The organism is Rhizobium sp. SVR5-9E, assembly GCF_056755095.1.
On sequence record NZ_JBNDHS010000012.1, the window covers coordinates 1 to 55,638 of the forward strand.

The window sequence follows — 55,638 nt, forward strand, 5'->3', positions numbered from 1 at the left end:
CGACCTTGTCGACCGCGCCCATGCGTGGCGGAACGATGAGGCCGAGTTTCTTGGCCACCGGCTTGATGGTCCATCCCTGCACCAATAGCGAGACGAGCACGATGATGAAGGCGGTGTTGAAGTAGATTTGCCCGTTCGGAAGCCCGCCAAGGATCGGCATGATGGCGAGCAGGATCGAGACCGCACCGCGGAGGCCGACCCAAGCCACGAAGCCGATCTCCTGCTGCGTATAATCAAAGGGCAGCAGCGAAAGCCAGACCGCGAGCGGGCGGGCGACGAAAATCAGGAAGAGCGCAAGCGCAACCGCAGGCAGGACGATCGCCGGAAACTGCGATGGCGTGGCGAGCAGGCCAAGCACGAGGAACATGATGATCTGCGCCAGCCAGGTCAGGCCGTCCTGGAAGCGCTTGACGGAGCCGAGCGCCGGCAGCTTGCGGTTTCCGGCATAGATGCCCGCGACATAGACAGCCAGGAAGCCACTGCCGCCGACGGCGCCGGTGAAGGAAAAGACCAGCATGGCGAGACCGAGCACGAAGATCGGCGTGAGGCCGCGGTCGGTGTCCAGACGGCCGACCACCTGTGTGATCATCATGCCGCCGAGCAGCCCGAGAATGACGCCAAGGCCCATTTGCTCGACGAACATTGCGAGCATGCCGATATCCATGCCGGCATAGCCTTCGCCGCTGGCGAGCAGTTCAACCAGCGCAATGGTAAGGAAGATTGCCATCGGATCGTTGGTGCCGGATTCGACTTCCAGTGTCGAGCGCACCTTGTCACGGATGTTGATGCCGCCGATGCGCAGCAGGAAGAATACGGCCGCCGCATCCGTCGAGGCGACGATCGAGCCGAGCAGCAAGCCTTCGAGCCAGCTGAAACCAAGAAGCCACACTGCCGCCACGGCAAAGAGGCTGGCGGTTAGCAGCACGCCGACGGAGGCAAGCGCCAGCGACGGGACGGCAGAAAGTTTGAAGGCCTGGATCGACGTGCCGCAACCGGAATCGAAAAGAATGACGGCAAGCGCAATCGAGCCGAGGGTGTAGGCGAGATAGTTGTTGTTGAATTCGATGCCGAGCCCGTCGACGCCCGCGGCAAGGCCAATCGCCAGGAACAGCAGAAGGAGCGGAGCACCGAAGCGAAAGGCGAGCAAGCTCGAAAAGGCGGCAAGAAGCACGAGCGCCGTTGATACCAGCACGACGATATAGAATGCTTCCACGTCAATCCCCTTTCAACGCCCGCACCGCCAGCGCGCCCCGCCTTGCAGCGATTCCATCCCTCCACGCTTGTTCCGCTGCATCAGTAAACGGCAAAACAGGGCGGAAGGGTAGGCCTAACGGCTTAACCTCGGTCACCTGCGGTACCATGCGGCTGAACGGCTTGCCGGATGGCTGGCCGATGCGGATGCTACGGGAAAGAATCTATATAAAGAATTTATAGGAAAATCAGGCGAGAGGAGGGCAGGGAACCCAGCGAGGCAGTTTTTGTTTGAGGCTCTTAGAGGCGGCTTAAATTTTCTTCACCGCATATCGCTTCTGGATTCTATCCACGAGCGTACCATCTCGGAGCGGTATGCTTTCGAGGGTTCGATAGGTACGGAATCCCATCTTTTCATAGTATGCCAGCCCGCCGGTATTGTCGGCACGGATGGTTGCGTTGATGAACTCGATATTGAGCTCCTCGGCGGCGGAAAGGGTTGCGGCGAAGAGCGCAGTGCCGACGCCGCGTATCTTCGGGCTCCTGCGGGAAAAGGTTCCGATGTCGGCCCATCCCTCAGGCAGATTTTCGTAAAGGCTCAAGAACTGAAAGCCGGCGATGCTCGCCCCCGCCTGTGCGACATGGCAGGTCAAGGCGGACTCGCCGGCAATGAACCAGTCGGTCAGCTCCTCAATCGAAAGAGGGGTTTCCAGGGCGGTCGTGCCGCCAGCTTCAATGATCTCATTGAGAAGCTCGCAGAGTTCCTCTGCATCGTCCGGGCTCGCACGTCGAATATCAAGATGCACCATAGTCTTCTATCCACCTATTACCGAGTAAGCTGGGGGCAGTTCGTGTTATTCGAAACGGAACGCGTGGCGCAGTCAATCGCTCAAAATAAAAGCGGCCCGGTTGCCCGAGCCGCTTTCGACGATCTGTATCGCGACGCTCTTAGATGAGCTTTGCGAAAGCAACGGCCGTGTCGGACATGCGGCTGGAGAAGCCCCACTCGTTGTCGTACCAGGACAGAACGCGCACGAAGTTGCCTTCCATGACCTTCGTCTGATCGGTTGCGAAGATCGAGGAGTGGCTGTCATGGTTGAAGTCGCGGGAAACGAGCGGCTCGTCGGTGTAGCCGAGGATACCCTTGAGCTTGCCGTTTGCGGCAGCCTTGATCGCTTCGTTGATTTCGCCGACGGTCGTCGCCCTCTTGGCAACGAACTTGAAGTCGACGACCGAGACGTTCGGGGTCGGAACGCGGATCGACGTGCCGTCGAGCTTGCCCTTCAGATGCGGCAGAACGAGGCCAACGGCCTTGGCGGCGCCCGTCGAGGTTGGGATCATCGACAGAGCCGCAGCGCGGGCGCGATAGAGATCCTTGTGCATCGTGTCGAGCGTCGGCTGGTCGCCGGTGTAGGAGTGGATGGTGGTCATGAAGCCGTGGTCGATGCCGACGGCGTCGTCGAGAACCTTCACGACCGGCACGAGGCAGTTCGTCGTGCAGGAGGCGTTGGAGATGACCGTGTGCTCCTTGGTGAGCTGGTCATGGTTGACGCCAAAGACGACGGTCAGGTCGGCGCCGTCGGCAGGAGCCGAAACGATGACGCGCTTGGCGCCGGCCGTCAGGTGAGCGGCAGCCTTATCGCGTGCGGTGAAGATGCCGGTGCATTCCATCGCGATGTCGACGCCGAGTTCCCTGTGCGGAAGCGTCGCCGGATCCTTGATCGCGGTCACCTTGATCGGCTTGCCGTTGCCGACGATGATCGTGTCGCCTTCGACCTTCACCGTTGCCGGGAAACGGCCGTGGATTGAGTCGTAGCGCAGCAGATGCGCGTTGGTCTCGACAGGGCCGAGGTCGTTGATGGCGACCACTTCGATATCCGTGCGGCCGGATTCGACGATGGCGCGGAGAACGTTACGGCCGATGCGGCCGAAGCCGTTGATGGCAACCTTTACAGTCATTAGCATTTACTCCGTGAATATAAGGCTTGCGGTGGAGTGGAGAGCGCCGGAGCGCTCCCCTTAGAGCTTGGCTTCTGCTGCGGCGACGACGGCTTCCGCCGTGATGCCGAAATGCTTGTAGAGCTCCTTGTACGGGCCAGAAGCGCCGAAGCTCTTCATGCCGATAAAGGTGCCTTCAGGGCCGATGAAGGCGTCCCAGCCTTCGCGGACAGCGGCTTCGACGGCGATCTTTACCGGCGAGTTGCCGATGACCGCCTTGCGATAGGCTTCCGGCTGCTCGAAGAAGAGCTCGGTGCATGGGACCGAGACGACGCGGGTGGAAACGCCCTTGCCTTCCAGCGCTGCGCGTGCGGCTACGGCGATCTCGACTTCGGAGCCCGTAGCGAAAATCGTAACCTTGGCGTCGTCGGCTCCGGCGAGCGTGTAGGCGCCCTGTGCCGAGAGGTTCTTCTCGCTGTATTCCGTGCGGACAGCCGAGAGGTTCTGGCGGGTGAGCGCCAGGCCCGACGGACGGTTCTTCGTCTTGATGGCGATCTGCCAGCATTCGGCGGTTTCCGTCGCGTCGGCCGGACGGAAGATCATCAGGTTCGGGACAGCACGCAATGCCGCAAGCTGTTCGACCGGCTGGTGGGTCGGGCCGTCTTCGCCGAGACCGATCGAGTCATGCGTCAGCACGTGGATGACGCGGATGCCCATCAGCGCAGCCAGGCGGATCGGCGGGCGGCAATAGTCCGAGAAGATGAGGAAGCCGCCGCCGTAGGGGATCAGGCCGCCATGCAGCGAGATCCCGTTCATCGCGGCTGCCATGCCGTGTTCGCGGATGCCGTAATGCATGTAGCGGCCGGCGAAGTCCGTCGGCGTGATCGAATGCATCTGGCTGGTCTTGGTGTTGTTCGACGGCGTCAGGTCGGCCGAGCCGCCGAGCGTTTCAGGCAGGAAGCCGTTGATGACTTCGAGTGCATCTTCCGAAGCCTTGCGGGTTGCCACCGTCGGCTTCGTTTCGGCGAGCTTCTTCTTGTATTCGCTGATGGCAGCGTCGAAACCTTGCGGCAGTTCGCCGGCGAAGCGGCGGGTGAACTCGGCCTTCTTGTCGGAGGCGGCAAGACGGCCTTCCCAGGCCTTGACGGCATCAGCCGAGCGCGTGCCGGCCTTGCGCCAGGTATCCAGAATGTCCTCCGGGACGACGAAGGCTTCGGCGTGCCAGTTCAGCGCCTCGCGGGTCGCGGCGATTTCGTCGGCACCGAGCGGGTTGCCGTGCACCTTGTGGGTGCCCTGCTTGTTCGGTGCGCCGAAGCCGATGATGGTCTTGCAGGCGATCAGCGTCGGGCGATCGGACTTCTGCGCCGCTTCGATCGCCGCGCCGATGGCGGCTTGGTCGTGGCCGTCCAGTTCGATCGTGTGCCAGTGAGCCGCCTTGAAGCGGGCAACCTGGTCGGTCGAGTCAGACAGAGAGACGGCGCCGTCGATGGTGATCGAGTTGTTATCCCAGAAGACGATGAGCTTGTTGAGCTTCAGATGGCCCGCAAGCGCGATCGCTTCCTGGCTGACGCCTTCCATGAGGCAGCCGTCTCCCGAGATGACATAGGTATAATGATCGAGCAGATCGGCGCCGAATTCCTCGCGCAGCTTCCGCTCTGCAATCGCCATGCCGACAGAGTTGGCAATACCCTGGCCGAGCGGCCCGGTCGTCGTTTCGATGCCCGTGGCGTGGCCGTATTCCGGGTGGCCGGCGGTCTTGGAGCCGAGCTGGCGGAACCGCTTGATCTCCTCGATCGTCATGTCGGGGTATCCGGTGAGGTAAAGTACCGAATAGAGGAGCATCGAGCCGTGGCCGGCTGACAGCACGAAACGGTCGCGGTTCGGCCAGTGCGGCTTCTTTGGGTCGAAGCGCAGATACTTGGTGAAGAGAACGGTGGCGACATCCGCCATACCCATGGGCAGGCCCGGGTGGCCCGAATTTGCCTTTTCGACGGCGTCCATGGAGAGGAAACGGATCGCATTGGCCATGCGATCATGTTGTTCGGGAGAGGTCATGGCTTTTCCACGGGGTTCCGGTGTCAGGAGATGGCCTTGAGCCTTCTGAAGACCATCGATGAAAGCGCGGTGAGACATAGCAGTTGGAACGGCCAAGTCAATAAACGGCGGGCCATGTCGGGGTCACGTTACGGCGATTTTTGACTTTTGACCGAGTGGTTGTACAAAAGACGAGTCCTCGCCTGCGTGGTATGAACATTCCAGTCATCCACAAGATAGGGCCCATGCCGTGACACGGCTTTTATTGACGTGCCGTCAGCTAGCTGCATATCCTTTTGAAATCACTGGACCTGCATTGGATGCCGATTCGAGAGGTCTCGCGCGAAGGAACGGACAGCGACATGACTCCCACAGGTAAAACCATGGAAGCGGCGCTCAACGAGCTGAAGCAAGCTATTTCCGGGCTGGAAAACGCCGTGGACATGCGCATTGAGCGCCAGCGCGAGCAGGGCGATATCGAAAGTGAGGTTCGGCGCGTTCATGCCGACCGCTCCAAGCTCGCGCAGGAGTTGGACCAGGCCGAATTCCGTGCCAACCGGCTGGAAGAGGTCAATCGCGAAGTTTCGCGAAGGTTGGTAACGGCGATGGAAACGATCCGCGCGGTCCTGGACCGCTAATGGAAAGACACTGCTATGGCGCAGGTAACGGTAACGATTGATGGAAAAGCCTACCGAATGGCCTGTGAGGAGGGGCAGGAAGAACACCTGACCGACCTCGCCGACCGCTTCGACCGCTATGTCGGCCATCTTAAGGGGCAGTTTGGCGAAATCGGAGATTTGCGGATCACCGTCATGGCGGGGATCATGGTGATGGACGAGATCTCCGAGCTGAGCCGCCGTTTGGCCGGGCTGGAAGCCGAACTCGCAACGCTGCGCGGCCATCGCGACACGGTTCTCGCTGCCACCGCGCGGACGGAAGAAAGCCTTGCTGAAGCGATTGGCGAGGTGACGAACCGCATTCGCGGCATCACCGACAAACTCAACGGCCGCGCGCCGGCGGAGCTGAATTAAAATTGCCTGGATGGCTGCCGCACCCACTGGTGCGGACGCCCTAATACCCCTATATTCGTCTTCGCGGTCTGCGCCTCTCGACAGGAACAATGAATCCTCGGGGCCTTACCCGATCCTATGGGAGCTGTCCCTGTCCGGGCTCGTGGGTCTGGACATACGGCGCCCACCTACTTTCGTAGGCGCCCAGGATCGAACGCTTCCATCGGTTGCGTGGATCGCGCATCATTTTTCAGCGGACGATGTCCGCCCCTCGTCTATCCCGATATCTTTTTTGATATGGCTGCTCAGCGCGGCCGCAGCCTGTGGGCGTGCCGCGGGTTCACGTAACCCGGCATCGGTAAGGGCGCTCTGAAACCGCACTAATACATTCAGGATTTTCATCGTAAGCGTCATGGTCTTTCTCCATAACGCCAATTTAAGTGCGAACCGGTCTGGCGTATAATGAAACTCGCTGGCAATATTCATGAGAGATTTTCATGTCAGACCGCCCGTTGCCGCCGCTTTCGACACTGCAGGCCTTCTGCGCCATTGCCGAGACGGGCGGCTTTGGCCGCGCGGCGGAGCGGCTTGGGCTGACGCAGACCGCCATCAGCCATCAGATCGCCCAGCTGGAAGGCTGGATGGGTGGCCGACTTTTCGAGCGCGGGCGGCACGGAGCGCGGCTTTCGCCGCTTGGGCTCAAGCTTCAGCCGGAAATTTCTGCTGCGTTGACAGCGCTCGAAACGGTCCTGCATCACGGACGAGCGGCCAGCGCCAGTCCTTCGCTTGTCATCGCTACGACACCGGAGTTTTCGAGCCAATGGCTTGCGCCGCGGCTGGAAGCATTCTGCCGCCGCTATCCCAAAATCGAGGTCCGGACGGCCGTCGCTTATCAGCGACCGGATTTCGCAAGCGTCGATTTGGCAATCTGGCTTGGACGCGGCGGTCCCGACCTCGTCACCGAACCGCTGTTGCTCGACGATGAATTCGTGGTCTGCGCACCCGAGCTGTCTCGCAGGCTTCCGAGCCGAGGCGCCATTCGCGCAGCGCCGTTGCTTCTCTATCGCGGCATGCGTCACACGGTGCTCGACTGGCAGCGATGGTACGAACAGATTGGCGTCGATCCCAAAGCCGAGGAGCTTGCCGGTTTTGACATCGTGGAGGCGGTTCGCGATGCGCAGGTCTTCGATGCTTTCGAGGAGATGCTGGAAGCCTGCGGCAGGGGAGAGGGCTTTGCGCTTGTCCGCAGCTCGCTCGTGGGCGCAGACCTCGATTCAGGCAAGCTCGTACGTTGCTTTGTCGAACAGCAGCCGGCTGCACTGAATTATGCCTTGCTCTATCCGGCCGGCGCCTTGGAGAAATCTTCGGTAGCGCTTTTCAGGAAGTGGCTCGTCGGCGAGACCGGACAGGAGCAATTTCGCCGGTAGCTCGTGATGCAGCACGCCGGGAAGCGCCGATCGTCGCCGGCCTCAGTGGACGCGGTGGTCCAGCTTTAGCCTTATTCGGCTGCTGCCAGAAACAACCTGTTCTGTGAGGAAGAGGCGAGGGCCTGCACCCGGGCTTCTGCCTTGGCGATCAGCTGATAAAATTCGTCCTGCGCTTCGACATCCAGCTGGATGACCGCATTCACATCGTCCGGCGTATCGCAGACGCACGCGACCGCCGATATAGGACAGACGCCGCCAGGATAGCGCTTGCCCGTACCGCTATAGGCACGGCGGCCCCAACGTTCCGAGTAGACCGTTTCCTCGCGGTCGAGGGACAGGATTGTTCCTTTGCAGGCCGTTACAATGGCCGCCTTGCCGTAAGCGAACCAGTGATAGTTCAGCTTCCGCAGGATATATTTGCCAGTAATGTCTTCACCGGCCAGTTCAGCGGGATCTTGAATCATTCTGATCATGACGGCTTCCTCAAGGTTGGAAGCAATATCCTGCATGTCTCGGTGCGCGGCAAGTCGAAAAACATCAGCTTTTATAAAGGTTTAGTAACAAACTATTTCCGATTCTTACAAACTTCCGGCGTCGAGCTCGGCCGCTCATGACGGAATTTGATGAATTCAATTCACAAGTGTTGCGCTTTGCGAGGGATTAATTCAGGAAAGCCGCTCACCCACATTCGGACCCGAACAAGAACCAGGCGCCCAAGTCCTGGGTGCGTCATCGATCGGGTCAATTCATGCCACTTGCTCTTTTTGCTCTGACGATCGCGGCCTATGCGATCGGAACCACGGAATTCGTCATCGTCGGTCTGCTGCCGACAGTCGCCAGCGACCTCCATATCACCCTGCCGCTCGCCGGTCTCATTGTCAGCGTCTATGCGCTCGGCGTCACCTTCGGCGCGCCGATCCTGACGGCATTGACCGGACGGATCGAACGCAAGCCGCTGCTGCTCGGGCTGATGGCGCTTTTCGTTGCCGGAAATGCCATGGCGGCACTTAGCCCGGCTTATGCGCCGCTGCTCGTCGCACGCGTGCTCTCAGCCTTCGCGCATGGCGTATTCTTCTCCGTCGGCTCGACGATCGCCGCCGATCTCGTGCCGGAAAACCGCCGCGCCTCTGCGATTGCCATGATGTTCATGGGATTGACCGTCGCGATCGTCACCGGCGTTCCGCTCGGCACTTTCATCGGCCAGACCTTCGGATGGCGGTCGACGTTTGCTGCCGTGGCCGTGCTCGGCGTGATCGCCTTTGCTGCAATTGCCCTGCTGCTGCCGTCGAACCTCACCAAGGCTGAACCCGCGACACTCAAGCAGCAGGTCGGCGTTCTCGGCAGCGGTCGGCTGCTGATTGTCTTTGCAATGACCGCTTTCGGCTACGGCGGCACTTTCGTTGCCTTTACCTTTCTCGCATCGATCCTGCAGGAGGTTACCGGGTTTTCCGCCTCCGCCGTCAGCCTGATCCTTGTCCTCTATGGTCTTGCCATTGCAGCCGGCAATGTCGTTGGCGGACGTATCGCCAACCGCGATCCCGTGAAGGCGCTGACCTGGCTCTTTGTCGCGCAGACGATCGTGCTGGTGCTTTTCAGCTTCACGGCGGCTTCGCCCTGGCTGACGATCCCGACACTTGCGGCGCTCGGCTTCCTGTCTTTCGCCAACGTGCCCGGGCTGCAGCTCTATGTCGTGCAGCTGGCGCGGCAGGTCCGCCCGGCCGCCGTCGATGTCGCCTCGGCGCTCAATATCGCCGCGTTCAACCTCGGCATCGCCATAGGTGCCTGGATCGGCGGATTGGTGGTGGAATCCTCGCTTGGGCTCGCCGCCACCCCCTGGGTCGGCGCGATTCTCGTCGCGGTCGCGCTGCTTCTGACCTTGCGAAGCGCGGCACTCGACCGCCGTCCGATTTCGGGGGTCGAATCGCTGCGGAAGGCCGCGGCTTGATCTTTTCAGCATGAACGGGCGCTTCGGCGCCCGTTTCTCATTGGCCTTCGAGGTCACTCTTCAGCCGGTCAATGACGGATAGAGCATGCCCGGCATAGGCGCTGATCCAGCGGTCGTAGATGTGCTTGATCGGCAGGCTGTTGAGGTGGTTCCAGCGTTCGCGGCCTTCCTTCTTCGCCATCACGAGATCGGCTTCCTCCAATACTTTGAGATGCTGCATCACCGTGCAGCGGTCCATGTCCGCGAAGGTCTCGCAGAGCATGCCGGTCGTGCGCGGGCCTTGCTTCAACAGATCCAGAATCTCGCGGCGGCGACGGTGCGCCAGAGCCTTGAAAACGGGGTCGTCGTCTGATTCGCTTGACATGTTATGTTTTTATAACATAATGCGTGCAGGCTCAATGGAAAAGAGGAGGAAGGGCCATGTCCCTCGGTATTCGCGTCGGCGGCCGGATCGGTCGCCCGGCTGCAGAAGTCTTCGATGCGGTGGTCAATCCGAAGAAGCTTTCGAGTTATTTCACGACCGTCGGCGGAGCGAGCGCGCCGCTTGTCAAAGGCACGACGGTGACATGGTGGAAGGATGCTCCGGTTGAAGTCGTCGATCTCGTTCCGGACAAACTGATCGTCCTCCGCTGGGATGGAGGGACCGATGCGAACAACGCCCGGTACAAGACGATCGTCGAGATGAAGTTCGAAGCACTGGACGATGGTGGGACGATGGTGACGATCTCCGAGAATGGCTGGCATGAGGATGAGGACGGCCGGCGCGGCACCTATCTCAACTGCGAGGGCTGGACCAATATGCTCTGCTGCATGAAGGCCTTTGTCGAATATGGCATCAACCTGCGTGACGGCATGTTCCTGAGCGAGATGCGCGGTGAGCCGGCCGAGGCCCCGGATTACGAGGCGCTTAAATGACCGAGCGGCTCCATCTCGTCCGCGCGGCCGACCGGTGGGAGCCGCCTTCGCTTTAATGTGACAGAGACTTTGCTTGCCTGCTGGATCGCGAGTGCTAGTTTCCCCGATCATATCGATTAGGAGATTCGAGATGCAGCTTGGCATGGTGGGTTTGGGCCGTATGGGCAATTATATGGTCCAACGCTTGATGCGGGATGGCCATGAATGCGTCGTCTACGACGCGAAGCCGGAAAGTGTGGCCGATCTTGTCGAAAAAGGTGCAGTCGGCAGCGCCTCGCTGGAGGAGTTCATATCGAAGCTGTCGCGCCCCCGGGCAGTGTGGCTCATGCTGCCGGCGGCGATTACAGACAAGGTGATCGCTCAGCTCGTTCCGCTGTTGCACGATGATGACATCATCATCGACGGCGGCAATTCCTATTACCATGACGACATTCGCCGTGGCGCCGAGCTGATCACCAAGGGCATCCACTATGTCGACGTCGGCACCAGCGGCGGCGTCTTCGGTTTGGAGCGCGGCTATTGCCTGATGATCGGCGGCGAAAAGGGCATCGTGCAGAGCCTCTCGCCCATCTTCGCGTCCTTGGCGCCTGGCGCCGGCAGCATACCCCCGTCAGCAAACCGCGAGCCTCACCCGAGCAGCACGGCGGAGCAGGGATATCTGCATTGCGGCCCGCACGGAGCCGGTCACTTCGTCAAGATGGTTCACAACGGCATCGAATATGGTCTGATGGCCGCTTATGCCGAGGGGCTGAACATCCTGAAACATGCGAATATCGGCGCAGCAACCCATGAGGCGGATGCAGAAACGGCACCGCTCTCCCATCCGGAGCATTATCGTTACGACTTCAACCTCCAGGATGTTGCTGAAGTGTGGCGGCGGGGCAGTGTCATCACCTCGTGGCTGCTTGATCTGACCTCCGATGCGCTGCATGCCGATCCAGCGCTGTCGAAATATGCCGGCCGCGTTTCGGATTCCGGCGAAGGACGTTGGACGATCATGGCGGCAATCGACGAAAGCGTCCCGACGCCGGTGCTGAGTGCCGCGCTTTATGGCCGGTTCTCCTCGCGCGACAATGACGAGTTCGCCAACAAGGTGCTTTCTGCCATGCGTGCCGGTTTCGGTGGCCACGTGGAAAAGCCTAAAGGATAAGATATCCCGCAGGACCGATCTGGAGCCCGCGTAGCACCCGCTGCGCGGGTTTTTCTTTCATACGGCACGATGTATGGTCGAGGTACCAACATCGGGGGGCAAGGCGATGGGTAAGAGAATTGGTGCGTATGGGGTGCTGCGTTTTTTGATTCCACTGCTTGTCGTTATCGCTGCTGCCGGCGCCGCCAGTGCGCAGACCGCAGCCCCGACAACGCCTCAGGCACCTGCAATCCAGCCGCCGGTCGAGGTGCAGCAGCTACTCAAGCTCATGCAGACGCCGCAGGTGAAGGAATGGATGGCGAGGCAGACGACTGCCGCGCCGCCAGCCCTCTCAGCTGAAGCCGAAGAGATGTCGGTGCTCTCGGATCTTGTTAATCAGGCGCGTCGGCATGTGAACATGGTGTCCGGCGCCGCCATGGATTTGCCTGAGGAGGTGACATCCGCTTCGGCGATCGTAGAACAGGAAATTGCACCGGCTGGTTGGGCGTTGGTGACGACGGAAGTACTTGTTCTTTTGCTGGCGGGAGCGGTGGCTGAAATGCTGTTCCGTCTCATCGCGCCGCGACCGCGGATCCGCCGCGACGGCGAGGTCCCGACGGTTGTTCACCACGCCGCAGCGAACCTCCTTCATCGTATGATGCCGGCAATTGTCTTTGCCGTTGCGACGCTTGTGCCGTTACTGGCGTTCGATTGGCCGCCGGTCACCCGGTCGATGGTGATTGCCATTGCGATCGCACTCATCGTCGCGCGCTTCACCATCGCGCTTGGACATCTGCTGGTCACGCTCGTCACGCTTCCGCGCGCCGACAGCGGCAGCAACGTCTCGCGGGTGCAAGCCTCGTTCTGGTTTCGCCGCTGCGCCATCTTCGTCATCTACTTCGCTTTCGGATGGGCTGCGATCCAGCTGCTGGCTCCGCTCGGCTTTTCCACCGGAGCGCGCTATCTCGTCGGCTACGCTCTCGGCATCGGTCTGTTCCTGATTGCCGCCGAAGCGGTCTGGTCGCGTCCGTCGGAGGATCGGCCGCGTAGCGTGGCGGTTTCTTGGGGGCTGACGCTCTATTTCGCTCTGCTCTGGATTCTCTGGGTCACTGGTTTCAATCTTTTGCTCTGGATCGGCATCTATGCCGTGCTGCTGCCGCGCGTGCTGGCTGTCGCCACGCTCGCTGTCCGGTCGCTCCACCAGGCGGAAGCGGGGTTCCTGGCGCACCGCCCGTTCGCAACGGCGCTGTTGGATCGCGGCGTCCGCGCCATCATCATAGCAGCCGCGGCCCTTTGGCTCGGGCGTGCGCTCGGGCTCGCGGCCAACCGGATGGCCATGGGCGAGACGATGGCCGATCGCCTTACCCGAGGGGCACTCGGCGGTATTGTCATTCTTCTCGTTGCCGATCTGCTATGGCACCTGGCGCGAGCCTACATCAACGGCAGGCTTGAGGAAGCACGCGTCGATGAAGGCGCCACCGACGAGGAAAAGGCCAAGCGTGCGCGTCTGCGGACGCTGTTGCCGATTTTCCGCAACATCCTTGCGGTCGTGATCGCCGTCATCGCAGTTCTGATGGTGCTCTCAGGGCTGGGGGTGCAGATCGGTCCCTTGATCGCCGGCGCCGGCGTGGTCGGCGTTGCGGTTGGCTTCGGCGCGCAGACAATCGTCAAGGACGTCATCAGCGGCATGTTCTATCTGTGGGACGATGCCTTCCGGGTGGGGGAATATATCGAGAGCGGCAGCCACAAGGGGGTCGTCGAGGCTTTCAGCCTGCGCTCCGTGAAACTCCGCCATCACCGTGGCCCACTGACGACGGTGCCGTTTGGCGAACTCGGAGCAGTCAAGAACCTCAACCGCGACTGGACCATCGATAAAATCACACTGAATGTCACCTATGACACCGATCTCGTGAAGGTGAAAAAGGTGATCAAGCAGATCGGCCAGCAGCTTCTCGACAATCCAGAATTCGGGCCGCACATCATCGAAACCTTGAAGATGAAGGGCGTCGAGCAGTTTGGCGATTTCGCCATTGTCATTCGCCTGGCGATGATGACCAAGCCCGGTGAGCAATTCGTCATCCGGCGCAATGCGCTTGCCATGATCCGAACTGCCTTCAAGGAAAACGGCATCGAGTTCGCCGTGCCGACCGTGCAGGTTGCTGGCGAGGGCCGCGAAGCTGAGACGCATGCGGTAGCCGCACGGCATTTCGCACAAAAATCGGATCCGGCCAGCGAGCCGGCGGTCTGAGGCGAGCAGAAGTTCGCCGAAGCCTTGCCAAGACATTCCGCCACGCGCCTAAACGGCCGTGGGGGGCACCTATTCCGGCGACCCCATCTGCTTTTCGAAACCGGTCGCCAAGCCTTACGAAAATGCAAGATCCAGGTAAGCCTGACGGTGCTAATTTCGCCCCAATTGAAGTGGAATCAGGCGCACGGCGGTCACGGGGTTCTCAGGCATAGTTCATAGAGCTTTCAGCCGCGTGTTTTACATCTTCGGGAGCGAAACACCCGGAGGTGCGGTAGGGCAGAGATGGCGAGTCACGGCAGCTTGGAAGAGATGGAAGTCGAGGAAAGCCGGGGCGCGCGGGGGCTCTTGCGGCGTTATCGAAACCATTTGGTGGCGATCGCCACGCTGCTGGTCTTCTGCATGGTCGCATATGCGATCGTCCAGCTCACCAACGAAGTGCGCTATGACGACGTTGTGAACGCGCTTGCCAACACACCGGTCAGCGCCATCCTGCTTTCGCTTCTGTTCACCGGACTGAGCTTTCTGTCGCTCGTCTTCTACGACCTCAACGCTCTGGAGTATATCGGCAAGAGGCTGCCCTTTCCGCACGTGGCGCTGACGGCATTCAGCGCTTACGCCGTTGGCAATACGGCGGGCTTCGGAGCGCTTAGCGCTGGTGCGATCCGTTACCGTGCCTATTCGCGCCTTGGATTGACGCCTGACGATATCGGCCGCGTCATTGCCTTCGTGACGCTGTCTTTCGGGCTTGGCCTTGCCGGTGTTTCAGCGATCGCGCTGATGATCATCGCCGGCCAGATTGCTCCTCTGATCGGCACAAGTGCGCTGCTGCTGCGGTTGGTCGCGGGCGCCATCATCGCTGTTCTCGGCCTTGTCGTGTTCCTTGGACGTGGCGGGCGTGCATTCAACGTTGGTCCGTTCGCGATCCACCTGCCCGACTCGCGCACGTGGTCAAGGCAGTTCCTTGTCACGGCCTTCGATATCGGTGTTTCGGCAACGGTTCTTTACGTGCTGCTGCCGCAGACGGCGGTTAGCTGGCCGGTGTTTCTCGCGGTTTATGCAATTGCCCTCGGGCTCGGGGTGCTAAGCCATGTTCCGGGCGGTTTCGGAGTTTTCGAGACCATAATTATCGCTTCGCTCGGCCGCGCGGTGAATATCGATGCGGTGCTCGGTTCGCTGGTTCTCTACCGGCTGATCTACAATGTGCTGCCGCTTCTGATCGCAGTGCTTGCCGTCTCAATGACGGAGCTTCGCCGCGTCGTCCATCATCCGGCTGCCTCCAGCATCAGGCGCGTCGGAGGACGGCTGACGCCGCAGCTTCTCTCGGCCCTGACCCTCCTGCTCGGCATAATGCTGATCTTTTCAAGCGTCACGCCGACCCCTGACGAGAACCTGGCCTTCCTGGCCGACGTTTTGCCGCTGCCGATCGTTGAAGGCGCCCATTTTCTTTCCAGCCTTATGGGCCTGGCACTGGTCGTCGCTGCTCGTGGTCTCAGCCAGCGACTGGATGGCGCCTGGCTGGTGGCGGTGGTTTCGGCCGCCGTAGCGCTACTGCTTTCGCTGCTGAAGGCTATCGCGCTCGTCGAGGCGATGTTCCTTGCCTTTCTCGTCTTCAGCCTGTTTGTCAGCCGGCGGCTCTTTACCCGCCATGCCTCGTTGCTGAATCAGACGCTGACGGCATCCTGGCTGACGGCGATCGGCGTGATCTGCGTCGGCGCGGTCGTCATCCTGCTCTTCGTCTATCGCGATGTCGAATACAGCAACGAGCTCTGGTGGCAGTTCGAATTCGCCGACGAGGCGCCTCGCGGCCTGCGTGCGGTTCTCGGGCTGACGATCATTTCGACGGCAATAGCGATCTCCAGCCTCCTTCGCCCGGCGGCCTTCAAGCCGGAGCCGGCGACGGAAGAGGCACTGCGGCGCGCCGTTGACATCGTCCGGAGGCAAAATTCGGCCGACGCCAATCTCGTACGGATGAGCGATAAGAGCATCATGTTTTCCGAGCAAGGCGATGCCTTCATCATGTATGGCCGGCAGGGTCGCTCCTGGATCGCGCTCTTCGATCCCGTCGGCGAAAGGCAAGCGGCACCGGACCTTATCTGGCGCTTCGTCGAGGCCGCGGGCGCTGCCGGCTGCAGGGCCGTATTCTATCAGATCTCTCCGGCAATCCTGTCTCACTGCGCCGATGCGGGGCTGCGCGCGTTCAAGCTCGGCGAATTGGCAGTAGCAGATCTGACCCGTTTCGAAATGAAGGGCGGCAAATGGGCCAATCTTCGGCAGACGGCGGCGCGCGCGCAGCGCGACGGGCTGGAGTTCGATGTCATTCAGCCCGAGGCGGTGCCTGATGTCATCGATCAACTCTCGGTGGTCTCGAACGCCTGGCTCGAACATCACCACGCCAAGGAGAAAGGCTTCTCGCTCGGCGCGTTCGAGCCTGACTATGTGTGCGCCCAGCCGGTTGGTGTGTTGAAGAAGGATGGCAAAATCGTTGCCTTCGCCAATATCCTTATCACCGAGACGAAGTCGGAAGGCACGATCGACCTAATGCGTTTTTCGCCGGATGCGCCGAAGGGCTCGATGGACTTTCTCTTCGTGCAGATCATGGAATATCTGCGCGGCGAGGGCTACTCGCATTTCAATCTCGGCATGGCCCCGCTTTCCGGCATGTCCAAACGCGAGACGGCACCCGTCTGGGACCGCATCGGCAGCACCGTCTTCGAGCACGGCGAGCGATTTTACAATTTCAAAGGCCTTCGGGCGTTCAAAGCAAAATTTCATCCGCACTGGCAGCCGCGCTATCTGGCGGTATCCGGAGGGGGCAATCCGATGATCGCGTTGATGGACGCGACCTTTCTGATTGGTGGCGGATTAAAGGGAGTCGTCAGGAAATGATCAGAAAGTATCTCCTCGCAGCCGCGTGCACTTTCGCGCTGGCGGCTCCGGCCGTGGCCGCCGAGGAAACCAACCAGAGCTTCGAAACCGGGCTTATTCCTTCGCCTCATGTCTTCCTGCCGGACGGCGAGGTAAAAGGCGTCGTGATGCTGATTTCGGATGGCGCTGGCTGGGGAGACAAGGAAAAGGCCGAGGCTGCCACACTGGTGCAAGAGGGCGCTGTGGTCGTCGGCGTCGACTTTCCGTCCTACATGGAGGCGCTTCGAAACTATGATGTCAGCGAGAACGACGGATGCATCTATCTTGTTTCCGACATCGAGTCTCTAAGCCAGCAGATCCAGCGCGCAGCGGGCAACAGTGCCTATCATCTGCCGATCATCGCGGGCATCGGTGAGGGCGGCGCATTGGCGCTGGCGATTGCCGCGCAGACGCCGGATGCGACGATCGGGCAAACGCTGGCGGTTGATCCGGTCGCGGGGATTCCGCTGACTCAGCAGCTCTGCACGCCCGCCAGCAAGAAAACGGTCGGCGACCGCATGATCTATGGCCTAACCGACGGAAGTCTGCCGGACCCGATCATTGCTGCCTTCACGGCCGATGCGCCCAAGGACGGACGGGAGCATGTCGAAGAGCTCAAGAAGGCGCATCCGGCGATCGATATCCGCGATGCGGATGACGATGCACAGACGACGCTCTCCGATACGCTGGACGACCTGATCGCGGCGTCCGGAAGCGCCGGCAATCCGCTTGGTCTCCCCCTTGCCGTGCTCGATGCCAAACCTGCCATGGACACGATGGCAGTCATTTACTCCGGAGACGGAGGCTGGCGCGACATCGACAAGGAAGTCGGCGCGGCGCTACAGAAACAGGGCATTCCGGTCGTCGGCATCGACGCGCTTCACTATTTCTGGTCGGAACGCAAGCCCCAGGAGACCGCCGACGACCTGACGAGAATCATCGAATTCTACCGCAAGCAATGGAAGGTGAAGCACGTTCTCCTGATTGGCTATTCCTTTGGTGCCGATGTGGTGCCGGCGACCTACAACAGGCTGAAGGCAGCCGACAAGGCCTTGATCTCGCAGATTTCGCTACTGTCGCTGTCGCATCAGGTGGATTACGTGATTTCGGTCATGGGTTGGCTCGGCCAGCAGACCGAGGGCGCGGGTGGCGATCCGGTTAGCGATCTGAAGAGCATCGACCCCAAGCTTGTGCAGTGCATCTACGGCAAGGAAGACGAAGACGAAGTTGCCTGCCCCGCGCTAAAGGATACCGGGGCAGATGTCGTCGAGCTGCCGGGCGATCATCATTTCGATGAAGACTACGATCTGCTCACGAAGAAGATCGTCGACGCTCTGAGGACACGCCTGGCCGACTAGGCCGCGGAGATGATGTACCGCCAGAATCTCGGGTCGAAGATCTCGTCATTTTATGATTTCATGGGGGTAGACGCCCCAAATTGATGATTGGTGGAGGAAGCCGCGCGCCGCATGGCCGGTCACGGCCACTGCGCACCAATCGCCATCGCAGCTATTGATCTGCAACCGAACTCTGGCGGAAAGCCTCGCCGTGATTTGCGAGCTGTCGCCCGGCGTTGCGTGCAGGGCGACCGGAGCTTTCAGCCACGGCCCCACGACGGCCGTCCGTTGCGACGAGAGGAGCGCGCGGTGCATCCACCCCGACACGCCGTCACAGTCGCGGACCTGGCGCCAGTTGTCATATTCAGCGGTAATTTCGAGCGGGACACCTCGCTTGGTGTAGACCCATTTCGCGGCATAATCCAACGACGGGCCGATGCGCATACGACCGCCGTTCGCCTTGAGCGACACGAAACGGGGTATGGGCAACCCCGTTTCGCGTCCTTTCGCCATATCTGCAGCGGCTGCAGGCGCCTGCAAAGGGTTGGCGGTCGTTGGCCGGTGCAGGAGAGCGAGCGCCGCAAAGCACAGCAAGACGAAGCACGCCGGGCCTGCCCGCCGAAGAACAGGGCGGGGCAACTCAATTGCACCTGCTGACGCGCTTCAACGCGGCGGTAACGCCATCGAGCGAGTAGGTGTAAGTCGTTTCCGTTCCCCGGCGCGACGTCGCTTCGAGGGTCATCTCGCTGCCGTCGCGCATTGCGCTGATCATTTCCGGTTCGCGGTCTTCTTTCTGCACCCAGGCAGTTTTATCCTTGACGACCATCCAGAAAGTCTGATCGCCGATCTGCACCTTCAGCCGCGATCCCGGCTTGAGATCGTAGCCCATTCTCGCCTGCGGTTCGTATTTTATCCGGTCGTTTCCCGGCGCGACCAGAAAGAAATTGTCGCCATGGTCGACGTTGGCGGGTGCCTTCGTCTTCGGAACCGTCAGCAGATAGCAGGCCGTGCCATCGCCAGACTCATATGAATAAACGCCCCAGTCGTTGAAACGCTCGATCATTCTTGGCTCAGCCTGTGCTGACAATGCGCCGAGCAATGTGAAAGAGAGAACGAGAGCAAGTCTTTTCATGGCATTTTCCCCGCCGATGTTTGAGAGACGCTGGTCTGGAACAGACCGGCTGGAATGAGCAGGGGCATACAAGGGCGGCAAGGTTACCGACCTGTTAAAAAACGGCGCCGGTTCACCAAGCTGTGACCGGTGATGATCGGAAATGACCCAGGGAGCTATTGCTGAGACGCCTCGATAGCAGCGCCGGCTGGTGCAGATACCCGGTGCAAGGTGGAACTCGGAGAAGAGCCTGGGCCGATGAGGGCCCGAAACGCGAAAGACCCGGCGCCTTGCGGAGCCGGGTCTCTTGTTATTGTTTGTAGGCAGCGCTCAGGCTGAAAGCTTGGCGAGAACTTCCTCGGAAACCTCGAAGTTCGAATAGACGTTCTGCACGTCGTCGTCGTCTTCCAAGCTGTCGATGAGCCTCATCAGCGACTGCGCCTTTTCTTCGTCCACCGGCACGTTGTTCTGCGCGCGCCAGACGGCCTTGACGGTTTCGGCTTCGCCGAGCGCGCCTTCCAGCGCCTTGGCGACTTCGCCGAGGGCTTCGAAGGCGCAGGTGATGGTGTGGCCTTCCTCGTCGGTCTCCACGTCGTCGGCGCCAGCTTCGATCGCGGCTTCCATGACGGTGTCGGCATCGCCGGCGGACAGCTTGTATGTGATTTCGCCAACGTGATCGAAGGAGAAGGAAACCGATCCGGTTTCACCAAGCGCGCCGCCGGCCTTCGTGAAGATCGAGCGGACGTTGGACGCGGTGCGGTTGCGGTTGTCAGTCAGTGCTTCGACGATGATCGCCGTGCCGCCCGGACCATAACCTTCGTAGCGAACTTCATCATAGTTCTCGCCGTCGGCACCAGCGGCCTTCTTGATGGCGCGGTCGATATTGTCCTTCGGCATCGACTGGGCCTTGGCGTTCTGAATGGCCAGGCGCAGGCGGGCGTTCATGGTAGGGTCTGGCAGACCGGCCTTAGCCGCGACGGTGATTTCGCGCGCGAGCTTGGAGAACATTTTCGACCGCACGGCATCCTGACGGCCCTTGCGATGCATGATGTTTTTAAACTGTGAATGGCCAGCCATGGCACCCCTGTTCACGTCTCATTGTTCGGAATGGACGGCCTTATAAGAGCGAAACGGGCGGCATTCAAGGGAAAAGCAGTTTGCTCCGGCCCGCCTGGCGGGCTGAAAAGCAGCGGAACAAAGCGAAAGACCTGACGTTTTTGAAACGTTGGGATTTAGAATGGAAGGGAAGGCAATGGCAAGCTTTAGCGAAGCCCGCGAACAGCCCGCAAAGCAGCTTTGGGATCAGGTAAACAACATATCTGCGGGCATGCTAGGTATCGATGGAGCCGACATGCACATGCAGCCGATGGCCCCGTATGCCGACCCGAAGACCAACACCATCTGGTTCTACACCAAGTCGGATGCCGACATTGTCCGCGCCGTCAAACCGGGAACGCGTGCGCATTTCTGTGTCGTCGGCAAGGATCACGATTATCATGCCTGCCTCGCAGGCAAGATCGAGCTGCGTCCGGACCCCTCAAAGATCGATGAATACTGGAATTCGGTGGTTGCCGCCTGGTACGAGGATGGCAAGAAGGATCCGAAGTTGACGATGCTTGCCATGCATGTCGACGATGCCGAGATCTGGGTCTCCGCTGGAAGCAAGCTGAAATTCGGGTGGGAAATCGCCAAGGCCAATCTCGACGATGAGAAGATGCCGGAAGTGGGCATCAAACGGCATCTGCAATTTGCCTGATGCTTGGCGCTAGCAAGACGTTGTAGGTTCTGGCGCGTCGCCCCTCATCCGGCTGCCGCTGCCTTTCTCCCCCAGGGGAGAAGGGATTTTGTGGCGAGGGTTTCCTTACATAGTCCCCTCTCCCCTCTTGGGAGAGGGCTAGGGTGAGGGGGCGGCAAGCAGAAACGTGCCTATTGCACGCCTTTCATCACATAGATAAGCGGTTTCTTGGGCAACGAACGCATGGAAACGGTGAGTGCGTCATCCGTCGCTAGACTGACGTCGAAATCCTTGCCGAACATCGACAGAAAGCGCGCGACCGGTGGGCCGCGGCGGTGCATCGGCAGTATCAGTGACGACCGCAGGCGCTTGATGACCCGGCTCATGCTATCGGCACCCATGGTCAGGCCCCCATCGACCGGCACCATGACGATATCCAGGCGGCCGATCTCGGTATAGTGCGCCTCCGTCAGTTCGTAGTGCAGGTGCCCGAGATGGCCGATGCAGAGACCGGCGATTTCGAAAATGAAGATTGAATTCCCATCCTGCTGAGCTGCGCCGTAGCCGCCGCGAATATCCGTCGTGACGTTGCGGATATAAGCGTCTCCAACCATCAGGTGGATCTCGGCCTTTTCTCCAGGCACATCGCTCCAGCCGTGCAGAACGTGTTTGATCGCTGGATCGGGCGTCAATGTGTAATGCGACGAGTGCGCCCGGTTCATCGTCACCACGTCGGGCGTCACGTCCGGCCGGTACCAACCGTTGAAATCCGTTGCGATGACAATGCCGCCCGGTGTTTCGATTTCGAAGGTGGAATGCCCGAGATAGGTCAGCTGGACATCCTCGCCTTCCGAAACCGCGGGTATGATCGGCGTGTTGCCGGAAAAACTCGCATAGGTGGCCTTGGGAAGCGCCTGTGCGATCGCCTGGCACTGGCTGACGGGTTTCTGATCCTCTTGCGCGGCGGCTGCGCCGGGCAGGGCGAGCGGCACAAGGCATGCGATAGCGAGGACAAGTGATTGCGGCTTCATGCCACCCCCTCCGGCGCTTTCACGTTGCCGGGAGGATGCGACAAGCCGTCGCAACGGTCCAGCCGAAATCAGGTAGGGCCGCTCACAAATGCGTCATTGCAAACTCAACGCCTTAGCGCCAGAAGTCCGGGATGGTTTCCGCCAGCCGCGGCCCGAGGCGCAGTGGCGCGATCTTTTCTGCAAGGCCGGTGGCATCCGAAATCTCGACGCCGACGCCGCAGATGGTTGCAGGGCCGGTGGCCGCCTCCATGCGGCCCTTGGGCATCTTCGAGATGAAGCGGTTGAGCGGCTCTTCCTTGTCCATCCCGAGTGAGGAGTCGTAGTCGCCGCACATGCCCGCGTCAGACATATAGGCGGTGCCGCCGTTCAGGATCTGGTGGTCGGCGGTCGGCACGTGGGTATGCGTGCCGACGACGAAGCTGGCGCGACCATCGACGAAGTGGCCGAAGCATTGCTTTTCGCTGGTCGCTTCCGCATGGAAATCGAAGATGATTGCGTCGGCCTGCTCCTTCAGCGGGCAGGCGTCGAGGATCGTCTCGGCGGACTTGAATGGGTCATCAAGTTCCGGGTGCATGAAAACGCGGCCCATGATGTTTGCCACGAGCACGCGAGCCCCGTTTCGGGCATAAAAGAGGCCGGAACCACGGCCGGGCGTTCCCTGCGGATAGTTGGCGGGGCGCAGGAACTGGTCGTGGCGTCCCGCGAACGCGACCGCATCCTTCTGATCCCACACATGGTTGCCGGTGGTGACGACATCGGCACCGGCATTGACCGTCTCGAGGAAAATGTCTTCCGTGATGCCGAAACCGCCGGCGGCATTCTCGCCGTTGACGATCACGAAGTCGAGTTTCAGGTCGGACACGAGGCCGGGGAGGCGATCCCATACGGCCGTGCGTCCCGTCTTGCCGACCATGTCACCCAGAAAAAGCAGACGCATTCCTTATCCGATCCAAGAAGCAAAAAAGCGAAGGCCGCTTTCCGTCAGGATGGCATCCAGGCTTATGTCATGCGGCTCGTCGGGCACATGTGCCACTTCCTGGCAGTCGAATGCAATGCCGATCAGCTTCGGATGCATGCCTTTTTGCCGCAAACGGTCAATCGCGCGGTCATAATAGCCGGCACCGTAGCCGATGCGATGGCCGCGATCATCGAAGGCCGAAAGCGGCACGAGCATGATTTCAGGATCAAGGACGGCCGCATCCGCTGGTGGTCCGGAGGTACCGAAACCTGTTGCAATGAGGGGCGCGCCGCGAACGAGTTCACGGAAGACGATCGTCTGCTTGTCGAGGATGGCTGGAACGCAAAGGCGGGCGCCGCGCGCCTGGAACCGTCCCATCAGGGGCCGGATATCGGCTTCCGAGCGGATCGGCATGAAGCCGGAAACAATCGTGCCGGGGTCAAAAGCCACCGCCTCGCCCGCATGCTCGGCCATTGCGAGGCTTCTTTCGATCCGCACTTCCGGCGGGATCGCGTCGCGCAGCGCAAGCCGTTCGGCGCGCATCTGAGCTTTCAGTTCTTTTGGTATCGTCGGCTGCATAGACGGACCATAAACGGCTGGCCGGTCATTGCAATGCATGAAAGCGGCGTAAGCTTTGTTGTTACAGTGAGACCAAGGACCCTTGCGGGCGGCAAGGGATATTGCACGTCACTGGCGCTGTATTGCGCCCGCGAGCTGCCGGAGCGTCTGTTCGAACAACGCTTCGCCGCCCGGCAGCCAGCCGAGCGCTTCCAGCTTATCGGTGCTCATCCGGTTGACGGCAGCCTTGTCGGCTGCGGCGGGCAAAGGGTTGGGACAGCCCGTTTCCTGCTTTACGACCGACAGGATGTCACGCGTATCGGCGACGATATCCGAAACGTTGAACGCCTCGCCGGAGATGCGGGCGGTTTCCGTCTCCAGCACCAACCGCACGGCACGGCCGAGATCGCGGCCGTGAACTTCCGTGCCGGCTCGAACGGGTACCGGTCTGCCGCTCAGATAGTCATCGATAAGGCTGGTCCATTTGTTCGGCAGGAGATCGCCGTAAACCCCGGTTGCGCGCAGGCTGGCAGTTGGGAAGCCGGGGTCGCTCAGATGGGCCAGCGCGCGCTCGCCGTCGTGCTTTACTTCTCCGTAAAGGGTGTCCGGTTTCGGCAGCATATCTTCCTTCAGAACGGTCCCTGGCGCTGAGTCCCGATAGACGGCGCGGCTGGAGATGAAGATGCAACGGCGGGTGCCGGCGCGCTTGGCAGTGTCGAAGAGTTTCACCGTGCCATCGAGGTTCAGCCTGCGGAAACCCTCTGGATCGTCGCCTTCGCCGCCCCGGTATTTTCCGGACCGGTGACTGAAGGCGGCATGCACGAAGAAATAGACGTCGTCGAAAGCCTCGCTATGGTCCTTATCGGGATCGAGCGAAAGCGGCGCGAATTCGACCGGACGGGAAAACAGGCGGGGCAATGGAGCGTGGCGTCCGCCAACGACGACCGGATATCCGGCGGCAAGCAGCTCCTCGACGACATAGCGTCCGACCAGACCTGTTCCACCGGACACCAGTACTTTCATGCCGCCTCCGGGTTCATCATGGTCGCAAGATCCGGCAGGTCATTGCCGGCATAGACGGCGTGCCAGAGATCGATCAGCGGCTTGAGCTTGTCCGCTTTCGGATGGTTCGTCTCCCAGGGCTTCTCATATTGGTAATGCAGGACCGAAATGCTCTTCCAGTCCCAAAGCGCGGGCATGGTGAACCAGACATATTGCAGCATGTTGAAATAGACCGGCAGGCCATGCCAATCCGGAAAGAAGGCCTGGAGGAAGGTCTGATCCGTGCGCCGCCAGAATGCGTCCAGCTGGTCGAGCATGGCGAGCATCCGGCCGAAGGTCTCTTCCGAAGGCCTGGCAACGAAGACGCCGGAATTCATGCGGTGGAAGTCGGCAAGCGTTTCATAGACATTCGGCGCCGCGGAGAACTCCGGGTAGCCAAAGAGTTTGTCGATGTTCTTCAGAACGATGGCATCGGCGTCGATGAAGACGACGCGCTCGTATTCGGTGAGCTGCCATAGGCGGAGCTTGCAGAAATTGTCGAGCGGCGAATGGAAATCCGGCTTGCGGCCCTTCGTGAAGGGGGCGGCGGAATGCAGTTGGCCGCGCGCATGCCGCTCATTGAAGGCGTCGGAGAGCGGCAGGTGCTCGACTTCGATCAGACGGCAGCCGAGCTCGGCAAGCGGGGTGAGGGCTTTTTCATCCGCTCCGCCCGTGTGCAGCACGACGATGTCGGCTGCAGTTCCCGTCAGCCGCAGGGAACGCACAAGTGCCGTCGCACCCATGGCGTAGTCGGCATTCGTGACGAGGGTTATATAGGCGAAAGGCAAAGGCATGGGTCCTCAGGTGCTTCCGCGAATCCCTTCTCCCCGCCGGGGAGAAGGTGGCGGCAGCCGGATGAGGGGGGCCGCAGGTGGCACATGTTGTCGCCTGCGCTCTTCACCCCCTCATCGCCTCGCTGGCGCTCCGGCACTTCTCCCCGGCGGGGAGAAGAGGCTTGCCGCAACGGTATTACCAAAAATGCGTACTGTGTGGCGGCCATTCTCACGACACCGATTTCAGCCGCTTGCCTTCCGGATCGTGGTTGAGCGTCGCGGCGATGTCCCTCGTCCAGGCGGAAACGGCGGGAACGCGCGAGCGATCGACTCGGTAGGCGAATTTCTTGGCGACATCGACGATCTCGGCGAGCAGGCCGGACTCAAGCGTGGTCGGCTCTAGGCCCAAGTCGCGGAATTTGTCGTTCGTGACGATCAGGTCGTTTTCCGGCGCTTCCTTGCGCGGGTTCGGGAGCCAGGCGATCTTTGAGCCGGTCATCCTGGCGATCATCTCTGCAAGATCGCGCACGCGGTGCGTCTCGGTCATCTGGTTGAAGATCTCGACCCGCGAGCCTCGGGCCGGCGGGTTCTTCAGCGCAAGCTCGATGCAGCGGACCGAATCCTGGATGTGAATGAAGGCTCGCGTCTGGCCGCCCGTCCCATGCACAGTGATTGGATAGCCGATCGCCGCCTGGATGAGAAAGCGGTTGAGAACCGTGCCATAGTCCCCATCGTAGTCGAAGCGGTTGATGAGTTGCGGATGACGGCGCGTCTGCTCCGTGTGCGTGCCCCAGACGATGCCCTGGTGCAAATCGGTGATGCGCAGCGCGTCGTTCTTTGCGTAGAACTGAAAGAGCAGCTGATCTAGGCACTTAGTCATGTGGTAGATCGAGCCGGGATTGGAGGGGTAGAGAATTTCCTGGTTTACGGTATCGCCTGCCGCCGTATCGACGCCGACCGTCAGATAGCCCTCGGGGATAGCCGCGCCGACCGTCGAATAGCCATAGACCCCCATCGTGCCGAGGTGGACGAGGTGGGCGTCCAGCTGCAACTCAACGAGCGCATTCAGCAGGTTATGCGTTGCGCTGACATTGTTGTTGACGGTGTAGTTCTTGTGCCGGTCGCTTTTCATCGAATAGGGCGCGGCGCGTTGCTCGGCGAAATGGATGATCGCTTCCGGCCGGTTCTCGGCAAGCCAATTCTTAAGAAGCTCGTAGTCCTTGGCGAGGTCGATCAGATTGAAATGGATGCGCCGCCCCGTTTCGGCATGCCAGATGCGCGTGCGCTCCTGAATGGAGTCCATCGGTGTCAGCGATTGCACGCCGAGTTCGGTGTCGATCCAGCGCCTCGATAGGTTGTCGAGAATGTGGACGTCGTGTCCCGCGTCTGAGAGATGAAGCGATGTTGGCCAGCCAATGAACCCGTCTCCGCCCATCACCGCAATCTTCATCGCATTGCCTCCTGCGTCTTCATCTACTATCGGAAATATCTAAGAACTATGACGATTATTCAAAACTAGTGCGCTGCGGCCTGTCGCCAACAGGCATGCGAGTTTGGAGAAAATTATGGCGGATAACGGTTTTTCGATTTCTGGCGAGCTGACGGAAACGGGACACAGCCTGAACCAGCGCGTGTATTACGAAGACACCGATTTCTCCGGTCTCGTCTATCATGCACGATATTTGCATTTCCTGGAGCGCGGCCGTACCGATTATCTCCGCTGCCTCGGCGTCGAGCAGCGGGAGTTGATCAGCGCCGACGAGGAGGGGCTCGTCTTCGTCGTTCATCGCATGGAGATCGACTTCAGGAGCCCGGCCCGTATGGACGATATCCTGACGATCGTCACGCGGACGGAAAAGGCCGGCGGTGCGAAAATGGTGCTCCAGCAGGAGATCCGCTGCGGCGAAACGCCGCTGATAGCGGCGAAGGTGATCATTGCGGTCATCAACGCCAAGGGAAGGCCGCGGCGGCTTCCGGAGGCGCTGGCCACGAAATTCATGATCAGCGCGAACGCACTCATTCGATAGTCGACCGCTATAGTTCGACGGCGATCGAAGCATTCTCACTCTGCAGACGCTAGCTTGCGGCTTTGGAAATTCCTGAAGGAGCCGCCCATGTCTGCTTTGATTCCCTCCGTCTCAGGCGCAGATCATCTGACGATAACGCCTTCCGTCCTGTATTTCGGAACGCCGGTCGTGCTCATCAGCACGCTCAATCCCGACGGCACCGCCAATATCACGCCCATGTCCTCGGCATGGTCTCTCGGAGACCGGGTCGTCCTGGGTCTGGCCGCCTCAGGGCAAGGGGCTGAAAATCTTCGACGAGAAGGCGAATGCACACTCAATTTTCCGGCCGCGAAACACTGGCACCGGGTGGAACGGATCGCGCGGGCAACAGGCCGCAATCCCGTGCCAGACTACAAGGCACGGATGGGTTACGAATACGCCGCCGACAAGTTTGCCCTCGGTGGTTTCGGGTCGGTGGCATCGGAATTGCTGCATCCTCCCCGTATCTCAGAGTGTCCGATGCAGTGCGAGGCGAAGGTCGTGGCCTTTCACGGTGAGGGGAGTGCGGCCGATCCCGTCCACCCTGCCGGCTATCTAATCATCGAAGTGCAGGTCCTGCGCGTCCACGCCCATTCGCAAATCGTCGTGCCTGGCACCAATCACATCAATACGACCCGATGGACACCACTCTTCTATGTCTTCCGGCACTATTTCGGCCTGGGTGATGATCTGGGAAAGAACTTCAGAGCTGAAAGCATATGAAGCGGAAGACGGAGCGTTGGCTGGTCTTGGGCTCGGTCGCGAGCAATCGCAAGAGCGCAGGCTTGTAAAAACTTGAATTTCATGTGAAGGAATTACGCATCGCAAGTGGAGTTTGGCCCGCCTTTCCAAAGCTCCGATCACGTTCGTCCTGCACTAATCTTCAACGCACACATTCGCTGTCGTAGTCCGGCACTAACTATCTGTTAACCATAATGGTGTCTTACTGCAGAAGTCAGAGATTGTGCGGTGCACGCCTTCCTTTGACCAAATTTGACGGCAAGGAAGGCGGACAAGAGCTTTAAGCTTGACCAGGGCTTTGGGCGGCGGTCGCCAGACAATTCTTGCGAGATCACTTTCTGTGCCGCCCGGTCAAGCACCGGGCGTTTGGATTCGGGGATTTTGGATCTATGGAACAAGTAGGATTGGCAGCAGCAACGGCCGACGTCAGCCTCTGGTCGCTGTTCATGCAGGCTGGCATCGTCGTCAAGCTGGTCATGCTCGGGCTCATCGCAGCCTCGGTCTGGACCTGGGCGATCATCATCGACAAATATCTTGCCTACGGCCGCGCGCGGCGCCAGTTCGACAAATTCGAACAGGTCTTCTGGTCCGGTCAATCGCTCGAAGAACTCTACCGCACGCTTTCGGAACGCAACAACACCGGCCTTGCCGCGATCTTTGTTGCCGCCATGCGCGAGTGGAAGAAATCCTTTGAACGCGGCGCGCGTTCGCCGATCGGCCTGCAGATGCGAATCGACCGTGCGATGGACGTGACGCTCGCTCGTGAATCCGAATTCCTCTCGGCTCGTCTCGGATCGCTTGCGACGATCGGCTCGGCCGGTCCCTTCATCGGCCTGTTCGGTACCGTGGTCGGTATCATGACCTCGTTCCAGGCGATCGCCGGTTCGAAGTCGACGAACCTCGCGGTCGTTGCTCCCGGTATCGCGGAAGCGCTGCTTGCAACCGCAATCGGCCTTGTCGCGGCTATTCCGGCAGTTATCGCCTACAACAAGTTCTCCGCAGACGCCGGCAAGCTCTCCGGCCGCATGGAAGGCTTTGCGGATGAGTTCTCCGCCATCCTTTCGCGCCAGATCGACGAGAAGCTGCAGCCGCGTCAGGCCGCACAGTAACCACGGAGTACACGACGATGGGTATGGCTGTTGGAGGCAACAACGGAAGCGGTGGCCGCCGCCGTCGCGGTGGCCGGAGCAAAGGGGTTATTTCCGAAATCAACGTGACGCCGCTCGTCGACGTTATGCTCGTGCTGCTCATCATCTTCATGGTGGCTGCGCCGATGATGACTGTTGGCGTGCCGATCGACCTGCCGGAAACGCAGGCCAAGGCGTTGAATTCCGAAACCCAGCCCATCACCATTTCAGTCAAGAACGACGGTGCGGTATTCCTCCAGGAAACACCGATCCCGACCGACGAGATCGCCGCCAAGCTCGAGGCGATCGCGACCACCGGCTATAACGAACGCATTTTTGTGCGCGGCGATGCCACTGCTCCTTACGGCGTGATCGCCGACGTGATGGCACGCATCCAGGGTGCGGGCTTCAAGAACATCGGCCTCGTGACGCAGCAGAAGAAGGACCAGTAGCAAGCAAGATGAAGGCCAGTGTCGTCACATCTGCGGTTCTGCATGGACTCGTGCTCACCTGGGCGCTGGTGACGATTGGCACGCCGGAATCCTTCAAGGTCGACGACTTCGAAGCGATGCCGGTCGATCTCGTTCCCGTCGAATCCATTACTCAGATGCAGCAGGGCGACAAGACGGCGAAGCCCAATGACAAGCCCGCGCCGAAACCGACGTCGAGGCCCGCGGACGTTCCCGATGCCGAAAACCTCGGCGACAACAAGGTCGATCTGAAGACGCCGCCGATCCCGAACGCCAAGCCCAACAACAACGAAAGCACGGCAGCGCCGAAAGCCACCGAAAAGCCGCTCCCCCAGAATGATCCCGTCCCCAACGAGGTGAAGGAGATCATGAAGGAAGACACGGTCGTCGATCAGCCGAAGGAGGTCGCGTCGATTCCGGAGACCAAGCCGGAAGAAGTGACGCCGCCCAAGCCCGAGGAAAAGCCGCCGGAGGAGCAGGCAAAGCCCGAGCCGCCGAAGCCGGACGCCGAAGCGCTGCCGGACAATGTTCCGACGCCGGTCGCCAAGCCGCAGGTGAAGCCGCCGGAGCAGAAGCCTGCTGAAAAGCCGCCGGAAAAACCGCAGGAACAGCCGAAGACTGCCGAGAAACAGCCGGACAAGAAGAAAGCCGACAAGGCACAGGAAAAGGCCAAGGCGTCTTCCTCGAAGGAGAGCGACTTCAACGCCGACGACATAGCGGCGCTGCTGAACAAGCAGGATCCTTCGAATGGCGGCGCCAAGCGTTCGACCGAAGTGGCCTCGTTGGGTGCAAAGAAGTCCAACAACACCGGCTCCAAGCTCAGCATGAGCGAAATGGACGCCTTGCGTAATGCCATTGCTGGCAACTGGCAGATCATACCCGGCCTTGCGGACATGGACCAGGTCCGCATCACCGTCCACATGAAGCTGGACGAAAATGGCGAGATCATCGGTGACCCCGAGGTCGAAGCGACCGGCGGCAATGATGCTACGCGCCGGGCGCTTGCCGGCGGTGCCTATCGTGCCGTCAAACGGTCCGCGCCGTTCACCAACCTTCCGAAAGACAAATATGACGCGTGGAGCGAAGTCATCGTGAACTTCGACCCCAGTCAGATGGCTCTTTAAATGCTGAAAGGCTTGCCCCTCATGACCAAGTGTTCCCTCTTCCGCGCCTTCATGGTGGCGCTCGGCATGGCTGCGACGGCTGCTATTGCAACGCCGGCCCACGCGCTTGTCGAGATCAACATCAACAAGGGCAACGTTGAGCCGCTGCCGATCGCCATCACCGACTTCCTGCAAGGCGACATGGGTGCGCAGGTTTCGCAGGTGATCGCAGCCGACCTGCAGCGTTCCGGCCTGTTTGCGCCGATCAACAAGAATGCCTTCATCGAGAAGATCTCCAATCCGGACCAGGCGCCGCGCTTCGAGGACTGGAAGGTGATCAATGCCCAGGCGCTCGTCACCGGCCGTGTCACCCAGGAAGCGGACGGCCGTCTCCGTGCCGAGTTCCGCCTTTGGGATTCCTTCGCCGGCCAGCAGATGACGGGCCAGCAGTTCTATACGCAGCCGGAAAACTGGCGCCGCGTCGCCCATATCATCGCCGACGCGATCTACAAGCAGACGACCGGCGAAGAGGGTTACTTCGATACCCGCGTCGTCTTCGTTTCCGAATCCGGCCCGAAGCAGCAGCGTAAGCGTCAGCTCGCCATCATGGACCAGGACGGCTACAACGTCCGCATGCTGACGGATGGCAGCGACCTCGTACTCACGCCGCGCTTCTCGCCGAACCGGCAGGAAGTGACCTACATGTCCTTCGCTAACCAGCAGCCGCGCGTCTATCTGCTGCAGCTCGAGACCGGACAGCGCGAGGTCGTCGGCAACTTCCCGGGCATGACCTTCTCCCCGCGCTTCTCCCCGGACGGACAGAAGGTCATCATGAGCCTTCAGCAGGAGGGGAACGCCAATATCTACACGATGGACCTGCGTTCCCGCACCACCACGCGCCTGACCTCCACTGCGGCGATCGACACGTCGCCCTCCTTCTCTCCGGACGGCGGCAGGATCGCTTTCGAAAGCGACCGTGGCGGACATCCGCAGATCTACGTCATGAATGCCGACGGTTCCGGCCAGACGCGCATCTCCTTCGGCGACGGCAATTACTCGACGCCGGTCTGGTCGCCACGCGGCGACCTGATCGCCTTCACCAAGCAGTCGGGCGGCAAGTTCTCGATCGGCGTGATGAAGCCGGACGGTTCGGGCGAGCGTATTCTGACCACGGGATTCCACAACGAGGGTCCCACCTGGGCGCCGAACGGCCGTGTGCTGATGTTCTTCCGTCAGGCGGCTGGTGCGGGTGGCCCGCAACTCTATTCGATAGACCTGACGGGCTACAACGAACAGCTTATCAAGACGCCGTCGTATGCATCCGACCCCGCCTGGTCGCCGCTGCTTGAGTAGTGGATGGGCCAGATTCCGCCTTCTTGTCGCCGCAAAGTGTTGGAATCTGGCGATTACAGGGACAAATCAGTAGTTCGTTAACCATACTTTTTGAGCGCCGGTTAACCCAGAACAGTTACAGTCCGGCAACCCTAAATGAAGTCGCAAGGAGACCGGCCATGAGCCGAATTCAAACCCCGGCAATGAGCCGCATGCAGAATTTCGCCCGCAACCCAGTCATGATCGCACTCGTCGCCGGTTTGGCGCTTGCTGGCTGCGCCAACAAGAAGAACATGGCCAACAGCGCCGGCGATCTCGGCCTCGGTGCCGGTGCAGCAACGCCGGGTTCGGCTCAGGACTTCACGGTCAACGTCGGCGACCGCATCTTCTTCGACACCGACTCCACATCGATCCGCGCGGATGCTGCCCAGACGCTTGACCGTCAGGCACAGTGGCTTGCTCGCTATCCGAACTATGCGATCACGGTAGAGGGCCACGCCGACGAGCGCGGCACGCGTGAATACAACTTGGCGCTGGGTGCACGCCGCGCCGCTGCAACGAAGGACTACCTCGCTTCGCGCGGCGTTCCGGCTCAGCGCATGAAGACGATCTCCTACGGCAAGGAACGCCCGGTCGCCGTCTGCGACGATATTTCCTGCTGGTCGCAGAACCGCCGTGCAGTTACGGTTCTCGGCGGCGCCGGCATGTAATAACCGGATTTTACATTGCTTTTTGGAAAGGCGGTCCGCTTGCGGGTCGCCTTTTCTTTTTGAACACACTTTGGCCAGACTCCGTTGCTTTTTGAGAGCAATTAGCAAAATCTCCTGTTCGTGCCTTGGGGCGCGAAGAATCACTGGGACAGGACGATACCTATGAAGAAACTTGTCGTGGCAGGCTTGCTCTGCCTCGCGGCCGTAACCGGAACCGAGCGAGCGGCTTATTCCGCTTCGTTTCTAGGCTTGAACTTTGGCGGCAGGCCCGCGCAGAGCCAGGCGCAGACGCCGCCTGTCGTCGACGTGCAGAGCAGCGGCACCGAGATGCGCGTGCAACAGCTGGAAGAGCAACTGCGTCAGCTCAACGGCCGCATCGAGGAAATGAGCTACCAGATCCTGCAGATGCAGGAATCGCTGCGCAAGACGCAGGAGGATAACGAATTCCGGTTCCAGGACCTGGAAAAGGGCGGCGGCTCCGCCGGATCGAAGGGGAGCACGAAGAAGAGCGAGGCTGATATACAGGCTCCGGCTTCGGGCCAGGCCGACGCACGGCCACAGCGCCGGAGCGATGATGTCGCGACAATCATCGAGACACCGCAGGGAGCCGAAACGGCTCCCTCCAACGGCGTTCCGTCGAACGGCGATCTCGGCCGTCCGCCGCAGCAGCTGGGCTCTATCCAGTTCGATCAGAGCGGTAACCCGATCGGCGGCAGTGTGAACCAGAATGCGGAAGTCGGCTCCGCTCCGCTGCCGGATGTGAACACCCCTACCTCGCAACAACAGACCGCCTCTCTCGGCAGCGAGGCCGATCAGTACAAGGCGGCCTACGGTCATGTCCTTTCCGGCGACTATGCCGTCGCTGAACAGCAATTCACCCAGTATATCGCGCAGTATCCGGGCAGCGCCCGGGCTGCTGATGCCAATTTCTGGCTCGGTGAGGCGCTTTATTCCCAAGGCAAGTACAATGAAGCGGCGAAGACCTTTCTGAATGCTCACCAGAAATACGGTTCCTCCGAGAAGGCGCCCGAAATGTTGCTGAAGCTCGGCATGTCGCTGGCGGCTCTCGACAATGTCGATACCGCCTGCGCGACGCTTAAAGAAGTCAGCAAGCGCTATCCGAAAGCCTCGCGGGCCGTCATAAGCAAGGTCGCGAGCGAACAGAAGCGCCTCGCCTGCTAAGGGTTTCCGGTTTGTCTCCGGAAGCCGTTCTTTCACCGGAGGTAGCGGCGCGCCGCTTACTCCATTCGCTTGCCAGCCCCACGCGCATCCTCGTCGCGATCTCTGGCGGCAGCGATTCGACCGGCCTGCTTCTGGCCCTTTCCGAGGCATTGAAGGCCGAACCCGACCCGAAAATTTCCCTATGCGCCGCGACAATCGATCACGATCTGCGCGCAGGTTCTGCAGATGAGGCGCGCCAGGTCGCAGCCCTCTGCAGGTCACTCGCCATTCCGCACGCAAGCCGCGTTTGGCGCGGTGCCAAACCGAAGACCGGCATCATGGCTGCCGCACGCGAAGCGCGCTACAAGTTGCTGGCCGACGCAGCGGCGGAACTGGGGGCTGATCTGGTCGTGACCGCGCATACGCTGGACGACCAGCGCGAGACCCTGGCGATGCGCCGCACGCGCAGCGACAGCCTTTCCACGGGGATCGCCGATGCGGTTCTGTTCGATCGCCGCATCTGGATTGCCCGGCCGTTTCTATCCTGTATGCGTGCCGATATCCGGGCATATCTTACGGCGCGCGGTGCCACGTGGTTTGATGATCCGAGCAATGAAAATATGAAATACGAGCGCGTGCGGACGCGCGCGGCATTGGCGGGCGAGGGGACTGTCCAAGACGGGCCGGCGGCTGCAGATGCCCGTTTGGCACTTGCGAGCCAGGCGGTGGCCTGGGCCGGCCAGTATTTTAAACTTCCTGTCGAAGGGTTGGGGCATGTTGCCCGAGACGGTCTTTCGGCATCCGGGCCGGTAATAAGTTACGCCCTCGGCCGCCTGGTTGCAGTCTTCGGGGGGCAGCCGTTTCCTCCCGGACGCGCGCAGATGGAGCGCATCGTCGACTTCGTGACTGCCGGCATTCCTGGCCGGATGACAGTCGGCCGGGTGGTATTCGATCTCCGGCGCGATGGCCTTTACTTGACCCGCGAGGGCCGCGGCATGTTGCCACTGGTGCTTGCGCAGGGAGCGTGTGGGATATGGGACGGGCGGTTCGTCATCAAGAATAACTCGCCGTTCAGCCTGGAGATTGATACGCGTTCGGCGCTGGATGCAGGTCATCGCGCCAACTGCTCTGTCTTTACTTTGCCTGTGACCAATGCACTGGAGTTCTCGGGCGAGCGCGAGCTTGAGGGCGCGAAGGCCGCGCACCTGCCCAAGGCTGCCCTCAAGCGAGCACTGGCAGCGCAACCATATGTTCGGGTCGCTGAAAACCTGCCCGCTGATTGTCACCTCGATGTGAGCGTCACGCCTTATTTTGCACCGTTCGACCGCTTTTTGACACGATTCGACTTCATCTTTGCTGGAAGCCTCGCGGCGGCTTTTGGAACGCGCCCCTATCCAAGCCCGCCTTTAGGTCTTATTGACGGAAAAACCAACTGACAGAGTGGATCGCCTTGGCAATGGCACAGCGCAACCCTATGTTAGAGGCCAAATAAGACGGTTGCCATGAGGCTGCTGTTCCAGTGCTGGGGAGTTCGATGAACCCTAACTTACGAAATTTCGCCTTGTGGGCAATCATAGCGCTTTTGCTGATTGCCCTTTTCAGCATGTTCCAGACGACGCCGGCGCAAACCAGCTCGCGTGATATCCCTTACTCGCAGTTCATGCGTGAGGTCGATGCGGGCCGCGTCAAGGAGGTTGTCGTCACCGGCAATCGTGTCTCGGGAAGCTATGTTGAAAACGGCACCACCTTCCAGACCTATTCTCCTGTCGTCGATGACAGCCTTCTCGATCGCTTGCAGTCGAAGAACGTGGTCGTTTCGGCCCGTCCGGAAACCGATGGTTCGTCCGGCTTCCTGAGTTATCTCGGTACGCTGCTGCCGATGCTGCTCATTCTGGGCGTCTGGCTGTTTTTCATGCGGCAGATGCAGGGCGGCTCGCGCGGCGCGATGGGCTTCGGCAAGTCCAAGGCCAAGCTTCTGACCGAAGCGCATGGCCGCGTGACCTTCGATGACGTCGCTGGCGTCGACGAAGCCAAGCAGGACCTCGAAGAAATCGTCGAATTCCTGCGCGATCCGCAGAAATTCCAGCGCCTCGGCGGCAAGATTCCGCGCGGCGTGCTGCTCGTCGGCCCTCCGGGCACGGGTAAGACGCTGCTCGCCCGCTCCGTTGCCGGCGAAGCCAACGTTCCGTTCTTCACGATTTCCGGTTCCGACTTCGTCGAAATGTTCGTCGGTGTCGGCGCAAGCCGCGTCCGCGACATGTTCGAGCAGGCCAAGAAGAACGCTCCCTGCATCATCTTCATCGACGAAATCGATGCCGTCGGCCGTCACCGCGGCGCCGGTCTCGGCGGCGGCAACGACGAACGTGAGCAGACGCTCAATCAGTTGCTGGTCGAGATGGACGGCTTCGAGGCCAACGAAGGCATCATCCTGATTGCCGCGACCAACCGTCCCGACGTTCTCGACCCGGCGCTGCTGCGTCCGGGCCGCTTCGACCGTCAGGTCGTCGTTCCGAACCCGGATATCGTCGGCCGCGAGCGGATCCTCAAGGTTCATGCCCGCAACGTTCCGCTGGCGCCGAATGTCGATCTCAAGGTTCTTGCCCGCGGCACGCCCGGTTTCTCCGGCGCCGACCTCATGAACCTCGTCAACGAAGCTGCCCTCATGGCCGCACGCCGCAACAAGCGCGTCGTCACCATGCAGGAGTTCGAAGACGCCAAGGACAAGATCATGATGGGCGCCGAGCGCCGCTCTTCGGCAATGACCGAGGCGGAAAAGAAGCTGACGGCCTACCACGAAGCCGGTCACGCTATCACGGCGCTCAACGTTGCCGTTGCCGATCCGCTGCACAAGGCGACGATCATCCCGCGTGGCCGGGCTCTCGGCATGGTCATGCAGCTTCCCGAGGGCGACCGCTATTCGATGAGCTACAAGTGGATGGTCTCGCGCCTCTGCATCATGATGGGCGGCCGCGTCGCCGAAGAATTGACGTTCGGCAAGGAGAACATCACCTCCGGCGCATCTTCGGATATCGAGCAGGCCACCAAGCTTGCCCGCGCCATGGTCACGCAGTGGGGCTTCTCCGATCAGCTTGGTCAGGTGTCCTACGGCGAGAACCAGCAGGAAGTCTTCCTCGGCCACTCCGTTTCGCAGACGAAGAATGTTTCGGAAGCGACGGCCCAGAAGATCGATAACGAAGTCCGCCGGCTGATTGACGAGGCATACACGCAGGCCCGCGATATCCTCACCGAAAAGCACGATGATTTCGTAGCGCTTGCCGAAGGCTTGCTCGAATACGAGACCCTGACCGGCGAAGAAATCAAGGCGCTGCTGCGCGGCGAAAAGCCCGCTCGCGATCTCGGCGACGATGCGCCTCCGAGCCGCGGTTCGGCCGTGCCGAAGGCTGGTGCGCGCCCCGCGTCCAAGGGCGACGAGGCGGAAGGTGGCCTCGAGCCCCAGCCGCACTGACGCGAAGTAACTCGAATGGACAAAGGTCGGATTCTCCAGCAAGAGGTCCGGCCTTTTTCTATTGGTAACGGGATATAATCAATTTTCTTTGTAATTTACGTGATGGCGCCTACGATTTATGGCATGCCGCTATCATGGGAAGCCGCAATTTCGCTTTGTATTGGGACTGATAGTCCTCGGCTGATTTTGCGGGAGGTTCCGCGGCCTTATTTGGCTCGCTGAAAAACAATATAGAGGTACATATGAAAAGACGTTACTTCGGCACCGACGGTATTCGCGGGCAATCGAACGTGTTCCCGATGACGCCGGATCTGGCGATGCGCGTCGGCATTGCTGTCGGCACGATCTTCCGCAATGGCAATCATCGCCACCGGGTCGTGATCGGCAAGGATACGCGCCTTTCCGGCTACATGCTGGAAAACGCCATGGTTGCTGGATTCACGGCCGCTGGCCTCGACGTCTTCCTGCTTGGCCCGATCCCAACGCCCGCCGTTGCCATGCTCACCCGCTCGCTGCGCGCCGATGTGGGCGTAATGATCTCCGCTTCGCACAATCCTTACGAGGACAACGGTATCAAGCTCTTCGGTCCCGACGGATACAAGCTCTCCGACGATATCGAATCGCAGATCGAAGAACTGTTGGAGAAGGATCTTTATACCCAGCTCGCAAAGTCTGACGACATCGGCCGCGCCAAGCGAGTCGATGGCGTGCACGACCGTTACATCGAGCATGCAAAGCGCACGCTGCCGCGTGATGTGACGCTGCAGGGGCTGAGGGTTGCGATCGACTGCGCCAATGGCGCCGCCTATAAGGTCGCACCGGCGGTGCTCTGGGAACTCGGTGCCGACGTCGTCACCATCGGCAACGAGCCGAATGGCGTTAACATCAATCTGAATTGCGGTTCCACCAGCCCCGTCACTCTGCAAAAGAAGGTCGATGAGGTGCGGGCGGACATCGGTATCGCTCTGGATGGTGATGCCGACCGGGTTATTATCGTGGACGAAAACGGTGCGCTGGTCGATGGCGACCAGCTGATGGCGGTGATCGCCGAAACCTGGGCGGAAAACCAGCAGCTTCGCGGCAACGGTATCGTGGCGACCGTCATGTCGAACCTTGGCCTGGAGCGCTTCCTCAGAGGCAAGGGAATGGGCCTTGCCCGCACCAAGGTCGGCGACCGCTATGTCGTCGAGCATATGCGCCAGAACAATTTCAACGTTGGCGGCGAGCAGTCCGGCCATATCGTGCTTTCGGACTACGGCACGACCGGGGACGGGTTGGTTGCTGCGTTGCAGATCCTCGCTGCTGTCAAGCGAACCGGCAAGACCGTCAGCGAAGTCTGCCGCCGTTTCGAGCCGGTGCCGCAGCTTCTCCGCAATGTCCGCATTTCCGGCGGCAAGCCGCTGGAAGACGTGCAGGTGCAGCAGGCGATCGCCGATGCGGAAGCCGAACTTGCCAAGAACGGCCGCCTCGTTATCCGTCCTTCGGGCACCGAGCCGCTGATCCGCGTGATGGCGGAAGGCGACGACAGGGCGCAGATCGAGCGCATCGTCAACGAACTGATCGGCACGATCTCGGGCGTCAGAACGGCGGCTTGAATCGTTTGCGATTGTTGAGGGAGAGCCGGCGCTCGGTCGCCGGCTTTTTCATGTCCGCCTTGCGAGCCAGACGGTCTGGCCGCCGCAAGCCGGGTCTTCGACCATGTGATCAACGACCGAGAAGCCGTGTTCCGGCAGCAGGCTGCGATACTCCGCACCGTCGAGGCTGCTGTGATAGAGCGGCTCGCCGCAGAACGTTCCCATCGCCTCGCCATAGGCAGGCCCGCTGGTAAACATCAGCGCCGCGCCATCCGCCGCATGCGCCGCGAAGACGGCAAATATCCGCCGCTGATCCTCTGGCTTCAAGTGGAAGAAGCTGTCCCAGGCAATCAGCCCGTCGAATCTCGCTCTGAGCGACAGGGCGCGCATATCGGCGACGTGCCACGTGTGGGTGGGAAAACGTTCCTTGCACATGGCAATCAGCGAGGGCGAACTATCGACTCCCGTCACGGCATAGCCGCTTTCGATGAAATGCCTTGCGAGATGCTCGCCGGAGCCGCAGCCCATATCGAGGATCGTGCCGCTGTGCGGTAGCAGGCTGGAAAATCGATCCAGCCAGCTGCGCTCGAACAGGTTTTTTCCGCGGCTCGCATCCCACACGGCAGCATGCCGCTCGTAAAGCGCTGAGATATTTTCGGCAGGATTCGGGTCACTCATTTATTCAGGCAAGCCCTCAAGAGAATGTTCGCTGGTCAAATACATCACGTACCGGTCCGAGCGAAGGAGTAAAGAGGGGGTTGCGGCGCTCCAATCCCAAAAGTCGTACCACCTGATAGGATGAATTGACTTATCGGATGGGAAACATAACTTTTTTCTTGATCGCAAATGATGTTTGCGGGGCTGAAGGACGACAGCGAGATCAACAATCGTTTCTCCGATCTGAAGCAATTTTCCCAATAGGTCAGAACGGATGTGGTGGATGCTGCAGGGGATCGCCCACAGGATCGCTTCGCCGTTGTCATTGTCGGCGTGACGTGTTCATGAGATAATGCTGAAAAATACAGCGGTGGATTGCGGATTTCGCTCATTGGTGGCGGGATCGCGGTTCAAGGAGCAGGCAATGGCTATCGTGCTGGTTCTGGTTCTGATTGTCGTAGGATCCGTCGCGTTCCACCTGCTTAGCCCGTGGTGGTCGACGCCGATCGCGTCCAACTGGAGCTACATCGACAGCACCCTTACCATCACCTTCATCATCACCGGCATCGTCTTCGTCGCAGTGGTGTCGTTCATGGCCTATTGCGTTTTCCGGTTCCGGCACAGGCCAGGAAACCGGGCGATGTATGAGCCGGAAAACCGGCGGCTGGAGATATGGCTTGCGGTGGTAACGTCCGTCGGCGTTGCCGCCATGCTTGCTCCCGGTCTCTTCGTTTGGAAGCAGTTCATCACCGTGCCGGCCGATGCGCAGCAGATAGAGGTGGTCGGCCAGCAGTGGCAGTGGAGTTTCCGCCTGCCGGGGACAGACGGAAAGCTGGGGAAATTCGACACCCGTGATATCAGCCCGGACAATCCCTTTGGCCTGACCAAGAGCGACGCTGCGGGTCTTGATGACGTGATCGTCGAGGGAGGTGAACTGCACCTGCCCATCGGCAAGCCGGTCAAGGTCCTGCTTCGCTCGACCGACGTCCTCCACGACTTCTACGTGCCGGAGTTCCGGGCCAAGATGGATATGATCCCCGGCATGGTGACCTATTTCTGGTTCACGCCGACACGCACCGGGACGTTCGAGATTCTTTGTGCCGAGCTCTGTGGCGTCGGGCATCCGCAGATGCGCGGCACGGTCATGGTCGATGAGGAGACGGCCTACCAGGCATGGCTGCAGCAGCAGCCGACCTTCACGCAGATGCTCGCATCGGGAGAGACGCAGCCGGCCGAACAGCCGCAATAGCTACCGGAGGAACAGGGAGGATATAGATATCATGGTCGATATTCGATCGGGCGCCGGGGAGATCATCCCGCCTGCGGAAGTCGAGGATGTGGAACTCTATCATCCGAGGAGCTGGTGGACGAAGTATGTCTTCAGCCAGGATGCCAAGGTTATCGCCGTCCAATATTCCGTGACGGCCATGTCGATCGGATTTGTGGCGCTCGTGCTGTCCTGGCTGATGCGCATCCAGCTCGCCTTTCCCGGCTACTTCGCCTTCATCGATCCGGAGCACTATTACCAGTTCATCACCATGCATGGCATGATCATGGTGATCTATCTCCTCACTGCGTTGTTTCTCGGCGGCTTCGGCAACTACCTCATTCCTCTGATGCTCGGGGCGAGGGATATGGTGTTTCCCTACGCCAACATGCTGAGCTACTGGGTCTATCTACTGGCCGTGCTGGTGCTGGTCGCGAGCTTCTTCGCTCCGGGCGGACCGACCGGGGCTGGCTGGACGCTCTATCCGCCGCAAGCCATTCTCTCTGGAACGCCCGGCGGGCAGGACTGGGGCATCATCCTGATGCTGTCGTCGCTGATCCTGTTCATCATCGGCTTCACGATGGGCGGCCTGAATTATGTCGTGACCGTGCTGCAGGGCCGCACGCGTGGCATGACACTGATGCGCATGCCGCTGACGGTCTGGGGGATTTTCACCGCGACGGTGATGGCGCTCCTTGCCTTTCCCGCACTTTTCGTCGCCTCAGTCATGATGCTGTTCGACCGGGTGCTCGGGACGAGCTTTTTCATGCCGGCCATCGTGGAGATGGGCGAGCAGCTCCCGCATGCCGGCGGCAGCCCGATCCTGTTCCAGCATCTCTTCTGGTTCTTCGGCCACCCCGAGGTCTATATCGTGGCGCTTCCCGCCTTCGGCATCGTTTCCGATCTCATCAGCACGCATGCCCGAAAGAATATCTTCGGCTACCGCATGATGGTCTGGGCGATCCTGATCATCGGGGGACTCAGCTTCATCGTCTGGGCGCACCACATGTATGTCAGCGGCATGAACCCGAACTTCGGCTTCTTCTTCGCCACGACGACGCTGATCATCGCAGTGCCGACCGCGATCAAAGTCTACAACTGGGTGCTGACGCTCTGGCGGGGCGATATTCACCTGACGCTGCCGATGCTTTTTGCGCTCGCCTTCATCGTGACTTTCGTCAACGGCGGCCTAACGGGACTGTTTCTCGGCAATGTCGTCGTGGATGTGCCGCTGTCGGACACGATGTTCGTCGTCGCGCATTTCCACATGGTCATGGGCGTGGCGCCGATCCTCGTCATCTTCGGTGCGATCTATCATTGGTATCCGAAGGTGACCGGACGCATGCTGGACGAGACGATGGGACATATTCATTTCTGGACCACGTTCGTCGGCACCTATGCGATCTTCTTCCCGATGCACTATCTCGGGCTGATCGGTGTGCCACGCCGCTACTACGAGCTCGGCGAAACGGCATTCGTTCCACCATCCGCCCATACCCTGAATATCTTCATCACCGTCATGGCGCTGATCGTCGGGGCGGCGCAGATCGTCTTCCTGTTCAACCTGGTCTGGAGCCTTTTCAGGGGCCGGGAGGCCGGCGGCAATCCGTGGCATGCGACGACGCTCGAGTGGCAGACACCGCAAACCCCTCCGGTCCATGGCAACTGGGGCAAGGAACTGCCGGTGGTCTATCGCTGGGCCTATGACTACAGCGTGCCGGGCAGCGGCCAGGATTTCCTTGCGCAGAACGACCCGGGCACTGGCAGGATGGCGCACGGAGCAGCCTCATGACCGTCATCGTCATCTTCCTGGCGATCATCGCCGTCATTGTACTCTGGTGGTCGGCGCACCACCGGCTGGCATCCAAACCGTGGCTGGAAGTGGGCCTCTCGCCCGACACGCGCGGTGCAGGCCGGCTGCCGATCGAGCCCGCCAGGGTCGGCCTCGGTGTTTTCCTTGGCGTCGTGGGAGCCCTCTTCGCGCTGCTCATCAGCGCCTACTTCATGCGCATGACGGCCGCCGACTGGTGGGCAACGCCAGTTCCCCGCCTGCTTTGGGTGAATACCGCTGCGCTCGCGCTCAGCAGTGCATCAGTCGAATGGGCCAAATTCGAGGCAAGGCGTGGCCGGACCGACGTCATGCTGGTTGCGCTTCTCCTGGGACTGTCGACGGCGGTGCTCTTTATTGCCGGGCAAGTCATGGCATGGCGGGAGCTTGTGGCGGCAGGCTACGTGCTTGCCGACAATCCGGCGAACAGTTTCTTCTACATGCTGACCGGCCTGCATGGGCTCCACATCCTGGGCGGCCTGGCGGTGCTCGGCCGCACGACGGCGCACGCCTTCGACGGTCGCTTTCCTCGTCGAAGATTGCTCCTCAGCCTCGATCTGTGCGCCATCTACTGGCACTTCATGCTCTTCGTCTGGCTGGTTCTCTTCGCACTCTTTGCAGGCTGGGCGAATGACTTCGTCGACCTTTGCCGCCAGTTGATTTCGTGAGGAATGAAAGATGGCTCAGTTCACGCAAGTACAAACCGGAGAAACGCTCGAACAACCCGAGGGGTTGCGTGGGGTTGTGGCGGATATCTCCTCGGACCAGCGGGCGTTCAAGCGCGTCTCCTGGGGGAAGGCCATGATGTGGATCTTCCTCCTCAGCGATACCTTCGTCTTCGGCTGCTTTCTGCTTGCTTACATGACCGCGCGCATGTCGACGCCGGTTCCGTGGCCCAATCCGAGCGAAGTCTTCGCGCTTCACATCGGAGGGCAGGACGTTCCGCTGATCCTGATCGCGATCATGACCTTCGTCCTCATCAGCAGCAGCGGCACCATGGCGATGGCCGTCAATTTCGGGTATCGCCGCGAGCGCGGCCGCACCGCGGCCCTCATGCTGCTCACGGCTGCCCTCGGCGCGACTTTCGTCGGCATGCAGGCGTTCGAATGGACGAAACTGATTATGGAGGGTGTGCGGCCCTGGGGGAACCCGTGGGGCGCGGCGCAATTCGGCTCCTCCTTCTTCATGATTACCGGATTTCACGGCACCCACGTCACAATAGGCGTGATTTTCCTCCTCATCATTGCCCGCAAGGTCTGGCGGGGTGATTTCGACACGGAGCGGCGTGGCTTTTTCACCAGCCGCAAGGGCAACTACGAGAGCGTCGAGATCATGGGCCTCTACTGGCACTTCGTCGATCTCGTCTGGGTATTCATCTTCGCATTCTTCTATCTGTGGTGAGGATTGCCATGGCACAGGCGCAAACGCATTCTGGACAGCAGCACCCCGTCAAGCTCTATCTCCTGGTCTGGGGGCTGCTCTTCGTTCTCAGCACCTTTTCCTACCTTGTCGATTATTTCGGCATCCAGGGTTATCCGCGGTGGTTCCTGATCATATTGTTCATGATGCTGAAGGCCGGTTTGATCGTTGCCGTCTTCATGCACATGGCCTGGGAGCGGTTGGCACTCGTCTACGCAATTCTCGTCCCGCCCGTCCTCGTGCTCGTTTTCGTCGCGATGATGGTCTCGGAATCGCACTATACGATCTTTACGCGGCTAACGTTTTCCAGTGCGGGGCTTTAGGGTCCTGCCGGAAGTCACCGGGCTTCAACACTTCAGCAGCAACGAATTTCCGCTAGTCTAACAGCGGAGAGTCCCGTCGATTGGCAATAGTCATAGTTAATGTTTACAGTTAAGTGGCTTTTAACATTTCCCATTCATTATCCATGAAAAGCGTATCACATTGGCGGGGGTGTCCACTCTGCCGATGCAACCGGATCTTGGAGTGGATCATGAAAAGAAGCTTGTCCGGCATCCTTGCCGCATTGCTTGTCACATCAAATGCGTTCGCGGCCGATCTCGCTCCTGTCGAGCCGGTTCCGGAAATCCCGCCGGAAGTCACTGTCACCGAAGCCACGGGCTGGTATCTTCGTGGCGACGTGGGATATGGCTGGACCGATCTGCGTGGGGCGCGCTACTTCCAGGGTAGCAACGGCAATGAGGTCGACTTCACTACCGCCGATCTGCGCGATGCCTTCACGGCGGGCGGCGGTGTTGGTTACCAGGTAAACAACTACTTCCGCACGGACCTTACGCTTGACTATCTGGGTGAGGCTGATTTCCGTGGCTCGACCAAAGGCACGTGCGGCTTTGCAGCTGTTGCTTGCACCTCGAGCGACGTATCTTCGCTCACGGCTTGGTCGCTGATGGCCAATGCCTATGTCGATCTCGGGACTTATGGCTATTTCACGCCCTACGTCGGCGCCGGTATCGGCGGCACCTACGTCAAGTGGAAGGACCTGCATAACACGTCTTGCGCCGACGACGGTTCGGGATGCGACGACGAAGTCACCCATCATGGCCGCAGCGGCTGGCGGTTCAGCTACGGACTCATGGCCGGCGCCTCGATCGATGTCACCTGCAACGTCAAGGCCGATGTCGGTTATCGTTTCCTGCATGTGAACGGCGGCAACATGTTCGGTTTTGCGGAAAATGGCGGTCCCGGTCGTGACAAGGGCTTCAATGTGCACGAAGCCCGCATCGGCGCTCGCTATCTTTTCGGCGGTTGCCAGCAGGCCTCCTACGAACCGCCGCCGGAAATCCCGCTGCAGCAGCCGGTCTACAAGTAAGAGCGATCTCCGCGAACCATTTGAAAGCCGCCCTTCGGGGCGGCTTTTTCGTTTTCGTCTCATCGTGCCTGCGTCAAAAAATCCTCCAGCTGCGACACTTCCCAGTTGACTACGGTCGCGACCCTCTATATCCACGGCGGCGGGACACTCCTCCCCAACGAGGAGCTATCTATCTGGAAGGATAGCACATGGCGAAGACCGCAAAGCCGGACGTACGTCCGCAAAATACCCACTTTTCTTCTGGCCCCTGCTCGAAGCGCCCTGGTTGGACGCTCGACGCTCTTTCCGACGCGCCTCTCGGGCGTTCGCACCGTGCGAAGGTCGGCAAGGCGAAGCTGAAGCAGGCCATCGATCTTACCCGCGAAGTTCTGGAAGTGCCGGCGGATTACCGCATCGGCATCGTTCCGGCATCGGATACCGGCGCCGTTGAGATGGCGCTCTGGTCGCTGCTCGGCGAGCGCGGCGTCGACATGCTCGCCTGGGAAAGCTTCGGCGCAGGCTGGGTCACCGACGTGGTGAAGCAGCTGAAGCTCAAGGACGTGCGCAAGCTTGAAGCCGGCTATGGCGAGCTTCCCGACCTTTCCACCGTGGATTTCGACCGCGACGTGGTCTTCACCTGGAACGGCACCACTTCCGGCGTTCGCGTTGCGAACGGCGATTTCATTCCTGATAATCGCAAGGGTCTGACGATCTGCGATGCGACTTCTGCCGCTTTCGCGCAGAACCTCGATTTTGCCAAGCTCGACGTCGTCACCTTCTCCTGGCAGAAGGTCCTGGGCGGCGAGGGTGCGCATGGCATCATCATCCTTTCGCCGAGGGCCGTCGAGCGCCTTGTTACCTACACGCCGGCCTGGCCGCTGCCGAAGATTTTCCGCATGACATCCGGTGGCAAGTTGATCGAAGGCATCTTCACCGGCGAGACGATCAATACGCCTTCGATGCTCTGCGTCGAGGACTATATCGATGCGCTCCTCTGGGCCAAGCAGCTCGGCGGCCTAAAGGCTCTGATGGCGCGCGCCGATGCGAACGCCAAGGTAATTGCCGACTTCATCGCAGCCAACGACTGGATCGCCAATCTCGCCGTCAAGCCGGAAACGGCATCCAACACGTCGATCTGCCTGAAGATCGTCGACAAGGACATTACTGCGCTTTCCGACGACGAGCAGGCGAACTTCGCCAAGGGCCTCGTCTCGCTGCTCGAGAAGGAAGGTGTCGCCTACGACATCGGCCATTATCGCGACGCGCCGTCGGGTCTGCGCATCTGGGCGGGTGCCACTATCGAGACCGCCGACATGCAGAAGCTGATGCCTTGGCTATCCTGGGCCTTCGAAACGCAGAAGGCGGCGCTTTCCCAGGCTGCTGCCTGATGTGATCGCATCCGGCTCCGCTCGCTGAGCGGAGCCCAGCATTCCCGATTTTCATCTATCGCTGAACACTTTTGAAGGAAGCCCTCCAATGGCACCTCGCGTTCTCGTATCCGACGAACTGTCGGAAACCGCCGTCCAGATCTTCCGTGATCGCGGCGTCGAAGTCGATTTCCAGCCGCAGCTCGGCAAGGACAAGGACAAGCTCGCCGAAATCATCGGCAATTATGACGGCCTCGCCATCCGCTCCGCTACCAAGGTGACGGAAAAACTGATTGCCGCCGCGACCAATCTCAAGGTCATCGGACGCGCCGGCATCGGCGTCGACAACGTTGAGATTCCGGCCGCTTCGCGCCGCGGTATCATCGTCATGAACACGCCTTTCGGCAACTCGATCACCACAGCCGAGCACGCTATCGCGCTGATGTTCGCCGTTGCCCGCCAGCTTCCGGCAGCCGACACCTCGACCCAGGCCGGCAAGTGGGAAAAGTCGAAGTTCATGGGTGTCGAGATCACCGGCAAGACGCTCGGCGTCATCGGTGCGGGCAATATCGGCTCGATCGTCTGCGCCCGCGCCATCGGCCTGAAGATGCACGTCCTTGCCTATGATCCGTTCCTCTCCAAGGAGCGCGCCGAGGAGATGGGCGTCACCAAGGTCGAGCTCGATGAGTTGCTCGCCAAGGCCGACTTCATCACCCTGCATGTGCCGATGACCGACAAGACGCGCGGCATCCTCAACAAGGAAGCGCTGGCAAAGACCAAACCCGGCGTGCGCATCATCAACTGCGCCCGCGGCGGTCTCGTCGACGAAGCGGCTCTTGCGGAAGCGATCAAGTCCGGCCATGTCGCCGGTGCAGCCTTCGATGTCTTCGAAGTTGAGCCGGCCAAGGAAAGCCCACTTTTCGGCTTGCCGAACGTCGTCTGCACACCGCATCTCGGCGCATCGACCACGGAAGCTCAAGAAAACGTTGCGCTGCAGGTTGCCGAGCAGATGTCGGACTACCTGATCAAGGGTGCGGTCTCCAACGCGATCAACATGCCGTCGATCACGGCCGAGGAAGCGCCGATCCTCAAGCCCTTCATCAAGCTTGCCGACGTGCTCGGCGCCTTCGTGGGACAGGTGACGGAAAGCGCCATCAAGGAGATCGAGATCCTTTATGACGGTTCAACGGCCGGGATGAACACCAGGGCTCTGACAAGCGCCGTGCTGGCCGGTCTTATCCGCCCGCAGGTTGCGGACGTGAACATGGTTTCGGCGCCGATCATGATCAAGGAAAAGGGCATCATCCTTTCCGAGGTCAAGCGCGACAAGACCGGCGTCTTCGACGGCTATATCAAGCTGACGGTGACGACGGCGAACCAGACTCGCTCCATCGCGGGCACGGTGTTTTCCGACGGCAAGCCGCGCTTCATCCAGATCAAGGGCATCAACCTCGACGCCGATGTCGGTTCGCACATGGTCTACATCACCAACACCGACGTTCCCGGCATGATCGGCTTCATCGGAACGACGTTGGGTGCGGCGGGCGTCAACATTGCCAACTTCCAGCTCGGCCGCGACAGGCAGGGCGGAGATGCGATCGCGCTCCTTTATGTCGACGGACCGATCGGCGACGACGTCCTCACCAAGCTGACGGCCCACCAGGCTATCCGCCAGGCGAAGCCCCTGGTCTTTGCGGTCGAGTAAGATTTCCTCCCAAGGAAGAACGAGAAAGCCGGGCGCAGGGGACTGCGCCCGGCTTTTTTACTTTTGATGGATCGATGCTGCGGAGATCACGCGCCCGTATCGGGTTTGCTCGTTTCCGGAGCGTCCGCAGGCGGAGCATCCGAAGCCGGCGCGTTGGCGGCCGGCTTTGGATCAGCCGCCGCCGGCCAGGTCAGATAGTAATACTGGCTGCCGACCTGCCCGAAATAGACGTGGTTGCCGGTGTTCTTCTCGACGAAGCTGCCGTCGTCGGCTTTGACGAGTGCGCCGTGGTTGTCGCGCTCCAGATGGCTCCTCAGGAAGTCGTTCCAGTCGCTCGTCTCGACCGTCTGGCCGGGCTTGCTTTGGTCCTCGTCGGCCACGTCCCACGCCTTGATCGTCACGCCCTTTGTCGGGTCGGTGACCTGCAGCGTGCCGTTGTTGAATGCTTCGAGCATCGACGCTTCCTGGCTGTTCCCACCCTTGGCCTCGGCGGCGGCGGTGAGGTTCTGCTTCAGCAGCGCCATGAAGGATGACGTGGTGATATCGGTGCTTGCGAGCGTCGAATCTGAAGAGCCGGTATCGCTGGTCTGGTTCGCGGGCAAACCGTTCAGTAGAGCAGTCAACGCCGAGCGCGACTGAGAGGGAAGGCTCGAGAAATCGCCGTTTGCGAAGGAAGAATCGTCGGAGCTGGCCAGCCCGTCGGAAGAGGGTTCCCCGCCGTGCAGCACCTGCAGCGCCAGTTGCGATGAGAGAAGTCTTGTCGAATCAACTAATGAAACCATTGAAACCTCTTTGAATAAGGAAATCGATTTGCCTGCCAAGCCGCAGAAGCAATCGGAACGGGAAACTGTCCGCAGCATCGAAATGTCCGTCTCGATGTGGTGATCGAGACGGATATCCTTTTGTAGAGAATTCAATAGTCGCGCAGCGTTGTGTGTGGCTTGCGTGCTGAACAGGTCGGAAGCCGGGCGCAAGGGGACTGCGCCCGGCTTTTTTGCCAGCATCTTTGCCTGGCAATCAGATCATAAATTGACTGCTGTTTGGAATGTGACCCTCCGGCGTCAGGTCATCGACGGCCTTTGGAAGATCTTTTGAAAGGCGGCTCAGGATTTCGTCCGCGCTGAGCCCTGTTTTGGAAGAGATCTCCTCCAGAACATCCGGGCCAATCGCCTGCGAGAGCTGGCGGTCGTCGATCGGCTTGTTCTCGCCGGGCGATACCCAGGAATCCGCCGTATCGCCATAGCCGTTCTTGCTGAACTGATCGAGCAAACCGCCAAGGCCGCCACTCAAAACGCCGCCGGCAGAGCCGCCTTTGATAAGGTCACCGAGACCGCCGCCGGCAAGTCCGCCCAGAAGTCCGCCCAGACCGGCGTCCGATGACTGGGATGGTATTCCGGGCTGGGCACCGGGTGTTTGCCGCTGTGCGCCGCCCTGCGTGAGCTCCCTCAATGCCGAGGCGATCTTATCGCGATTCTGGTAGCCAGCCACGGCGAGTATGCCGAGCAATGCAGTGAGATTTCTCCGATCCATGATGTCCTCCCGTTGAGTTGGGCCGCATTCGACCAATGCCCCGGAATGCGGGAATGCACGGAAGGTGACTTAGTTCCTGCGTCGTAAAATTCAACGTACGGGCTTCAACAGGCGTAGCGCATTGATCGTCACCAGCACCGTCGCTCCCGTGTCAGCGAGGATCGCAGGCCACAATCCGGTGATGCCGACGATGGTCGTGACAAGGAAGACCACCTTGAGGCCGAGCGCGATGGTGATGTTTTCGAAGATGTTTCGCATCGTTCGCCTGGAAAGGGCGATCATCGCTGCTACGTCGCCGACCCGGCCGTGCAGCACCGCCGCGTCGGCAGTCTCAAGCGCCACATCCGTCCCGCCGCCCATGGCGATGCCGACATCGGCTGCCGCGAGGGCAGGGGCGTCGTTGATGCCGTCGCCGACCTTGGCCACGAGAAAGCCTTCGCGTTTCAATTCGCCGACGATGCGCTGCTTGTCTTCAGGCATGAGTTCGGCGCGTACATCGATGCCGAGCTGCTCGCCGATTGCCCTTGCGGTACGTTCGTTGTCACCGGTTAGCATCAGGGTCCGGACACCGGTATCGGTCAAGGCCTTGAGCCCAGCTCTCGCATCCTCGCGTGGCTCGTCGCGCATGGCGATCAACCCGGCGACTTTCCCGTTGATGACGAGGACCGAAACGGTTTTGCCCTGCTCGTTCAGTTTAGCAATCTGCTCGTCCTGTTCGGGGGTTAGTGCGCCGGTCAGGCGGGCTGCAGCTGGAGAAAGAAGATCGAGTCTTTCGCCGCCCACGCGACCGGTCATGCCCTTGCCGGGAACGGCTTCCACCTCGAAGGCCGGTGGGACGGGCACCTTGTCGCTCTTCGCGCGCTCAAGGATTGCCAGCGCAAGCGGGTGGCTGGAGCTTCTTTCCAGGACGGCGGCACGCGAAAGCACCTGTGCCTCCGTCCGCTCGAAGGGCACGATGTCGGTAACCTTTGGCTTACCTTCGGTCAGTGTGCCGGTCTTGTCGAGCGCGACGGCCGTAACCTTGCCGAGCGTTTCCAGTACCGCACCGCCCTTCATCAGCAGTCCGCGCCGCGCGCCGGCCGATAGCGAAGCGGCAATGGCAGCGGGCGTCGAAATCACCAGCGCGCAGGGGCAGCCGATGAGCAGGATCGCGAGGCCCTTGTAAACCCATTCGTCCCATGCGCCGCCTGCAAGCAGCGGCGGCAGGATCGCGACGAGTGCCGCGACCACGACGACACCCGGCGTATAGTAGCGCGAGAAACGATCGATAAAGCGCTCGGTCGGCGCCTTCGATTCCTGTGCTTCCTCGACGAGTTTGACGACGCGGGCAATCGTGTTGTCGGCGGCCGCGGCGGTGACGCGAATGCGGAGCGCGGCATCGCCGTTCACGGTTCCTGCAAAGACCGCGTCATCGGCAGCCTTGCGTACCGGAACGCTTTCCCCTGTGACAGGCGCTTCATCGATCGCGCTTTCCCCCGAGACGATAACGCCGTCGGCGGAAATGCGGTCGCCCGGGCGCACGAGGATGATGGAGCCCACCGCGAGGCTTTCCGCCGGTACTTCGCGCGTCTCGCCAGCTTCCTCCAGCAAGGCGCTCTTCGGCACGAGCGCCGTCAGCGATTGGATGCTCGCTCGCGCCTTTCCGGCAGCGATGCCTTCAAGCAGTTCACCGACCAGGAACAGGAAGACGACGGCTGCGGCCTCCTCTGCGGCATGAATGACGATGGCGCCCGTCGCTGCGATCGTCATCAGCATCTCGATGGAAAAGGGCGTTCCGGCCAGTGCCGCCATGACTGCTCGGCGCGCGATCGGCGCAAGACCGATCAGCGTCGCGGCAATGAAGGCGTAGGGGGCGATTGCCGGCAAGAGATGACCCACAACGTAGGCGGCGACGAGCGCCATTCCGGACAGGATCGTCAGGCGGCCTTTCTTGCTTTGCCACCAAGAGCCACTCAGCGATCCATGGTCATGGCCATGCAGCTCTGCGGCTTCCCTTTCAGGGTGCGCGTGCTCATGATCGGAATGGTCATGATGATGACCGGCATGATCGTGGCCATGGGCGTGCAAAGTATGGTCATGGTTCGGCGTCTTCCCGTGCATTGGCACAACCGAGTAACCGAGACCGGTCACTTTCTTCTCGATCGCCTTCAGATCACTGGTCCCGTCATGCCTGATGGTCATCGTGCCGCTGGTCACGGAGACCGAAACGTCCTCGACCCCGGCAATGCGGCGAACGGCCGTATCGATCTTGGCCGCACAGGATGCGCAGTCCATGCCGCCAACTCTGTATTTTGCCTGTGCCGCTTCCGCCATTTCGGATTTCCTTGTTCTTCAGCAGCTCTCTACCTACATGCTCTAGCGACTAGAGGTGCAAGAAGAAAATCATGAAAAAGATCACGATCGGCGATGCGGCGCGCCAGAGCGGCGTTAAAGTTCCGACAATCCGCTATTACGAGAGCATCGGCCTGCTTGCCGCTCCGAGCCGCAGCGAGGGTAACCAGCGTTCCTATGAGCCTGCTGATGTCCGCCGGCTTGCCTTCATCCGTCATGCGCGCGAGCTCGGTTTCGAAGTCGATGCCATTCGAACCCTGCTGACGCTGCAGGACGAGCCCGATCAACCTTGCGCTTCGGCCGATGCGATCGCCAAGGCGCGCCTCATCGAGGTCGAGCAGCGTATTCGCAGCCTCATGGCTTTGAAGGCTGAGCTGGAAATGATGGTTGAAGGCTGCGGCCACGGCCGGGTCGATCAGTGCCGGGTCATCGAAGTCCTTGCCGATCACGGCCAGTGTACGCACGCGCACCACTGAACTTAAAGCGCCGCAGATCGTTTCTCCTTTCCAGTCAAGGAGGAGAGAGCGATGCCACAGATGAGTCTTTCCGATATTTCCAAGAAGATGCGCGATATCGATATGGCGATGTTGTGCACCCATACCGAAGGCGGCGCCATCGCCGGTCGGCCGATGAGCAATAATCGCGACGTCGATTACGACGGCGACTCCTACTATTTCACATGGGAAGCTTCGCGCATGGTCGCTGATATCGAGAGCGATCCCAAGGTGTCTCTGACGTTCCAGGGAAAGAAAGCTTTCTCCATCGCCGTAGAAGGCATAGCCGAAGTGATCCGCGACAAGAAGGCTTTCAAAAAGCACTGGACGGATGACCTCGACAACTGGTTCACGGAGGGCATCGACACAAAAGGCGTCGCGATGATCAAGGTGCATGCCGATCGCCTTCATTACTGGAATGGCGAGGAGGATGGCGAGGTGAAGCTGAAACGGTGAATCGCCTCAGCCTTTGGAGAGGTCGCCTTGTCCTGCTCTCGCGAGCAACTCGGTGACCTCCTCGTCGCTGGTCTGGTCGAAATCCTCGTAGTGAAGGCTGACCGCCCGCAAATCTTCCGGTGCGGACAGGCAGACCACTTCGTCGACTTCCTTCTTCAGCTCCTCGATCACCGTTCGCGGCGCTACAGGGATCGCAAGTGTGACATGGCCCGCACCTGCCTGCCGCAGCCCTTTCAATCCGGCTTTTACCGATGCGCCGGTGGCAATGCCGTCGTCAACGAGAATGACGCTCCGGCCTGCAAGATCGATCGGCGTGCGGTTGCCGAGATACGTCTTTCGACGTCTTTCGATTTCCTCCAACTGTCTCGCCGCCTCCCGTTCGAAATAGTCCAGCGAAGCTCCGCAATAGGAAAGCGTGTCTTCGTTGATCACGCGCTGCGGATTTTTTCCATCGACCACGGCACCGATGGCGAATTCCGGATAACCCGGTGCGCCGATTTTGCGGACCAGCAAGATATCGAGCGGCGCCTGTAAACCGCGGGCAAGCTCAAAGGCGACCGGTACGCCGCCGCGGGGCAGACCAAGGACGACCGGGTCATCGTTCCGGGGGCCGATGGCTTCCACAAGCCTTCTGCCCGCGTCGGCACGATTGCGAAAGCGTGAGGGGTGCAGCATCGTCAAAGCCCAAAGGGGTAGGTTTCGGGCACGCCCTGCGGGCGAGCGGCCGAAAGCGGAGTTACAGCTTTCGCTTCTTCAAACCATATGTAGCAGTCGAACTGTTCGGGAAGCACGGCTTCGAAATAGTGACTGTAGAATTCGGTGTCCGGCCGGTAGACCACGCCGATGGCCCGCTCAAGGCGGCGATCCGACAGTGTCTCGCGCACCGTTCCGTCCCGGCCGACCCGCAGATCGGTGAGCGATCTCGGTATGGCCGTCTGTCTGAAAACACGCTCATAGGAATCCGGACGCGACGGAGTGACGGTTTTGATCTGCACCGGTTGATCCCAGTCGTCGGCCGCCGCCACCGTACCCCGGTCGGTGCCGAAGCCCACAAGCAGTGCCTCGTCGCCATAGGCGATGCGCGCAAGTTCCCCGATGTTGAACTGGCCGTCCCAGCCCATGGCGGTGGCCGCGGCGTTGCCGATGTGCGAATTATGGGCCCATACCACTGCCTTTGCCTCCGGCCGGTGTTCCACCAGCTTCTGAAGCGTTTCGAACATGTGTTTGTCACGCAGGTTCCAGGCATCATTGCCATGGCGGTACATTGCCCGGTAATAGTGCTCGGCGGTCGCGACGATGCGCGCGTTTTGGGCGACGTCCAGGAAGCCCTCGGCATCCTCGGCGGCATGGTCGAGTTCGCGGGCGAGCAGTTCCTGCAACTGGGCAACGACAGCCGGTTCGCATTCCTCCTGCGCGCCGGACCGGATGGCGCGGGCATAGCCTGCCGGCCGCTCCTGCCAAGGCGTCAGACATGCGTAACGGCGTCGTGCTTCCGCAGCCGCATCCGGGTCGACGCGCCGGAGATAATCGAGCACAGCCTTGATAGAACCGTGCAGGGAGTAGATATCCAGGCCGCGGAACTCAATGCGCCGATCCGGCGTCAGGTTTTCGTTGTGGCTGCGGAGCCACGAGACGAACTGCTCGAACTCGCGGTTCCGCCACATCCATTCGGGAAAGCGTACAAACGCCTCGGCATCGGGTGCTCGCGCATTGCGATGACGAACATACCGGTCAATGCGAGCGGCGTCGGGCCAGTCGGCCTCGACGGCAACGATGTTGAAGCCGTGATTTTCGATGAGGTTGCGCGTGATCGCGGTGCGCGCCTGGTAGAACTCAGCCGTGCCGTGAGATGCCTCGCCAAGCAGCACAACCTTCGAGCCGCCGATATACGGATCGAAGAAGGCGCCGAACTCAATTGTGTAAGCTGGGTCGGGCAGCGGTTCGCACGCATGGCAGATCGCATGTGCGATGCTGTCCGCCTGGTTGGGCTTACGCTCCAGGAGAGTCAATTGAACCTCCTTTTGAAATGTAACTGGCTGATTGCTTGCTCGTCGGCGAGGAGGCCGAGCGGTGCCGCCCATCGTTCGTTTCCTTGTACTAGAAACAAATTTCGGCTGCGATTGTTCCTAGGCAACAGGGCGGCGAGCCGACGGCGCCGACCACGGTTTCATTGCCAGGCAGCTCCACCGACACGTCCAGCTACGCCAAGGCGACATTGCTGA

At 60.5% G+C, this 55,638-nt stretch carries 54 protein-coding genes and 1 other RNA gene (1 of these 55 only partly in view); 33 read left to right on the top strand and 22 right to left on the bottom strand.

What is annotated here, in order from left to right; translation table 11 throughout:
- From ACPYOJ_RS08580 to tkt, 4 genes are all read right to left on the bottom strand, one after another.
- A partial coding sequence (locus ACPYOJ_RS08580) for a potassium/proton antiporter (protein WP_481415860.1) occupies positions 1–1,213 on the bottom strand: 1,213 nt, incomplete at its 3' end.
- A gap of 289 nt (positions 1,214–1,502) precedes the next feature.
- Positions 1,503–2,000 carry an N-acetyltransferase family protein gene (locus ACPYOJ_RS08585; protein ID WP_481415861.1) on the bottom strand — a complete coding sequence of 166 codons (498 nt, stop codon included), beginning with the start codon at positions 1,998–2,000 and terminating at the stop codon, positions 1,503–1,505.
- A gap of 139 nt (positions 2,001–2,139) precedes the next feature.
- Entirely contained in the window at positions 2,140–3,150 is a 1,011-nt protein-coding gene (gene gap, locus ACPYOJ_RS08590; protein WP_481415862.1) for a type I glyceraldehyde-3-phosphate dehydrogenase, read from the bottom strand.
- Between the two features lie 60 nt (positions 3,151–3,210).
- On the bottom strand, positions 3,211–5,184 hold the full coding sequence (tkt, locus tag ACPYOJ_RS08595) for a transketolase (protein ID WP_481415863.1): 1,974 nt from the start codon (positions 5,182–5,184) through the stop codon (positions 3,211–3,213).
- A gap of 341 nt (positions 5,185–5,525) precedes the next feature.
- Between tkt and ACPYOJ_RS08600 the strand changes: the two genes are divergently transcribed.
- The 3 genes from ACPYOJ_RS08600 to ssrS all read left to right on the top strand — a co-directional run bounded on the left by ACPYOJ_RS08600 (position 5,526) and on the right by ssrS (position 6,415).
- Positions 5,526–5,801: a DUF4164 domain-containing protein gene (locus tag ACPYOJ_RS08600; RefSeq protein WP_481415943.1), complete on the top strand. Its 276-nt coding sequence runs from the start codon at positions 5,526–5,528 to the stop codon at positions 5,799–5,801.
- A 15-nt stretch (positions 5,802–5,816) separates the two neighbouring features.
- Positions 5,817–6,194 (top strand): cell division protein ZapA, encoded by a 378-nt coding sequence (locus ACPYOJ_RS08605; protein WP_168831549.1) that lies wholly within the window; start codon positions 5,817–5,819, stop codon positions 6,192–6,194.
- A gap of 62 nt (positions 6,195–6,256) precedes the next feature.
- A non-coding RNA gene (gene ssrS, locus ACPYOJ_RS08610) (6S RNA) lies at positions 6,257–6,415 on the top strand.
- A gap of 1 nt (position 6,416) precedes the next feature.
- Here ssrS and ACPYOJ_RS08615 read toward each other — a convergent pair.
- The gene (locus tag ACPYOJ_RS08615) at positions 6,417–6,659 is read right to left on the bottom strand and encodes a hypothetical protein (RefSeq protein ID WP_481415864.1); all 243 of its coding nucleotides are present in this window, start codon (positions 6,657–6,659) and stop codon (positions 6,417–6,419) included.
- 11 nt (positions 6,660–6,670) lie between these two features.
- On the opposite strand from ACPYOJ_RS08615, the gene ACPYOJ_RS08620 reads away from it, so the two are divergent.
- On the top strand, positions 6,671–7,600 hold the full coding sequence (locus ACPYOJ_RS08620; RefSeq protein ID WP_481415865.1) for a LysR substrate-binding domain-containing protein: 930 nt from the start codon (positions 6,671–6,673) through the stop codon (positions 7,598–7,600).
- A gap of 71 nt (positions 7,601–7,671) precedes the next feature.
- Here ACPYOJ_RS08620 and ACPYOJ_RS08625 read toward each other — a convergent pair whose 3' ends face one another.
- Positions 7,672–8,073, bottom strand: a complete 402-nt coding sequence (locus ACPYOJ_RS08625; protein WP_168831645.1) for a hypothetical protein — start codon at positions 8,071–8,073, stop codon at positions 7,672–7,674.
- A 275-nt stretch (positions 8,074–8,348) separates the two neighbouring features.
- On the opposite strand from ACPYOJ_RS08625, the gene ACPYOJ_RS08630 reads away from it, so the two are divergent.
- Positions 8,349–9,545: an MFS transporter gene (locus tag ACPYOJ_RS08630; RefSeq protein WP_481415866.1), complete on the top strand. Its 1,197-nt coding sequence runs from the start codon at positions 8,349–8,351 to the stop codon at positions 9,543–9,545.
- Positions 9,546–9,582: 37 nt separating this feature from the next.
- On the opposite strand, the gene ACPYOJ_RS08635 is transcribed toward ACPYOJ_RS08630, so the two are convergent.
- The gene (locus tag ACPYOJ_RS08635) at positions 9,583–9,909 is read right to left on the bottom strand and encodes an ArsR/SmtB family transcription factor (protein WP_481415867.1); all 327 of its coding nucleotides are present in this window, start codon (positions 9,907–9,909) and stop codon (positions 9,583–9,585) included.
- A 56-nt stretch (positions 9,910–9,965) separates the two neighbouring features.
- Between ACPYOJ_RS08635 and ACPYOJ_RS08640 the strand changes: the two genes are divergently transcribed.
- The 5 genes from ACPYOJ_RS08640 (at position 9,966) to ACPYOJ_RS08660 (ending at position 18,099) form a co-directional block, all read left to right on the top strand.
- Positions 9,966–10,460 carry an SRPBCC domain-containing protein gene (locus ACPYOJ_RS08640; RefSeq protein WP_481415868.1) on the top strand — a complete coding sequence of 165 codons (495 nt, stop codon included), beginning with the start codon at positions 9,966–9,968 and terminating at the stop codon, positions 10,458–10,460.
- Between the two features lie 130 nt (positions 10,461–10,590).
- Positions 10,591–11,610 (top strand): phosphogluconate dehydrogenase (NAD(+)-dependent, decarboxylating), encoded by a 1,020-nt coding sequence (gene gnd / locus ACPYOJ_RS08645; RefSeq protein WP_481415869.1) that lies wholly within the window; start codon positions 10,591–10,593, stop codon positions 11,608–11,610.
- A 106-nt stretch (positions 11,611–11,716) separates the two neighbouring features.
- The gene (locus tag ACPYOJ_RS08650; RefSeq protein WP_481415870.1) at positions 11,717–13,837 is read left to right on the top strand and encodes a mechanosensitive ion channel family protein; all 2,121 of its coding nucleotides are present in this window, start codon (positions 11,717–11,719) and stop codon (positions 13,835–13,837) included.
- A 282-nt stretch (positions 13,838–14,119) separates the two neighbouring features.
- The gene (mprF, locus tag ACPYOJ_RS08655) at positions 14,120–16,723 is read left to right on the top strand and encodes a bifunctional lysylphosphatidylglycerol flippase/synthetase MprF (protein ID WP_481415871.1); all 2,604 of its coding nucleotides are present in this window, start codon (positions 14,120–14,122) and stop codon (positions 16,721–16,723) included.
- Positions 16,720–18,099 carry a virulence factor family protein gene (locus tag ACPYOJ_RS08660; protein ID WP_481415872.1) on the top strand — a complete coding sequence of 460 codons (1,380 nt, stop codon included), beginning with the start codon at positions 16,720–16,722 and terminating at the stop codon, positions 18,097–18,099. Before mprF ends, ACPYOJ_RS08660 begins: the two co-directional genes overlap by 4 nt.
- A 45-nt stretch (positions 18,100–18,144) precedes the next feature.
- Here the strand turns inward: ACPYOJ_RS08660 and ACPYOJ_RS08665 are convergent, their stop codons facing one another.
- The 3 genes from ACPYOJ_RS08665 to ACPYOJ_RS08675 form a co-directional block, all read right to left on the bottom strand.
- Positions 18,145–18,672, bottom strand: coding sequence for an SH3 domain-containing protein (locus ACPYOJ_RS08665; protein WP_481415873.1), 528 nt, complete (start codon positions 18,670–18,672; stop codon positions 18,145–18,147).
- Between the two features lie 46 nt (positions 18,673–18,718).
- Positions 18,719–19,210: an invasion associated locus B family protein gene (locus ACPYOJ_RS08670; RefSeq protein WP_481415874.1), complete on the bottom strand. Its 492-nt coding sequence runs from the start codon at positions 19,208–19,210 to the stop codon at positions 18,719–18,721.
- Between the two features lie 309 nt (positions 19,211–19,519).
- The gene (locus ACPYOJ_RS08675; protein WP_481415875.1) at positions 19,520–20,266 is read right to left on the bottom strand and encodes a YebC/PmpR family DNA-binding transcriptional regulator; all 747 of its coding nucleotides are present in this window, start codon (positions 20,264–20,266) and stop codon (positions 19,520–19,522) included.
- A gap of 175 nt (positions 20,267–20,441) precedes the next feature.
- Here ACPYOJ_RS08675 and ACPYOJ_RS08680 point away from each other — a divergent pair, with 175 nt between their 5' ends.
- Positions 20,442–20,945 (top strand): pyridoxamine 5'-phosphate oxidase family protein, encoded by a 504-nt coding sequence (locus ACPYOJ_RS08680; protein ID WP_481415876.1) that lies wholly within the window; start codon positions 20,442–20,444, stop codon positions 20,943–20,945.
- A gap of 170 nt (positions 20,946–21,115) precedes the next feature.
- Here ACPYOJ_RS08680 and ACPYOJ_RS08685 read toward each other — a convergent pair whose 3' ends face one another.
- The 6 genes from ACPYOJ_RS08685 to ACPYOJ_RS08710 form a co-directional block, all read right to left on the bottom strand.
- Positions 21,116–21,955, bottom strand: a complete 840-nt coding sequence (locus tag ACPYOJ_RS08685; RefSeq protein ID WP_481415877.1) for an MBL fold metallo-hydrolase — start codon at positions 21,953–21,955, stop codon at positions 21,116–21,118.
- Positions 21,956–22,067: 112 nt separating this feature from the next.
- Positions 22,068–22,892: a TIGR00282 family metallophosphoesterase gene (locus ACPYOJ_RS08690; protein WP_168831563.1), complete on the bottom strand. Its 825-nt coding sequence runs from the start codon at positions 22,890–22,892 to the stop codon at positions 22,068–22,070.
- A gap of 3 nt (positions 22,893–22,895) precedes the next feature.
- Entirely contained in the window at positions 22,896–23,492 is a 597-nt protein-coding gene (locus ACPYOJ_RS08695; protein ID WP_481415878.1) for a 5-formyltetrahydrofolate cyclo-ligase, read from the bottom strand.
- A gap of 108 nt (positions 23,493–23,600) precedes the next feature.
- Positions 23,601–24,494, bottom strand: coding sequence for an NAD-dependent epimerase/dehydratase family protein (locus ACPYOJ_RS08700; protein WP_481415879.1), 894 nt, complete (start codon positions 24,492–24,494; stop codon positions 23,601–23,603).
- A complete protein-coding gene (locus ACPYOJ_RS08705) occupies positions 24,491–25,306 on the bottom strand; it encodes a glycosyltransferase (protein WP_481415880.1) in 816 nt (271 codons plus the stop codon). The genes ACPYOJ_RS08700 and ACPYOJ_RS08705 overlap by 4 nt, the downstream gene beginning before the upstream one ends.
- A gap of 208 nt (positions 25,307–25,514) precedes the next feature.
- Positions 25,515–26,735 (bottom strand): NAD-dependent epimerase/dehydratase family protein, encoded by a 1,221-nt coding sequence (locus ACPYOJ_RS08710; protein ID WP_481415881.1) that lies wholly within the window; start codon positions 26,733–26,735, stop codon positions 25,515–25,517.
- 115 nt (positions 26,736–26,850) lie between these two features.
- Between ACPYOJ_RS08710 and ybgC the strand changes: the two genes are divergently transcribed.
- From ybgC to glmM, 11 genes are all read left to right on the top strand, one after another.
- Complete coding sequence (gene ybgC, locus ACPYOJ_RS08715; RefSeq protein WP_481415882.1) at positions 26,851–27,312, top strand: tol-pal system-associated acyl-CoA thioesterase; 462 nt, start codon at positions 26,851–26,853, stop codon at positions 27,310–27,312.
- An 87-nt stretch (positions 27,313–27,399) separates the two neighbouring features.
- Complete coding sequence (locus ACPYOJ_RS08720; protein ID WP_481415883.1) at positions 27,400–28,053, top strand: flavin reductase family protein; 654 nt, start codon at positions 27,400–27,402, stop codon at positions 28,051–28,053.
- Positions 28,054–28,460: 407 nt separating this feature from the next.
- Entirely contained in the window at positions 28,461–29,180 is a 720-nt protein-coding gene (gene tolQ, locus ACPYOJ_RS08725; RefSeq protein WP_481415884.1) for a protein TolQ, read from the top strand.
- Positions 29,181–29,197: 17 nt separating this feature from the next.
- Positions 29,198–29,650: a protein TolR gene (tolR, locus tag ACPYOJ_RS08730; RefSeq protein ID WP_168831570.1), complete on the top strand. Its 453-nt coding sequence runs from the start codon at positions 29,198–29,200 to the stop codon at positions 29,648–29,650.
- Positions 29,651–29,658: 8 nt separating this feature from the next.
- Positions 29,659–30,792, top strand: a complete 1,134-nt coding sequence (locus tag ACPYOJ_RS08735; protein WP_168831571.1) for a hypothetical protein — start codon at positions 29,659–29,661, stop codon at positions 30,790–30,792.
- Positions 30,793–30,813: 21 nt separating this feature from the next.
- On the top strand, positions 30,814–32,124 hold the full coding sequence (tolB, locus tag ACPYOJ_RS08740) for a Tol-Pal system beta propeller repeat protein TolB (RefSeq protein ID WP_481415885.1): 1,311 nt from the start codon (positions 30,814–30,816) through the stop codon (positions 32,122–32,124).
- 158 nt (positions 32,125–32,282) lie between these two features.
- On the top strand, positions 32,283–32,813 hold the full coding sequence (gene pal, locus ACPYOJ_RS08745; RefSeq protein WP_168831573.1) for a peptidoglycan-associated lipoprotein Pal: 531 nt from the start codon (positions 32,283–32,285) through the stop codon (positions 32,811–32,813).
- 162 nt (positions 32,814–32,975) lie between these two features.
- Positions 32,976–33,995: a tol-pal system protein YbgF gene (ybgF, locus tag ACPYOJ_RS08750; RefSeq protein ID WP_481415886.1), complete on the top strand. Its 1,020-nt coding sequence runs from the start codon at positions 32,976–32,978 to the stop codon at positions 33,993–33,995.
- An 11-nt stretch (positions 33,996–34,006) separates the two neighbouring features.
- Complete coding sequence (gene tilS / locus ACPYOJ_RS08755; protein ID WP_481415887.1) at positions 34,007–35,410, top strand: tRNA lysidine(34) synthetase TilS; 1,404 nt, start codon at positions 34,007–34,009, stop codon at positions 35,408–35,410.
- A 98-nt stretch (positions 35,411–35,508) separates the two neighbouring features.
- Complete coding sequence (ftsH, locus tag ACPYOJ_RS08760) at positions 35,509–37,440, top strand: ATP-dependent zinc metalloprotease FtsH (RefSeq protein WP_168831576.1); 1,932 nt, start codon at positions 35,509–35,511, stop codon at positions 37,438–37,440.
- A 242-nt stretch (positions 37,441–37,682) separates the two neighbouring features.
- Positions 37,683–39,035, top strand: coding sequence for a phosphoglucosamine mutase (glmM, locus tag ACPYOJ_RS08765; RefSeq protein ID WP_481415888.1), 1,353 nt, complete (start codon positions 37,683–37,685; stop codon positions 39,033–39,035).
- A 48-nt stretch (positions 39,036–39,083) separates the two neighbouring features.
- On the opposite strand, the gene ACPYOJ_RS08770 is transcribed toward glmM, so the two are convergent.
- The gene (locus ACPYOJ_RS08770) at positions 39,084–39,692 is read right to left on the bottom strand and encodes a class I SAM-dependent DNA methyltransferase (protein ID WP_481415889.1); all 609 of its coding nucleotides are present in this window, start codon (positions 39,690–39,692) and stop codon (positions 39,084–39,086) included.
- Positions 39,693–40,095: 403 nt separating this feature from the next.
- Here ACPYOJ_RS08770 and coxB point away from each other — a divergent pair, with 403 nt between their 5' ends.
- The 8 genes from coxB (at position 40,096) to serA (ending at position 48,605) form a co-directional block, all read left to right on the top strand.
- Complete coding sequence (gene coxB / locus ACPYOJ_RS08775; protein WP_481415890.1) at positions 40,096–40,920, top strand: cytochrome c oxidase subunit II; 825 nt, start codon at positions 40,096–40,098, stop codon at positions 40,918–40,920.
- A 31-nt stretch (positions 40,921–40,951) separates the two neighbouring features.
- Complete coding sequence (gene ctaD / locus ACPYOJ_RS08780) at positions 40,952–42,730, top strand: cytochrome c oxidase subunit I (protein ID WP_481415891.1); 1,779 nt, start codon at positions 40,952–40,954, stop codon at positions 42,728–42,730.
- Positions 42,727–43,434: a cytochrome c oxidase subunit 3 gene (locus ACPYOJ_RS08785; protein WP_481415892.1), complete on the top strand. Its 708-nt coding sequence runs from the start codon at positions 42,727–42,729 to the stop codon at positions 43,432–43,434. The genes ctaD and ACPYOJ_RS08785 overlap by 4 nt, the downstream gene beginning before the upstream one ends.
- A gap of 10 nt (positions 43,435–43,444) precedes the next feature.
- Complete coding sequence (locus ACPYOJ_RS08790) at positions 43,445–44,167, top strand: heme-copper oxidase subunit III family protein (protein WP_481415893.1); 723 nt, start codon at positions 43,445–43,447, stop codon at positions 44,165–44,167.
- Between the two features lie 8 nt (positions 44,168–44,175).
- Positions 44,176–44,508 (top strand): cytochrome C oxidase subunit IV family protein, encoded by a 333-nt coding sequence (locus ACPYOJ_RS08795; RefSeq protein ID WP_168831584.1) that lies wholly within the window; start codon positions 44,176–44,178, stop codon positions 44,506–44,508.
- A 209-nt stretch (positions 44,509–44,717) separates the two neighbouring features.
- Positions 44,718–45,554 (top strand): outer membrane beta-barrel protein, encoded by an 837-nt coding sequence (locus ACPYOJ_RS08800; protein WP_481415894.1) that lies wholly within the window; start codon positions 44,718–44,720, stop codon positions 45,552–45,554.
- A gap of 188 nt (positions 45,555–45,742) precedes the next feature.
- Positions 45,743–46,921: a phosphoserine transaminase gene (locus ACPYOJ_RS08805; RefSeq protein WP_481415895.1), complete on the top strand. Its 1,179-nt coding sequence runs from the start codon at positions 45,743–45,745 to the stop codon at positions 46,919–46,921.
- A gap of 88 nt (positions 46,922–47,009) precedes the next feature.
- Positions 47,010–48,605, top strand: a complete 1,596-nt coding sequence (gene serA, locus ACPYOJ_RS08810) for a phosphoglycerate dehydrogenase (RefSeq protein WP_168831587.1) — start codon at positions 47,010–47,012, stop codon at positions 48,603–48,605.
- An 86-nt stretch (positions 48,606–48,691) separates the two neighbouring features.
- Here the strand turns inward: serA and ACPYOJ_RS08815 are convergent, their stop codons facing one another.
- The 3 genes from ACPYOJ_RS08815 to ACPYOJ_RS08825 form a co-directional block, all read right to left on the bottom strand.
- Positions 48,692–49,387 (bottom strand): hypothetical protein, encoded by a 696-nt coding sequence (locus ACPYOJ_RS08815; protein ID WP_481415896.1) that lies wholly within the window; start codon positions 49,385–49,387, stop codon positions 48,692–48,694.
- 235 nt (positions 49,388–49,622) lie between these two features.
- Positions 49,623–50,135, bottom strand: coding sequence for a YidB family protein (locus ACPYOJ_RS08820; protein WP_481415897.1), 513 nt, complete (start codon positions 50,133–50,135; stop codon positions 49,623–49,625).
- A gap of 90 nt (positions 50,136–50,225) precedes the next feature.
- Positions 50,226–52,448, bottom strand: a complete 2,223-nt coding sequence (locus tag ACPYOJ_RS08825; protein WP_481415898.1) for a heavy metal translocating P-type ATPase — start codon at positions 52,446–52,448, stop codon at positions 50,226–50,228.
- A gap of 71 nt (positions 52,449–52,519) precedes the next feature.
- On the opposite strand from ACPYOJ_RS08825, the gene ACPYOJ_RS08830 reads away from it, so the two are divergent.
- Complete coding sequence (locus ACPYOJ_RS08830; protein ID WP_168831591.1) at positions 52,520–52,942, top strand: MerR family transcriptional regulator; 423 nt, start codon at positions 52,520–52,522, stop codon at positions 52,940–52,942.
- Positions 52,943–52,993: 51 nt separating this feature from the next.
- Positions 52,994–53,416: a pyridoxamine 5'-phosphate oxidase family protein gene (locus ACPYOJ_RS08835; protein WP_481415899.1), complete on the top strand. Its 423-nt coding sequence runs from the start codon at positions 52,994–52,996 to the stop codon at positions 53,414–53,416.
- A 6-nt stretch (positions 53,417–53,422) separates the two neighbouring features.
- On the opposite strand, the gene ACPYOJ_RS08840 is transcribed toward ACPYOJ_RS08835, so the two are convergent.
- Together ACPYOJ_RS08840 and ACPYOJ_RS08845 are read right to left on the bottom strand one after the other, a co-directional pair.
- A complete protein-coding gene (locus ACPYOJ_RS08840; RefSeq protein WP_481415900.1) occupies positions 53,423–54,091 on the bottom strand; it encodes a phosphoribosyltransferase in 669 nt (222 codons plus the stop codon).
- Between the two features lie 2 nt (positions 54,092–54,093).
- The gene (locus tag ACPYOJ_RS08845; protein WP_481415901.1) at positions 54,094–55,425 is read right to left on the bottom strand and encodes an erythromycin esterase family protein; all 1,332 of its coding nucleotides are present in this window, start codon (positions 55,423–55,425) and stop codon (positions 54,094–54,096) included.
- Positions 55,426–55,586: 161 nt separating this feature from the next.
- On the opposite strand from ACPYOJ_RS08845, the gene ACPYOJ_RS08850 reads away from it, so the two are divergent.
- Positions 55,587–55,638: the 5' portion of a hypothetical protein gene (locus ACPYOJ_RS08850; protein WP_481415902.1), read on the top strand. The gene runs 155 nt beyond the window's last position; 52 of the gene's 207 nt are visible here — the first part of the coding sequence; the start codon lies at positions 55,587–55,589; the stop codon falls past the right edge of the window.

Coding starts and splice junctions, on each gene's coding strand:
- ACPYOJ_RS08815 (WP_481415896.1), bottom strand. CDS start 49,387: ATGGTTTCATTAGTTGATTCGACAAGACTTCTCTCATCGCAACTGGCG.
- tolQ (WP_481415884.1), top strand. CDS start 28,461: ATGGAACAAGTAGGATTGGCAGCAGCAACGGCCGACGTCAGCCTCTGG.
- ACPYOJ_RS08695 (WP_481415878.1), bottom strand. CDS start 23,492: ATGCAGCCGACGATACCAAAAGAACTGAAAGCTCAGATGCGCGCCGAA.
- ACPYOJ_RS08770 (WP_481415889.1), bottom strand. CDS start 39,692: ATGAGTGACCCGAATCCTGCCGAAAATATCTCAGCGCTTTACGAGCGG.
- ACPYOJ_RS08675 (WP_481415875.1), bottom strand. CDS start 20,266: ATGGCTGGCCATTCACAGTTTAAAAACATCATGCATCGCAAGGGCCGT.
- ACPYOJ_RS08785 (WP_481415892.1), top strand. CDS start 42,727: ATGACCGTCATCGTCATCTTCCTGGCGATCATCGCCGTCATTGTACTC.
- ACPYOJ_RS08600 (WP_481415943.1), top strand. CDS start 5,526: ATGACTCCCACAGGTAAAACCATGGAAGCGGCGCTCAACGAGCTGAAG.
- ACPYOJ_RS08670 (WP_481415874.1), bottom strand. CDS start 19,210: ATGAAAAGACTTGCTCTCGTTCTCTCTTTCACATTGCTCGGCGCATTG.
- ACPYOJ_RS08735 (WP_168831571.1), top strand. CDS start 29,659: ATGAAGGCCAGTGTCGTCACATCTGCGGTTCTGCATGGACTCGTGCTC.
- ACPYOJ_RS08840 (WP_481415900.1), bottom strand. CDS start 54,091: ATGCTGCACCCCTCACGCTTTCGCAATCGTGCCGACGCGGGCAGAAGG.
- ACPYOJ_RS08805 (WP_481415895.1), top strand. CDS start 45,743: ATGGCGAAGACCGCAAAGCCGGACGTACGTCCGCAAAATACCCACTTT.
- ACPYOJ_RS08605 (WP_168831549.1), top strand. CDS start 5,817: ATGGCGCAGGTAACGGTAACGATTGATGGAAAAGCCTACCGAATGGCC.
- ACPYOJ_RS08650 (WP_481415870.1), top strand. CDS start 11,717: ATGGGTAAGAGAATTGGTGCGTATGGGGTGCTGCGTTTTTTGATTCCA.
- ctaD (WP_481415891.1), top strand. CDS start 40,952: ATGGTCGATATTCGATCGGGCGCCGGGGAGATCATCCCGCCTGCGGAA.
- mprF (WP_481415871.1), top strand. CDS start 14,120: ATGGCGAGTCACGGCAGCTTGGAAGAGATGGAAGTCGAGGAAAGCCGG.
- ybgF (WP_481415886.1), top strand. CDS start 32,976: ATGAAGAAACTTGTCGTGGCAGGCTTGCTCTGCCTCGCGGCCGTAACC.
- ACPYOJ_RS08620 (WP_481415865.1), top strand. CDS start 6,671: ATGTCAGACCGCCCGTTGCCGCCGCTTTCGACACTGCAGGCCTTCTGC.
- ACPYOJ_RS08630 (WP_481415866.1), top strand. CDS start 8,349: ATGCCACTTGCTCTTTTTGCTCTGACGATCGCGGCCTATGCGATCGGA.
- ACPYOJ_RS08625 (WP_168831645.1), bottom strand. CDS start 8,073: ATGATCAGAATGATTCAAGATCCCGCTGAACTGGCCGGTGAAGACATT.
- ACPYOJ_RS08835 (WP_481415899.1), top strand. CDS start 52,994: ATGCCACAGATGAGTCTTTCCGATATTTCCAAGAAGATGCGCGATATC.
- ACPYOJ_RS08660 (WP_481415872.1), top strand. CDS start 16,720: ATGATCAGAAAGTATCTCCTCGCAGCCGCGTGCACTTTCGCGCTGGCG.
- ACPYOJ_RS08585 (WP_481415861.1), bottom strand. CDS start 2,000: ATGGTGCATCTTGATATTCGACGTGCGAGCCCGGACGATGCAGAGGAA.
- ACPYOJ_RS08825 (WP_481415898.1), bottom strand. CDS start 52,448: ATGGCGGAAGCGGCACAGGCAAAATACAGAGTTGGCGGCATGGACTGC.
- ACPYOJ_RS08615 (WP_481415864.1), bottom strand. CDS start 6,659: ATGAATATTGCCAGCGAGTTTCATTATACGCCAGACCGGTTCGCACTT.
- ybgC (WP_481415882.1), top strand. CDS start 26,851: ATGGCGGATAACGGTTTTTCGATTTCTGGCGAGCTGACGGAAACGGGA.
- ACPYOJ_RS08800 (WP_481415894.1), top strand. CDS start 44,718: ATGAAAAGAAGCTTGTCCGGCATCCTTGCCGCATTGCTTGTCACATCA.
- ACPYOJ_RS08795 (WP_168831584.1), top strand. CDS start 44,176: ATGGCACAGGCGCAAACGCATTCTGGACAGCAGCACCCCGTCAAGCTC.
- pal (WP_168831573.1), top strand. CDS start 32,283: ATGAGCCGAATTCAAACCCCGGCAATGAGCCGCATGCAGAATTTCGCC.
- ACPYOJ_RS08680 (WP_481415876.1), top strand. CDS start 20,442: ATGGCAAGCTTTAGCGAAGCCCGCGAACAGCCCGCAAAGCAGCTTTGG.
- ACPYOJ_RS08720 (WP_481415883.1), top strand. CDS start 27,400: ATGTCTGCTTTGATTCCCTCCGTCTCAGGCGCAGATCATCTGACGATA.
- ACPYOJ_RS08790 (WP_481415893.1), top strand. CDS start 43,445: ATGGCTCAGTTCACGCAAGTACAAACCGGAGAAACGCTCGAACAACCC.
- ACPYOJ_RS08830 (WP_168831591.1), top strand. CDS start 52,520: ATGAAAAAGATCACGATCGGCGATGCGGCGCGCCAGAGCGGCGTTAAA.
- serA (WP_168831587.1), top strand. CDS start 47,010: ATGGCACCTCGCGTTCTCGTATCCGACGAACTGTCGGAAACCGCCGTC.
- ACPYOJ_RS08685 (WP_481415877.1), bottom strand. CDS start 21,955: ATGAAGCCGCAATCACTTGTCCTCGCTATCGCATGCCTTGTGCCGCTC.
- ACPYOJ_RS08635 (WP_481415867.1), bottom strand. CDS start 9,909: ATGTCAAGCGAATCAGACGACGACCCCGTTTTCAAGGCTCTGGCGCAC.
- glmM (WP_481415888.1), top strand. CDS start 37,683: ATGAAAAGACGTTACTTCGGCACCGACGGTATTCGCGGGCAATCGAAC.
- tolB (WP_481415885.1), top strand. CDS start 30,814: ATGACCAAGTGTTCCCTCTTCCGCGCCTTCATGGTGGCGCTCGGCATG.
- ftsH (WP_168831576.1), top strand. CDS start 35,509: ATGAACCCTAACTTACGAAATTTCGCCTTGTGGGCAATCATAGCGCTT.
- coxB (WP_481415890.1), top strand. CDS start 40,096: ATGGCTATCGTGCTGGTTCTGGTTCTGATTGTCGTAGGATCCGTCGCG.
- ACPYOJ_RS08705 (WP_481415880.1), bottom strand. CDS start 25,306: ATGCCTTTGCCTTTCGCCTATATAACCCTCGTCACGAATGCCGACTAC.
- ACPYOJ_RS08640 (WP_481415868.1), top strand. CDS start 9,966: ATGTCCCTCGGTATTCGCGTCGGCGGCCGGATCGGTCGCCCGGCTGCA.
- gnd (WP_481415869.1), top strand. CDS start 10,591: ATGCAGCTTGGCATGGTGGGTTTGGGCCGTATGGGCAATTATATGGTC.
- ACPYOJ_RS08820 (WP_481415897.1), bottom strand. CDS start 50,135: ATGGATCGGAGAAATCTCACTGCATTGCTCGGCATACTCGCCGTGGCT.
- ACPYOJ_RS08690 (WP_168831563.1), bottom strand. CDS start 22,892: ATGCGTCTGCTTTTTCTGGGTGACATGGTCGGCAAGACGGGACGCACG.
- ACPYOJ_RS08710 (WP_481415881.1), bottom strand. CDS start 26,735: ATGAAGATTGCGGTGATGGGCGGAGACGGGTTCATTGGCTGGCCAACA.
- tkt (WP_481415863.1), bottom strand. CDS start 5,184: ATGACCTCTCCCGAACAACATGATCGCATGGCCAATGCGATCCGTTTC.
- tolR (WP_168831570.1), top strand. CDS start 29,198: ATGGGTATGGCTGTTGGAGGCAACAACGGAAGCGGTGGCCGCCGCCGT.
- gap (WP_481415862.1), bottom strand. CDS start 3,150: ATGACTGTAAAGGTTGCCATCAACGGCTTCGGCCGCATCGGCCGTAAC.
- ACPYOJ_RS08700 (WP_481415879.1), bottom strand. CDS start 24,494: ATGAAAGTACTGGTGTCCGGTGGAACAGGTCTGGTCGGACGCTATGTC.